Annotated in this window: 37 protein-coding genes, 1 tRNA gene and 1 pseudogene; 15 read left to right on the plus strand and 24 right to left on the minus strand. The window is 40.3% G+C overall.

Annotated features, from left to right (window positions below):
• The 8 genes and pseudogenes from ACJAT7_RS04485 to lgt form a co-directional block, all read right to left on the minus strand.
• Nucleotides 1-378: glucose PTS transporter subunit EIIB (locus tag ACJAT7_RS04485; protein ID WP_415225602.1), on the minus strand; the 378-nt coding region annotated here is incomplete at its 3' end.
• A 520-nt stretch (nucleotides 379-898) separates the two neighbouring features.
• Entirely contained in the window at nucleotides 899-2,212 is a 1,314-nt protein-coding gene (locus ACJAT7_RS04490) for an adenylosuccinate synthase (RefSeq protein WP_415225603.1), read from the minus strand.
• Between the two features lie 378 nt (nucleotides 2,213-2,590).
• Complete coding sequence (locus ACJAT7_RS04495) at nucleotides 2,591-3,427, minus strand: winged helix-turn-helix domain-containing protein (protein WP_415225604.1); 837 nt, start codon at nucleotides 3,425-3,427, stop codon at nucleotides 2,591-2,593.
• A 272-nt stretch (nucleotides 3,428-3,699) separates the two neighbouring features.
• Complete coding sequence (gene acnB / locus ACJAT7_RS04500) at nucleotides 3,700-6,297, minus strand: bifunctional aconitate hydratase 2/2-methylisocitrate dehydratase (protein WP_415225605.1); 2,598 nt, start codon at nucleotides 6,295-6,297, stop codon at nucleotides 3,700-3,702.
• Between the two features lie 382 nt (nucleotides 6,298-6,679).
• Nucleotides 6,680-7,294 (minus strand): PolC-type DNA polymerase III, encoded by a 615-nt coding sequence (locus ACJAT7_RS04505; RefSeq protein WP_415225606.1) that lies wholly within the window; start codon nucleotides 7,292-7,294, stop codon nucleotides 6,680-6,682.
• Nucleotides 7,295-7,377: 83 nt separating this feature from the next.
• Nucleotides 7,378-7,669: pseudogene (locus tag ACJAT7_RS04510) on the minus strand (IS1595 family transposase); the annotation flags it as partial.
• A 176-nt stretch (nucleotides 7,670-7,845) separates the two neighbouring features.
• Nucleotides 7,846-8,697: a thymidylate synthase gene (locus ACJAT7_RS04515; RefSeq protein ID WP_415225607.1), complete on the minus strand. Its 852-nt coding sequence runs from the start codon at nucleotides 8,695-8,697 to the stop codon at nucleotides 7,846-7,848.
• 24 nt (nucleotides 8,698-8,721) lie between these two features.
• Entirely contained in the window at nucleotides 8,722-9,534 is an 813-nt protein-coding gene (gene lgt / locus ACJAT7_RS04520; RefSeq protein ID WP_415225608.1) for a prolipoprotein diacylglyceryl transferase, read from the minus strand.
• Between the two features lie 342 nt (nucleotides 9,535-9,876).
• On the opposite strand from lgt, the gene sstT reads away from it, so the two are divergent.
• A complete protein-coding gene (gene sstT, locus ACJAT7_RS04525) occupies nucleotides 9,877-11,163 on the plus strand; it encodes a serine/threonine transporter SstT (RefSeq protein ID WP_415225609.1) in 1,287 nt (428 codons plus the stop codon).
• A 207-nt stretch (nucleotides 11,164-11,370) separates the two neighbouring features.
• Here sstT and ACJAT7_RS04530 read toward each other — a convergent pair whose 3' ends face one another.
• From ACJAT7_RS04530 to menA, 3 genes are all read right to left on the minus strand, one after another.
• Nucleotides 11,371-13,263, minus strand: coding sequence for a methyl-accepting chemotaxis protein (locus tag ACJAT7_RS04530; protein WP_415225610.1), 1,893 nt, complete (start codon nucleotides 13,261-13,263; stop codon nucleotides 11,371-11,373).
• A gap of 281 nt (nucleotides 13,264-13,544) precedes the next feature.
• Entirely contained in the window at nucleotides 13,545-15,641 is a 2,097-nt protein-coding gene (gene fusA, locus ACJAT7_RS04535) for an elongation factor G (RefSeq protein ID WP_415225611.1), read from the minus strand.
• Between the two features lie 208 nt (nucleotides 15,642-15,849).
• Nucleotides 15,850-16,773, minus strand: coding sequence for a 1,4-dihydroxy-2-naphthoate octaprenyltransferase (gene menA, locus ACJAT7_RS04540; RefSeq protein ID WP_415225612.1), 924 nt, complete (start codon nucleotides 16,771-16,773; stop codon nucleotides 15,850-15,852).
• Between the two features lie 133 nt (nucleotides 16,774-16,906).
• On the opposite strand from menA, the gene ACJAT7_RS04545 reads away from it, so the two are divergent.
• The 5 genes from ACJAT7_RS04545 to ACJAT7_RS04565 all read left to right on the plus strand — a co-directional run bounded on the left by ACJAT7_RS04545 (nucleotide 16,907) and on the right by ACJAT7_RS04565 (nucleotide 22,532).
• A complete protein-coding gene (locus ACJAT7_RS04545) occupies nucleotides 16,907-18,175 on the plus strand; it encodes an isochorismate synthase (RefSeq protein WP_415225613.1) in 1,269 nt (422 codons plus the stop codon).
• Nucleotides 18,176-18,192: 17 nt separating this feature from the next.
• On the plus strand, nucleotides 18,193-19,935 hold the full coding sequence (menD, locus tag ACJAT7_RS04550) for a 2-succinyl-5-enolpyruvyl-6-hydroxy-3-cyclohexene-1-carboxylic-acid synthase (RefSeq protein ID WP_415225614.1): 1,743 nt from the start codon (nucleotides 18,193-18,195) through the stop codon (nucleotides 19,933-19,935).
• Nucleotides 19,922-20,719 carry a 2-succinyl-6-hydroxy-2,4-cyclohexadiene-1-carboxylate synthase gene (gene menH, locus ACJAT7_RS04555; RefSeq protein WP_415225615.1) on the plus strand — a complete coding sequence of 266 codons (798 nt, stop codon included), beginning with the start codon at nucleotides 19,922-19,924 and terminating at the stop codon, nucleotides 20,717-20,719. The genes menD and menH overlap by 14 nt, the downstream gene beginning before the upstream one ends.
• Before the next feature lie 30 nt (nucleotides 20,720-20,749).
• Entirely contained in the window at nucleotides 20,750-21,592 is an 843-nt protein-coding gene (gene menB / locus ACJAT7_RS04560) for a 1,4-dihydroxy-2-naphthoyl-CoA synthase (protein WP_415225616.1), read from the plus strand.
• Between the two features lie 334 nt (nucleotides 21,593-21,926).
• Nucleotides 21,927-22,532 (plus strand): peroxiredoxin C, encoded by a 606-nt coding sequence (locus ACJAT7_RS04565; protein ID WP_415225637.1) that lies wholly within the window; start codon nucleotides 21,927-21,929, stop codon nucleotides 22,530-22,532.
• Nucleotides 22,533-22,654: 122 nt separating this feature from the next.
• Here the strand turns inward: ACJAT7_RS04565 and ACJAT7_RS04570 are convergent, their stop codons facing one another.
• Both ACJAT7_RS04570 and can read right to left on the minus strand, forming a co-directional pair.
• Nucleotides 22,655-22,960, minus strand: coding sequence for a c-type cytochrome (locus ACJAT7_RS04570; protein ID WP_415225617.1), 306 nt, complete (start codon nucleotides 22,958-22,960; stop codon nucleotides 22,655-22,657).
• 68 nt (nucleotides 22,961-23,028) lie between these two features.
• Nucleotides 23,029-23,658 (minus strand): carbonate dehydratase, encoded by a 630-nt coding sequence (gene can / locus ACJAT7_RS04575; protein ID WP_415225618.1) that lies wholly within the window; start codon nucleotides 23,656-23,658, stop codon nucleotides 23,029-23,031.
• Nucleotides 23,659-23,726: 68 nt separating this feature from the next.
• On the opposite strand from can, the gene ACJAT7_RS04580 reads away from it, so the two are divergent.
• From ACJAT7_RS04580 to ACJAT7_RS04590, 3 genes are all read left to right on the plus strand, one after another.
• Nucleotides 23,727-23,969 (plus strand): YheU family protein, encoded by a 243-nt coding sequence (locus tag ACJAT7_RS04580; protein WP_415225619.1) that lies wholly within the window; start codon nucleotides 23,727-23,729, stop codon nucleotides 23,967-23,969.
• A gap of 236 nt (nucleotides 23,970-24,205) precedes the next feature.
• Entirely contained in the window at nucleotides 24,206-24,844 is a 639-nt protein-coding gene (gene crp / locus ACJAT7_RS04585; RefSeq protein ID WP_415225620.1) for a cAMP-activated global transcriptional regulator CRP, read from the plus strand.
• 128 nt (nucleotides 24,845-24,972) lie between these two features.
• Nucleotides 24,973-25,803: an S-adenosylmethionine decarboxylase gene (locus ACJAT7_RS04590; RefSeq protein ID WP_415225621.1), complete on the plus strand. Its 831-nt coding sequence runs from the start codon at nucleotides 24,973-24,975 to the stop codon at nucleotides 25,801-25,803.
• Here the strand turns inward: ACJAT7_RS04590 and ACJAT7_RS04595 are convergent.
• From ACJAT7_RS04595 to ACJAT7_RS04610, 4 genes are all read right to left on the minus strand, one after another.
• Nucleotides 25,789-26,478 carry an SIMPL domain-containing protein gene (locus tag ACJAT7_RS04595; RefSeq protein WP_415225622.1) on the minus strand — a complete coding sequence of 230 codons (690 nt, stop codon included), beginning with the start codon at nucleotides 26,476-26,478 and terminating at the stop codon, nucleotides 25,789-25,791. The genes ACJAT7_RS04590 and ACJAT7_RS04595 overlap by 15 nt on opposite strands.
• 134 nt (nucleotides 26,479-26,612) lie before the next feature.
• Nucleotides 26,613-27,689 carry a class II fructose-bisphosphate aldolase gene (gene fbaA / locus ACJAT7_RS04600; RefSeq protein WP_415225623.1) on the minus strand — a complete coding sequence of 359 codons (1,077 nt, stop codon included), beginning with the start codon at nucleotides 27,687-27,689 and terminating at the stop codon, nucleotides 26,613-26,615.
• 130 nt (nucleotides 27,690-27,819) lie between these two features.
• Entirely contained in the window at nucleotides 27,820-28,992 is a 1,173-nt protein-coding gene (locus ACJAT7_RS04605; protein ID WP_415225624.1) for a phosphoglycerate kinase, read from the minus strand.
• 395 nt (nucleotides 28,993-29,387) lie between these two features.
• Nucleotides 29,388-30,293, minus strand: coding sequence for a LysR family transcriptional regulator (locus tag ACJAT7_RS04610; protein ID WP_415225625.1), 906 nt, complete (start codon nucleotides 30,291-30,293; stop codon nucleotides 29,388-29,390).
• A gap of 103 nt (nucleotides 30,294-30,396) precedes the next feature.
• Here ACJAT7_RS04610 and metE point away from each other — a divergent pair, with 103 nt between their 5' ends.
• Nucleotides 30,397-32,700 (plus strand): 5-methyltetrahydropteroyltriglutamate--homocysteine S-methyltransferase, encoded by a 2,304-nt coding sequence (metE, locus tag ACJAT7_RS04615; protein ID WP_415225626.1) that lies wholly within the window; start codon nucleotides 30,397-30,399, stop codon nucleotides 32,698-32,700.
• Nucleotides 32,701-32,770: 70 nt separating this feature from the next.
• Here metE and ACJAT7_RS04620 read toward each other — a convergent pair whose 3' ends face one another.
• Both ACJAT7_RS04620 and tsaD read right to left on the minus strand, forming a co-directional pair.
• A complete protein-coding gene (locus ACJAT7_RS04620; protein ID WP_415225627.1) occupies nucleotides 32,771-33,958 on the minus strand; it encodes a Wzz/FepE/Etk N-terminal domain-containing protein in 1,188 nt (395 codons plus the stop codon).
• Between the two features lie 86 nt (nucleotides 33,959-34,044).
• A complete protein-coding gene (gene tsaD, locus ACJAT7_RS04625) occupies nucleotides 34,045-35,070 on the minus strand; it encodes a tRNA (adenosine(37)-N6)-threonylcarbamoyltransferase complex transferase subunit TsaD (RefSeq protein ID WP_415225628.1) in 1,026 nt (341 codons plus the stop codon).
• A gap of 312 nt (nucleotides 35,071-35,382) precedes the next feature.
• Between tsaD and rpsU the strand changes: the two genes are divergently transcribed.
• The 5 genes from rpsU to ACJAT7_RS04650 all read left to right on the plus strand — a co-directional run bounded on the left by rpsU (nucleotide 35,383) and on the right by ACJAT7_RS04650 (nucleotide 40,269).
• Nucleotides 35,383-35,598 carry a 30S ribosomal protein S21 gene (rpsU, locus tag ACJAT7_RS04630; protein ID WP_015464331.1) on the plus strand — a complete coding sequence of 72 codons (216 nt, stop codon included), beginning with the start codon at nucleotides 35,383-35,385 and terminating at the stop codon, nucleotides 35,596-35,598.
• 21 nt (nucleotides 35,599-35,619) lie between these two features.
• On the plus strand, nucleotides 35,620-36,063 hold the full coding sequence (locus tag ACJAT7_RS04635) for a GatB/YqeY domain-containing protein (RefSeq protein WP_415225629.1): 444 nt from the start codon (nucleotides 35,620-35,622) through the stop codon (nucleotides 36,061-36,063).
• A gap of 118 nt (nucleotides 36,064-36,181) precedes the next feature.
• A complete protein-coding gene (gene dnaG, locus ACJAT7_RS04640; RefSeq protein ID WP_415225630.1) occupies nucleotides 36,182-37,933 on the plus strand; it encodes a DNA primase in 1,752 nt (583 codons plus the stop codon).
• A gap of 100 nt (nucleotides 37,934-38,033) precedes the next feature.
• The gene (gene rpoD / locus ACJAT7_RS04645) at nucleotides 38,034-39,875 is read left to right on the plus strand and encodes an RNA polymerase sigma factor RpoD (protein WP_415225631.1); all 1,842 of its coding nucleotides are present in this window, start codon (nucleotides 38,034-38,036) and stop codon (nucleotides 39,873-39,875) included.
• A 317-nt stretch (nucleotides 39,876-40,192) separates the two neighbouring features.
• Nucleotides 40,193-40,269: transfer RNA gene (locus ACJAT7_RS04650), tRNA-Ile, on the plus strand.
• 829 nt (nucleotides 40,270-41,098) lie between these two features.
• Here the strand turns inward: ACJAT7_RS04650 and ACJAT7_RS04655 are convergent.
• From ACJAT7_RS04655 to nirB, 5 genes are all read right to left on the minus strand, one after another.
• Nucleotides 41,099-43,924: an ATP-binding protein gene (locus tag ACJAT7_RS04655; protein ID WP_415225632.1), complete on the minus strand. Its 2,826-nt coding sequence runs from the start codon at nucleotides 43,922-43,924 to the stop codon at nucleotides 41,099-41,101.
• Between the two features lie 316 nt (nucleotides 43,925-44,240).
• Nucleotides 44,241-45,236 (minus strand): transposase, encoded by a 996-nt coding sequence (locus ACJAT7_RS04660; protein ID WP_415225633.1) that lies wholly within the window; start codon nucleotides 45,234-45,236, stop codon nucleotides 44,241-44,243.
• 382 nt (nucleotides 45,237-45,618) lie between these two features.
• On the minus strand, nucleotides 45,619-46,473 hold the full coding sequence (locus ACJAT7_RS04665; RefSeq protein WP_415225634.1) for a formate/nitrite transporter family protein: 855 nt from the start codon (nucleotides 46,471-46,473) through the stop codon (nucleotides 45,619-45,621).
• Nucleotides 46,474-46,632: 159 nt separating this feature from the next.
• Complete coding sequence (gene nirD, locus ACJAT7_RS04670; RefSeq protein ID WP_415225635.1) at nucleotides 46,633-46,959, minus strand: nitrite reductase small subunit NirD; 327 nt, start codon at nucleotides 46,957-46,959, stop codon at nucleotides 46,633-46,635.
• On the minus strand, nucleotides 46,959-49,505 hold the full coding sequence (nirB, locus tag ACJAT7_RS04675; RefSeq protein ID WP_415225636.1) for a nitrite reductase large subunit NirB: 2,547 nt from the start codon (nucleotides 49,503-49,505) through the stop codon (nucleotides 46,959-46,961). Before nirB ends, nirD begins: the two co-directional genes overlap by 1 nt.
• Between the last annotated feature and the right edge of the window lie 359 nt (nucleotides 49,506-49,864).

Raw genomic sequence — 49,864 nt, forward strand, 5'->3', positions numbered from 1 at the left:
AATCAAACCACCGGTAATAATAGCCGGGAGAAGCGGCACAAAAATTTCAGCCATATGTGAAATACCGCGCTCAAGCAGATTCATATTCTGCCGTGCCGCTGCTTTGGTCGCTTCTTTATCGTCCCCGCCACCGGTTATCTTGGTTAATATTTTATATACTTCATCAACTTCAGTGCCAATCACGATCTGAAACTGCCCTGCAGTGGTAAACGCCCCTTTTACCATTGTAATCTTTTCAATCTCTTTCACGTTGGCCAGTTCAGGATCACCTAAGGCAAAACGCAAACGTGTTAAACAATGGCTAACACTGGCTATATTGCCTTTTCCCCCGATAAGCTCGACTAAGCGTTCAACTTGTTTCTGATCAATTTTACTCATTTCATTATCCCTTTCGTTGTGAGAATTAACATAACATAATGGAACCGTTCCCATTGAGGGTTGAGCATAGCGCAAACTGCGCATTATAAAAATGGGAGTGCTCCCATTTTGAGGGTGGAATCACAAAATAAGAATGCCCGTATTACTAGGAAAGGATGGCGTCACAATATAGGTTCTGCATGGTAAGTTAGTAATATATTGATTTATATCTATTTTTTACGTGGCGCACGCCCAGTTTGCAGAGGCATTGCCTGCAGAGTAATAACTTGTTAATACTAAATGGATTAGAAAAAATAAACGCTAACAACTCCGTTGCGCCAACAACTGAAATCCGTAAGTTTATAGCCACTTTTATGATTGAGTTGCCTAGTTTTAAAATGGGCCGATATTTTCTGTTTTACAATAATCCAAAGTAAGCATAAAAGTGCATTAAGCCAGTCGTTTCAATCGTAGAGATCAAAAAAACCGTATCACTTTGCAGTGCTACGGTTTTTATTGGACGATGAAATTAAACTAAGGATCAGTTAAATGGATTCACCTGAATTATAGTTTCATTGCGATCCGGACCCGTTGAGATAATATCCATGGGTATACCCGTCACTTCTTCTAAGCGTCTAATATATGCCTTGGCATTTTCTGGTAGTGCGTCAAATGAGGTCACTCCAAATGAACTATCACTCCAGCCAGCCATGCTTTCATAAACAGGTGTCGCTTGCTCATAACCATCGGCTGACATTGGTGGAACATCGACTATTTTACCACCCGGCATTTTGTAAGCAGTACAAATTTTAATCTCTTCTAAACCATCTAAAACATCTAGTTTAGTTAAGCAAAAACCGGTAATACTATTTAACTGTACCGCACGTTTAATAGCGACGGCATCAAACCAACCGGTACGGCGTAAACGCCCCGTCGTTGCACCAAATTCGTGACCGACAGTACCAAGATGTTTACCCGCTGGATCTAATTTATCGATACCGTCGTATAATTCTGTTGGGAAAGGACCAGAGCCAACACGGGTAGTGTATGCTTTAACGATACCTAACACGTAATCAATATGTGCCGGACCAAAACCACTGCCTGTAGCTACGCCGCCTGCTGTTGTGTTTGAAGAGGTAACATAGGGATATGTACCGTGGTCAATATCAAGCAGTGTGCCTTGTGCACCTTCGAATAAAATGTTTTCACCACGTAAACGTGCTTTATCGAGTTCGTCAGTAACATCAATAACCATACCGATCAGCAGGTCTGCAACTTCTGTTACCTGTTTTAGCACTTCATCAAAGTTAACTGCTTCAACTTTATAGTAGTTAACTAGCTGGAAGTTATGGTATTCAATCACTTCTTTCAGTTTTGCAGCAAAGGTGTCCATATTGAATAGATCATCAACACGTAAACCACGACGAGCCACCTTGTCTTCATACGCAGGACCAATGCCACGACCTGTTGTACCGATTGCTTTATTGCCGCGTGCTTTTTCTCGCGCAAGATCAAGTGCAACATGGTAGGGAAGAATTAACGGACAGCCTTCACTGATAGAAAGACGCTCTCTGGCCGGTACGCCACGATCTTCAAGCATCTTAAGCTCTTCTAATAAAGCTTCTGGTGATAAAACCACTCCGTTTCCGATAACGCATTTTACGTTATCACGCAGAATGCCTGACGGAATAAGATGAAGAACTGTTTTCTCTCCATCAATTACAAGTGTGTGACCCGCATTGTGTCCACCTTGATAGCGAACAACCCACTGCGCCTTGTCTGTAAGTAGGTCTACAACCTTACCTTTGCCTTCGTCACCCCATTGAGTGCCAAGAATTACTACATTATTTCCCATCAGAATCACATGTCTCTAGCGAATTGAGAAAGGATTTTAGCAAACATTAATCGTCCATATCAATCTCTTTATTATTAAATCAGTGGTAAATGAATCTAAATCAATTAGTTGCATCATTAGTCAGCATGCCAGTTCCATTGTAAGCCTTTATTTTTTATAACTATTTTAATAATAATAAAAAATAATTAAGGGATAAGTCAGGTAGGTTATTTTCGAAATTTCAGGAAGATAAAGGTATAAGAAATTCAACGGATTTTAGTCTATTGAGCACCGGTTGAGTGGGAAATAGTTAATCAGATAGGTGAAAAAATAAATATGGAGGCAAAAAAAAAGCGCTAGCGTTTCCACTAGCACCTTTTTAATAAGATTAATTATCTCTTATTCGTTAATTGCTTTTGCTTGCTCTAATACATCCAGTACATCTGTTGGCACAAGCTCATATGCTGCTTGTGGTTTTAAAACTACATTTGATTTACTGGCAACCATTAACATCTGTTTCAAACGGCTTGTTTCAAATGGTTTTAATAATAGACCTTGAACATCTAATAAGCTGTTTAGACCTAACAGTTCACGTTGAACATCAAAGTGTGTGCTTAAAATAGCGATATCAGCTGCTGCTGAAGTTTGACCTGTACGGATACGTTTGATTAACTTAATTCCAGCGTCTTCTGCAATTAGAGAATCAACAATAACCAGATCAAAATCTTGCAGGGCAACAGAACGTTCAGCTTCAATGGTGGTTGATACGCCTTCAACATAAGCAACGTCTAGGCTTTCCAATTGCTCTATTAATTGAATGCGTTCAGCAGCCTGCACCTCAACAACTAATACTTTCATGTTATTGATTGCGTTAACTGCACTTTCACCTTGTGTAAAAGGAGACTGTTGATTTTCAGTTGAAATACCAACACCTTCCATACGCGCAATATAGCCGCGCTTAGGAATAGTAGAGATATTTAATCCGTGTAGACTCAAAGTACCGATGCTCTTACGAAGCTGGGAGATATGTTGATTGATAGTATGGTCTGTCACTAAGCGACCCCATACATGTTGTGCAAGATCATCACGCGTCACCACTGTATTTACATTTTTACATAAAAAATGCAGTAGTGATGTACGTAAAGGACCCAAGTAAACCTTACGGTTTCCGTGAATTAAACTATTTTGACTTGTGTCTATGTGGTATTCACCCACGACTAAACTTTTTTCTAACATAGTAGCACCCATTTATTTTATTGGATTTATAATAAATTAATAACATAGCTATTAATCATTTATCGGGCTGCTAAACAGCCTCTTTTTTTTATCATTTGTATGTACTTTATCAAATTTACGTGAAAAAACAAGTTAATTCCAACTCATTCATTTTTTTGTCACATATTTTCACTAAGGAACAGTAAAGATCAATAACTTACATAAAAAAACCCCATTCTCAAAGAAGAACGGGGTTTTTATAAAGACACAAAACTGATCTTTTTAGTGCTGTTTTACACCTCTTTAACAGAGATAACGGTATCGGCTTTATCCGTGTAATTTTTGATTTGATCAAAGTTCAGGTAACGGTATGTGTCTGCAGCAACTGCATCTAACGATTTAGCATATTCCATATATTGTGCAACAGTTGGTAATTTACCTTCAATCGCAGTAACGGCAGCCAACTCGGCAGAGCTTAAGTATACATTTGCACCATTACCTAAGCGGTTAGGGAAATTACGGGTTGAAGTGGAAACAACCGTTGTATTATCGCCAACACGAGCTTGATTGCCCATACATAATGAACAGCCCGGCATTTCTGTACGCGCCCCGACACGACCAAAAATACTGTAGTAACCCTCATCAGAAAGTTGAGCAGCATCCATTTTAGTCGGAGGTGAAATCCACAAACGGGTCGGTAGTTGACCTTTATAATTATTCAGCAGCTTACCCGCGGCGCGGAAGTGACCAATATTTGTCATACATGAGCCGATAAACACTTCATCAATTTTTGTTCCCGCAACATCTGATAACAGTTTGACATCATCAGGATCATTTGGACATGCGACGATCGGCTCTTTCACCTCATTTAAATCAATTTCAATAATAGCTGCATATTCGGCATCTTTATCTGCTTCCATTAACTCCGGATTCGCCAGCCAAGCTTCCATCTCTTCAATACGGCGGGTGATTGTACGTACATCCCCGTAACCTTCTGCAATCATCCACTTAAGCATCACAATATTAGAGTTTAAGTATTCAATGATAGGCTCTTTATCAAGCTTGATTGAACAACCTGCTGCACTGCGCTCTGCAGACGCATCTGACAACTCAAATGCCTGCTCAACTTTAAGTGTTGGAAGCCCTTCAATTTCAAGTACACGGCCAGAAAAAACATTTATCTTACCCGCTTTTTCAACCGTTAGATGACCATCTTTGATTGCTTGATGTGGAATAGCATTAACTAAATCACGCAGTGTAATACCCGCTTGCAACTCACCTTTAAAACGTACTAATACTGATTCAGGCATATCCAGTGGCATAACACCGGTCGCGGCTGCAAAGGCAACTAACCCCGATCCTGCAGGGAAAGAGATACCGATTGGAAAACGTGTATGAGAATCACCACCCGTGCCAACCGTGTCTGGTATTAACATACGATTTAACCAGGAGTGAATAATACCGTCACCAGGACGAAGTGAAACACCACCGCGATTCATTATAAAATCAGGTAATGTATGATGTGTTATTACATCTATTGGTTTTGGATATGCGCCAGTGTGGCAGAAAGACTGCATCACTAAATCAGCCGAAAAGCCCAAACATGCAAGATCTTTCAACTCATCACGTGTCATGGGCCCCGTTGTATCTTGAGAACCAACTGTGGTCATTTTAGGCTCACAGTATTGACCGGCACGAACGCCTTCAGTGCCACATGCTTTGCCAACCATTTTTTGCGCAAGCGTATAACCTTTAGTTGAGGCCTCTACTTCTACCGGCAATTGGAATACTGTTGAGGTTTCTAATCCTAACGATTTACGCGCACGCTCTGTTAACCCGCGACCTATAATAAGTGGAATACGGCCACCCGCGCGTACTTCATCGAGGAGAATATTTGTTTTTAATGTAAATTCAGAAATCAGTTCGCCTGTGGCATTGTTTTTTACAACACCTTGATACGGATAGATATCAATCACATCGCCCATATTTAATGCGCTGACATCCATTTCGATTGGCAATGCACCAGAATCTTCCATGGTATTAAAGAAAATTGGCGCTATTTTATTACCAATACAAACACCACCGGCGCGTTTATTGGGGACAAAGGGGATATCATCTCCCATAAACCAGAGCACAGAGTTAGTTGCCGATTTACGAGACGATCCCGTACCCACGACATCACCCACGTAAACTAACTGGTGGCCCTTTTCTTTTAGCGTCGCAATCTGTTTAATCGGACCAACAACCCCCTCCTCATCAGGATCAATACCTTCACGAGAAAGTTTAAACATAGCTAAAGCGTGTAGCGGGATATCAGGGCGAGACCAAGCATCCGGTGCAGGAGAGAGATCATCTGTATTTGTCTCACCCGTCACTTTAAATACTGTCATAGTGATTTTTTCAGCAACAACAGGTTTATCCAAGAACCATTGTGCCTGCGCCCATGACTGAATAACTTCTTGCGCAAAAGCATTACCCGCTTTCGCTTTGGCTTCAACATCATAAAATGCGTCAAACATTAATAACGTACGAGAAAGAGCCGTTACGGCTAATGGCGCAAGCGCAGCATTATCAAGTTGCTCGATTAAAGGATCAATATTATAACCGCCCTGCATAGAGCCTAATAACTTAACGGCACGCTCAGGTGCAACAATTGGAGAAGTTATCTCTCCCGTTGTAATTGCGGCTAAAAATCCCGCTTTAACATAAGCGGCTTCATCAACACCAGGGGGAATTCGGTTTTCTAAGAGATCGATAAGGAAGGCTTCTTCACCTTGTGGTGGATTTTTTAATAATTCAACTAATGCAGCAGTCTGCTCTGCATTTAATGGCTGTGGAACGATACCTTGCTGCGCACGTTCAGTGACATGTTTACGATAAGCTTCTAGCACAATAGTAACCCCTTGTTTCAGCGACAACTCGCTTGATTGAAATCGTTTTATTGAAATCTATAAATATTTGCGCAAAGTATATAGGATCATCAGCACAAAGAAAATAAAAGGGCCAATAGGTCCCTTGTTAAGTTATAAAAATGTTAATAACAACCTACCCCGCCATAAAAGGTACGTACACACTCTTTAAGCTTTTCGGTTAATGTTAGAATTACTTTTTAACGTTGCACTCTGTTCGGTGTTTTTTCCATGCTGGCGATCACTTCTTCGCGGAATGGATCTAATCATCTTATCAACTGGCGCTTTAAAGCGATGTACAGCCAAGTTCATAGGTGACACTTTGCCGTCGCATTGGGGAACACGAGTGTAATGAAGTGCTATATTAACTCCAACTAGAGAGTAATCGCTGAACGGATTTTGCGGGAGTCTTGGTTAACTTTTGAACAAGTTCAAAGGGGATTGTTTGTATATTGTGATTTTCTTGAATTTGCTCAAGCATTGCCAACCAGACTTTAGCAGTCATTTCTGAATCATATAAAGCACGATGAAAAACCCCATCAGTAGGTATGTTTACATACTCAACCAAGGTGCCCAACTTATGATTAGGTGCATGTTGAAAAATTCTTCGCGCCAAAAGCATTGAACATGCAAATTGACCCGCGTAGTTCCGCGATATTCGTTTTAATTCCGCATCCAGAAAGCGTTTATCAAAGGATGCATTATGCGCAACAAGGTTATAATCACCGATAAAGTGAGCAAATCGTTGCATCACCTCTGCACATGGCGGTGCATCTTTGAGCATTGCATTGCTAATGCCAGTAAAGTCCTCGATAAAACCACTAATACGTTGTCCTGGGTTCATAAGTTCTTGAAAACGATCTGTTACTTTTCCGTTTTCAATCAGTACCGCCCCGATTTCAATGGCGCGATCTCCCATATCAGGCGATAACCCTGTCGTTTCAAAATCTAAAATGACAAGGGTGTCGGCATTGGACATAGTAATATTTCCTTTTTGTAGCCAGTTTCTGTGAATGACATTGTGACTTAATTTAAATCGCCATGCTTTAAGTTTTTTTAGTCATATTTTATGGCGACACCATGAAATCGACTCATCCATTTCTTTAAACTGCTATCAAATGCATTAATATTTTGAATATGAAAAGCACCTCTTGCTCTAGCGCCTTTGCTATAAATAACGTTATGTTTAATCCCGCTTTTTTGCAAAATGAAAAATAGACAGCAGCAGCATCAGTACAAAGTATCGAATCGTTGTCTATCTATGGGGTTAAAAAAGCTTCAATGTATATGCATCTACCCGTTCTAAAATGAAAGTTGCAGTTGATTTATGCCGATCTCGTACTACTAAAAAAGGCTCTGATCCTTGAATGATTTACGTGGTAAAAGGAGAGCAGGTGACGAATTTCTTGGGCAAGCAACTCACACAGATTCTCTCTTCAGACAAAATTTCACATTAAAAGTAGCGATAAAATATCGCTACTTTTTCTCTTGTGTTTATTACGTTTCTGTTTTTAACAACTGAGCATTCTCTTAAACTGAAAACGGGTATTTGATGGGATCATGATGTTGGTAATCACTTACTTCAAAATCATCTATAGTTACCCAGGTTTCTAAATCTTCAAGCGACTGGATTTTCGGATTGATGATCAGTTGCGGAGAAGCAAAGGGTTTGCGCTTTAACTGCACATCTCGCATCAGATCAAACTGGTCTTCATAAATATGCGCGTTGACTATTTTATGGTACGCGGTGCCCGCTTTTTTACCGGTAATTTGCGCCATCAAGGCTAATAAAGTAAACACCTGCACCTGGTTGAAATTCAGCCCCAATGGGACATCACATGAACGCTGATAGCTGGTCAGGTGCAAAGTGTCACCGATTAATGAAAAAGTATGAGTGTGCATGCAGGGACGCAAACAGCCCATATGGAATTCACCGGGGTTATAAAAGGTGATGATTTCACCCCGATCATCAATGCCATCCTTTAGATCCTCAACTACTTTTTTCAGTTGATCAATAGAGCCGCCATCCGGTTTTGCCCAAGCGCGGGCTTGTACACCGTAAACACGCCCCATATCATCTTCACCTTTGCGATGGCTATTATTTAACCATGCGCCATTAAGATTGGAATTTGCATCCCATGTTTTTGTGCCCAACGCTCGAAAATCAGCAGCATTGTTATAACCGCGAATATAACCGAGCAACTCTGCAATCGCAGATTTCCAAAAGCTTTTACGGGTGGTGATCATCGGAAATTTGTTGTTTTTAACATCATATTCAAGATCGGCATTGATCACTGTTAAGCAGCGTTTTTGAGTGCGCTCATTTTCAATCCAAACGCCCTTTTCAATAATACGCTGGCATAAATCTAAATATTGTTTCATCTGTTTTCACCTAATAAATTTTGCTTAAGCCTTTTGCGCTTTTTGAGGCTGATTATAACAGTATGCAAAAGCGATTAAAGCCGCGCCCGCCAACACCATTGGTAATGATAATAGCTGTCCCATACTCAGCCCAAAGGAGAGTAAACCAAGGTGTGCATCTGGCTCACGGGCAAATTCAACAATAATCCGGAACAAGCCGTAACATAATAAAAACAGCCCGGCCACAGAACCACTAGGACGCGGTTTGCGAATAAACAACAGAAGAATAATAAACAGTAAGACACCTTCCAGCGCAAACTCATAAAGCTGCGAAGGATGACGCGGTAACGGTCCAGCATTGTGGAAGATAATGCCAAATGGCGAATCGGTTACACGTCCCCACAGCTCGGAGTTGATAAAGTTACCGATACGCCCTGCGCCGAGGCCAACAGGTAAAAGCGGCACAATAAAATCACCCACAGCTAAAATTGAACGTTGATTCTTTTTTGCATAAAAGATAATGGCGCAAAGTACACCCAGTACTCCGCCATGAAAGGACATACCACCTTCCCATATCCGAAACAGATAAAGCGGATTGTCTAAAAAAAGTGGCAACTGGTAAAAGAAAACGTAACCGGCACGTCCCCCTAAAATAACCCCCATAAAACCATAAAAAAGCAGATCGCTGGCTTGTTCACGAGTCCAAAGTCCATTGGAACTGTCACAGCGGCGATTTGCCATCCAAAAAGCAAAAGCAAAACCGACTAAATACATTAAACCGTACCAGCGGATAGCAAGCGGACCGATACTAATTGCAATCGGATCTATATAGGGTAAAACAAAATTTGCAGCTGACATGTATCGACTCTTTGGTTTACTAAATAAAAACATAATATAGCAAGCATCACCTTGCTTCAATATTTGGTCTCTTATGTCATGCACTTAGCTATTTTTAAATGTGATGGAGTTAACCCTAAAGAAAGTAATCCTCTTATAAGGCGCATCTCTGTTTTTATGATACAACTTGAAGTAAATTCTTCGAGGAAAAGTTACAATGCCCCCGCAATGCCAATGATGGTATAAAAAAACAGTATAACCAAACCACCTAAAAATGCATTTTTAGGTGGTTTGGTTATAACGCGTGCGGGATATTAACGGCGTTATCTTCTCGCAGCCCATAATATAAAACAGGTTTAATATATGAATCCCACCCCCACTCTTTTGCAACGGTTTTTAAACGGCAGCCTCGTTATGCAAATTGTTATCGGCATTATCGCCGGTATCGTAATTGCCACAATTTCACCAAGCAGCGCGATCTCACTCTCTTTTCTTGGTGATCTGTTCGTCGGCGCATTAAAAGCCGTGGCACCCATACTGGTTTTTGTTTTAGTCGCATCGTCGATTGCTAATCAGAAAAAAGGCACTCATACCAATCTAAAGCCAATTATTAATCTTTATTTGGTTGGCACGTTATTAGCAGCTTCTACCGCTGTTATTATCAGCTCTTTTTTCCCAACGACGCTGGTATTAGAGGCAACGGATATTCAGGCGACTCCACCGGAAGGCATTCTTGAAGTTTTGCATACCTTGTTATTTAAACTTATAGATAACCCTGTTAATGCACTGATTAAAGGTAACTTTATCGGCATTTTAGCCTGGGCTGTGGGTTTAGGTTTAGCATTACAGCATGCCAATCAAACAACAAAGAATGTAGTGCATGATCTCTCTAACGGCGTCACTAAAATAGTTCATTTAGTGATCCGTTTTGCACCTATCGGTATTTTCTCTCTGGTAGCAAACACCTTTGCAGAAACCGGCTTTTCCGCACTGCGCGGTTATTCTCATCTCTTAGCGGTATTACTGGGCTGCATGATTTTGATCGCCTTAGTCGTTAACCCTGTCATTGTTTATGTGAAAACCAAACGTAATCCATATCCATTAATATTCCAGTGTTTACGTGAATCGGGTGTAACTGCCTTCTTTACACGTAGCTCTGCCGCTAATATTCCCGTTAATATGGAATTGTGTGAAAAATTAGATCTTCACGAAGACACTTACTCGGTTTCAATTCCACTTGGCGCAACCATCAATATGGCGGGCGCTTCCATTACTATTACCGTACTGACACTGGCAGCGGTCCATACGCTGGGTATTGAGTTTGATATTGCCACGGCCATTTTATTAAGCGTTGTGGCTGCAGTCTCTGCTTGTGGTGCTTCTGGCGTTGCCGGCGGTTCATTGTTATTAATCCCACTGGCATGTAGTTTATTTGGTGTACCCAATGAAGTCGCAATGCAAGTTGTCGCTATTGGTTTCATTATAGGTGTCGTACAAGATTCAGCTGAAACCGCCTTAAACAGTTCTACGGATGTGATATTTACCGCTGCAGCTTGTTATGCCGCAGAAGCAAAAAACAGCTCCATAGAAACAGTTGGCGAAGCCAGCTATGCAGAAGAAGAGGCGCAACCAATAAAGATACAGGGGTAAATAGTCAAGCCTTTGATTATTATGGAGTAGGTGCTTAATCTATTAATTAGCTATACCTTGATAATAAAAAGCCGAGTTTTTACACTCGGCTTTTTATTATACCAATCCTATTCATCTCAACTCGGGATAATGAAAGCGTAATATCCTTTAATATTATATTGTTACACTTCCATATTATACAGCGCCGTTAGTTTTGCTTATCCCGAGTTACACCTGAAAGGTTGAAACCTTCGCATTTAATGCATTAGCTTGTAAATTCAACTCACTTGATTGTAATTTAGCTAATGCAGCATCTTCGGTTAATTTATCGGTTACATCTTTAATGGATGTGGTATTTCTGGTTATTTCAGATGTCACCTGATTTTGCTCTTCCGATGCGGTAGCAATTTGGGTCGCCATATCACTAATCCCTTGTACCGATTCTTTGATTTTCGCTAAGGATTGTGCCGCCTGTTGTGCATCATCCACGGTTCCTTGTGCCAATAAAGAACTGCTGTTCATTAATGCCACTGCATTATTGGTACTCGTTTGCAATATTGCTGTCATTGACTGAATCTCTTCCGTTGAGCTATGAGTACGCTTTGCCAACCCTCGTACCTCATCCGCCACAACGGCAAAACCACGCCCTTGATCACCCGCTCTAGCCGCTTCAATAGCCGCATTAAGCGCTAATAAATTAGTTTGATCAGCAATACCTTGAATAGTTGCTAAAATGCCATCTATATCTTGAGCGTGTTGATGTAATTCACTAATAACTTCGGTAGCCTGGCCTATTTCTTCAGCCAAATTAGTAATTGAATTTTGCGTTTTTTCAACTTCTGATTGTCCCTTTTCAGCATAATCAGCAGAAGAGTATGCAGCTTGTGCCGTTTGCTCTGCATTTTGGGCAATCTCCTGTGTTGCAGATGACATCTCTGTCACTGCGGTAGCAACCATAGAAACCTCTTGTTGCTGTAATTCTAACTCTTTAACCGATTCATTCGCGCGGCGTTCGCTCTCTTGAGCCTCATGTTTAAGTTGCTCAGCCTGAGCGAAAATATCGCGAATAAGCAATTGTAAACTTGCCATAAACTGATTGAAATGGGTAGCTAACGCCCCTACTTCATCGTTACTATCAATCTCAATACGCTGCGTTAAATCGCCCCCACCCTGTGCAATAATTTCCAGAGCTCGAGACACCTTTTTTAGTGGTTTAAACAGATAATTACAAAACAAATTAAAGAACAATAAACAAAGCGCAACAATAATCAGAGTGGCCAATAATTGCTCCCAAAGCGCGCTTATCAGCGGAGCAACAACAGACTCTTTATTAATGACCACAATTGTTTGTAAACGAGTTCCTTTAATTGGCGCGACATAGACATAACTTTCTTGATTCGCAACCGTCATGGTCTGCAATTTATAATCCACTGCGGATAGATTTGATCGTTCTCGACTCAAGGCAGGATCCAGCGAACTAAGCGGTTTATTTAATAATTCGGTATTAGCATGAGCGAAAATAGTGCCTTTAGCCGTTGCGATAAACATATAACTCGTTCCCGGCAATACGGCGCTTTGTAACTGCTCAATAATATCGCCAATCTGCACATCTGCGCCTACAATCGCAGTTTCGCCTAAAACTTGAACGGTTTTCCCGAGTGAAACTACGTACTCTCCCGTTGCTGCTGCAATCGTTGGATTGTCCATAAAGACCTCTTGTGGATTCGCCATGGCATTTTTATACCATCCCCATTTTCTAGGATCATCATTGCCGGGAGGTAAAATGACGCCATTTGCATTTTTTTGACTACCATCTTTAAAGGCCAAAAACACATTATCAAAACCGGCACCGATACGAAGCTGCTGTAGATGTTTTTCTAACTGATCGCGTTCTGCACTAGCAGGCAGTGATTTTAAACCGCTGCCCTTTGCAGAAAGCCAATCAGTTACATATCGATTATAGTAACTAGTACTACTTAAAAGTCGCTGATTTAATTCAATATCTAATCGTTTAAGGGAGCTTTGAAAAGAGATAGCCATCACTAATATGGCACCGATTAAAATGGCAAAACTAGCAGAAAAAGCCAACTTCTGCTTAAGAGTAATTTGCTTGAAAATCATAACGTAATAAACCTTATTATGGAGTGTCAATCATTTGCAATTAATATTATGATTTAAAAATGAGATTGAAAACATCTGAAAAAAACTAATAAATATAATCTACAAAGGGAGTACTGAAACACTTTACTGCTCGATTTATCCAGTGATAATCAAATTGTTGAATAAATAACAAAAGACCAGCTCTGGTTTAAAAAACAAAAAGTCCTGCAGGTAAAAATAAAAAATCCCCCGTAACTTACATTACGAGGGATACATTAAAATATTTTATTAATTAAAATAGATTATTTTTTAGCAGCGGCTTTATCTGCTTTAACTTTCTCAATAACAGCTTCAGCTACGTTGTTCGGACAAGGCATGTAGTGTTTGAACTCCATAGAGAACTGACCACGACCTGAAGTCATTGTACGTAAAGAACCAATGTAACCAAACATTTCTGAAAGTGGTACGTCAGCTTTAATACGAGCACCAGTAGATCCCGCTTCTTGACCAGCGATCATACCACGACGACGGTTAAGGTCACCGATAACATCACCAACGTGATCATCCGGTGTAAATACGTCTACAGACATGATCGGCTCAAGAAGTTGTGCACCCGCTTTAGGGATAGACTGACGGAATGCACCACGTGCTGCTAGTTCAAATGCTACAGCAGATGAATCCACCGCGTGGAAACCACCATCATAAAGTTCGATTTCAACATCAAGTACTGGGAAGCCGGCAAGTACACCAGTATCCATCATACCCTTGAAGCCTTTCTCAATCGCAGGGAAGAATTCTTTAGGTACGTTACCACCAACAACTTTAGAGGTAAATGCGAAACCAGTACCTGGTTCACCAGGCTTGATACGGTAATCAATTTTACCGAACTGACCAGAACCACCAGATTGTTTCTTATGCGTGTATGAATCTTCAATTTCTTTGGTGATTGTTTCACGGTAAGCAACTTGAGGTTCACCAACGACTAGATCAACGCCATAGGTACGCTTAAGGATATCTATTTTGATATCTAAGTGAAGCTCACCCATACCAGAGAGGATTGTTTCACCTGAATCGATATCAGTTTCAACTTTGAATGTTGGATCTTCTGCAACCATTTTACCGATAGCAATACCCATTTTCTCTGTTGAACCTTTATCTTTAGGTGTTACAGAGATAGAGATTACTGGATTAGGGAAGACCATTGCTTCTAAAACAATCGGATGTTTAGGATCACATAATGTGTGACCTGTTTGCACGTTGTTCTTCATACCAACGATAGCGATGATATCACCCGCTTGTGCTGATGTTAGCTCTTTACGCTCATCTGCCTGCAACTCAACCATACGGCCAACACGCTCAGTTTTACCTGTGAATGAGTTAAGGATTGTATCGCCTTTCTTCAACGTACCAGAGTAGATACGTACGAATGTAAGCGAACCAAAACGGTCATCCGTAATTTTGAATGCTAACGCTTTGAATGATTCCTCTGCCGAAACGATTGCGAATTCACCATTTGGCGTGCCTTCTTCATCTGTAAGCGGTTGTGGATCAACTTCAGCTGGAGCCGGTAGGTAATCAACAACAGCGTCAAGAATGTTTTGCACACCTTTGTTTTTGAATGCACTACCACAGTAAGTCGGGAAGAAATCCATGGTACGTGTACCTTTACGGATACAAAGTTTAATTTCTTCCAAAGAAGGCTCAATACCTTCTTCTAAATACGCTTCCATTAGATCATCGTCTTGCTCAACAGCAGTTTCGATCAGTTTTTCACGGTATTCTTCAGCCAAATCAACCATATCAGCAGGAATATCAGTGATTTCGTAGTTTTCTGGAAGACCCGTGTCATCCCAGATATATGCTTTACGTGTTAATAGATCAACAACACCACTGAACTCGTCTTCGATACCGATTGGCAGTACCATTATTAGTGGGTTAGCACCTAGTACAGTTTGAGTTTGCTTAACAACACGGTAAAAATCAGCACCCATACGGTCTAATTTGTTTACGAAGATAATACGTGCAACTCGTGAGTCATTCGCGTAACGCCAGTTAGTTTCTGATTGCGGCTCAACACCACCACTACCACAGAATACGCCGATGCCACCATCCAAAACTTTAAGTGAACGGTAAACTTCTACTGTAAAGTCAACGTGTCCAGGAGTATCGATAACGTTTAAACGGTGATCTTTCCAGAAACAAGTTACCGCTGCAGACTGGATAGTAATACCGCGCTCAGCTTCCTGGTCCATGAAGTCAGTTGTAGATTCTCCATCATGTACTTCACCCGTTTTATGGATTGTACCGGTAAGTTTTAGGATACGCTCTGTTGTTGTAGTTTTACCCGCATCAACATGGGCAAAAATACCAATATTTCTGTATTTACTTAAATCTTTCATTTTGTATACTCTTTAGTAAAAAATCGAATCAATATTCCGGCAGCATTATACAATCTTTGCAGTTAAACAGAACACGGAATTAAAAATAAATAGAAAATATGTTGCTTTTTTAGTCATTATTTAGCTTGATTTTAAAAAAGTAAGCCTAAATAACGGAAAAAGTACATTTTCAGTTTACTAAGCAATCAATTTTTGAAAAAAAAAGTCATTAATTGATTGGAATTAGTACCAAGGCAAACAGCACAGAAAAAATAAATGTACTTAAGGCAGTATTTTTTAATTCTCTATTAAACAGTTCACCATCACGAAGATCATCGAGGATAGCCCGATACAAAGAGCAGCAACTTTTGCTCAGCGGCAGCACAGAAAATAAAAAAATAAATTGCCAGATCTGTGTGTTTCCGCTATTGATTAAATACAAACAGGCTAATAAAGGCGCTGTAAAAACAAGCAGCAGATGATAGATAAAAGCAGATTTACGCCCCAATAAAACCACCAGCGTAGTTTTGTTTGCGGCTTTATCACTGTACATATCGCGCATATTATTAATATTTAAAACCGCGACGGATAACATGCCGATACTGCATGCCGGCAACAGCAACCAATAACTAAAGGTCAGCGCGTACAGGTAATAGCTTCCTGCGACACCTAATAAACCGAAGAAGATAAAGACAGCAAGGTCGCCCAAGGCATAATAACCATAAGCGAGTTTACCCATGGTATAGGAGATAGCCGCGCTGATCGCAAGCAGGCCAAATAACAGAAACAGTAACCAGCTCTGCAAATCACTGCCTAAAGCCACCACCAGTAAACTCACCCCGGATATAAAACAGAGCACAGTGGTTAGGATAATCGCCTTTTTCATACAGATCTGACTAATAAAGCCAGTTTGCATTGCACGCGGAGGTCCGACACGCGATTCATTATCAGCGCCTGAGATCGCATCACCATAATCATTAGCAAGATTAGATAAAATTTGTAATAACAAAGCGGTAACAAGCGCTAAGCTAAAAATAAGTGGATCAAATAGTTGCGCCTGCAGAGCAAGGCCAGCGGCCAAAATGATCGAGGATGCAGCAAGGGGTAATGTACGTAAACGTAAGGCGCTTATCCAAACAGAAACCTTATTCATCAAAATTTTCCTAAGTATGCTTCATTATCTGTTATTCCAACTAGGAATAAGGGGTTAATCGCGCTACATTAACAAACCTAATTTCAGAATACCAATATCCCCCGTTGGTCGCAGCGAGCGAAGCTTTAAATCCATGATTAATTATATCAACGATCAATTACAAAAATTTGCAAAAGAACAGGGTGATAAACCGGACTTTAATTTAGTTATTCCTGTTGCAACTGTTAATCTATTGGCTTTATTAAAAGGGCAATCTCTTGCCGATAATCCGATCTATCCTGCAATATATTGGCAAGATAAAGAGCAGAAACAGACCATTGCTTGCTTAGGGCAGATAGAAGAGAGTAATAATATTCCACTACCGCTCGATCAAGCCTGCTATTTTGGCGGGCTCGCTTTCCAGCAACAGGGGCCGCAATGGGAAGACTTTCCGGCGACGCGTTTTATTCGCCCGGCATTGGAATTTAAACAGTGCCAACAAAAGTTAACCCTAACCTGCCATTTTAACGGGTTGCACTCAATTCAAGAGACGATAGAACTGGTCAATCGATTGCAGAAAGCGCACCCGTTAACAGCGGTGAATAACACTATCATCTCGCGCAAAGATCGCCCCAATCAGAAACAGTGGGCGGATTTGGTGGATCTGGCTATCGAATATAAAGCATTATTACCAAAAGTTGTTTTATCACGTGAAACTGAGCTTCTCTGTAATAAAAGTGTCAACCATTTAGATCTGCTTGATCAATGGCAACAAGCGAACCCCAATAGTTTCCATTTCAGTTTCCAGTTTTCAAAAAAACATGCCTTTATTAGTTGCTCTCCAGAGCGTCTTTTTTGCCGGGAAAACCGCACACTCAAAACAGAAGCCTTAGCAGGCACCATTAACAGAGGCCGCAATGAACGGGAAGATGCTTTTTTATCACAAAGCCTGTTAACGGATAAAAAAATAGATCGTGAGAACTATCTGGTACAAGAGTTTATAATCTCTAATCTTAAGCAGTTAAAAGCACAGGTCTCATGCGAAAATGCACAGGTTATGCAGCTGCATAATGTGCAGCATTTATGCGTACCGATTAATGCCCTCTTAAATGCACACACTACAGATGCCAACCTTCTCCATAAACTTCACCCAACGCCTGCTGTCGGCGGCTGTCCGAAACTTCCGGCGGCGCAGTTTATCAATGATAATGAGCCTTACCGGCGAGGCTGGTATGCCGGTGCGGTGGGCTATTTAAACAAAGATAAAAGTGACTTTAGTGTCGCCATTCGCAGTGCCTTAATTACAGACAATAAAATCAAACTGTTTGCAGGTGCAGGTATCGTCACAGGCTCTATTGCAAGCCAAGAGTGGCAAGAACTAGACAATAAAATTCATACCATTTTAGCTATTTTATCGGCCTAAAAAGAGCGTAAATAAAGATGAGCGAAGGATCAGTAAACAGTGCAACATTTCCACAAACCTTTCCTAATATTAATTTGTTATGGGCGGCACTTTTTATCGAAGAGTTAGTACGCAATGATATCCATGATTTTTGTATCGCACCGGGCTCTCGGTCAACCCCTTTAACATTAGCCGCCGCCACACATAAACAGGTCAATACACATGTTCACTTTGACGAACGAGGACTGGGTTTCTTTGCACTCGGCCTTAGTTTATCAAGCCATAAACCAGTGGTTATTATCACCACATCCGGCACTGCGGTAGCAAACCTTTACCCAGCTGTTATTGAAGCTAAACACAGCGGTATCCCGCTGATTATATTGTCCGCCGACAGACCGCCTGAGTTAATTAACTGCGGTGCAAATCAAGCGATTGATCAACACGCTATTTTTACCCATTATCCGGTTTTTTTCAGGCAGATCCCAAGCCCGACACTAGAGATAAAACCCAATTATCTTTTAACCACTATTAATCAGGGACTGGTTAAGCAGAGAAACACGCCCGCACCTATCCATTTTAATCTCGCTTTTTCTGAGCCGTTCTACCCACAACATACTAGCGTTAACTACCGGAAATATTTATCACCCTTGAAAAAATGGTCAACTAGTAAGCAAGCTTTCACTTGCTATCTTCGGCCGCAAATGGCTGAGGCAGCAAGTTCTCATCTGCAGCTTTCGGGTAAAAAAGCACTGATCATTGTTGGTCGTCTGGAAGACAGCAATCAGGCCCAATTGATTGCTGAATTTGCGAAAAAGAATCACTATCCGCTGCTCGCAGATATTCAATCATCACTCACTGGCGTTGAAAACAATCTCTTTTATTATGACATTGCGCTGCTCAATAAGCGCTTTCAAGAACAGCTAGCTGACGCAGATATTATTATTCAGTTTGGCGATAAACTTATCTCTAAACGCTTAACCCTATTTATCAGGCAGTTTGATGGTGAATATTGGTTGGTACAAAAAGGGGATCAATGTATTGATCCTGACCATCAACTAACAAAACGTTTTGCCAATGACGCCAGTCAATGGATTGCAGCGCATTCAAAAACACTGCCAGTAACAGATGAGAACTGGCTAGTGATGCTTACTCAGCAGCATCAGCAAATTTCACAACAAATTATAAAGCCCTTTCTGGCAAATGAGATGCTTTGTGAAATCAATATCGTTGCCGCATTAGATAAATTACTGCCAGACAATAAACCGCTATTTATCGGTAACAGTATGCCGATTCGCATAGCAGATATGTTTATGAAAAAAAACCGGGGGCCTGTTTTTAGTAATCGGGGAGCGAGTGGCATTGACGGCTTACTCGCTACGGCCGTGGGAGTCGCCAAAAACGCACAGCAGGTTACCACCCTGTTAATAGGCGACACCTCTTTTCTTTATGATTTAAATTCTTTGACGCTATTAAAGCAGCTTAATCACCCTTTTATTATCATAGTTATTAATAATGATGGGGGGGCAATATTTAATTTACTCCCCGTACCCGCCCAACAAAAACAACAGTTTTACCAACTGCCGCATGGCTTGACCTTTGCGGATACCTGCAAACAATTTTCTATCAATTATTACCAGCCAAGCCGAGTTGATGAATTCAAAAGTAATTATCAAAAAGCGTTAAAAAACGAGATCTCTTTAATTGAAGTTTGCGTTAAAAACGACCAAACTAGTGAGCAACTTGAATATATTAAAGAGCAGATAAAAAATGCCACTTTTTAGTCAGACACAAGGTAAAGCCGAAAATCCCACGCTGGTTTTTTTACATGGTTTTTTAGGGAATTCTGATGAGTGGTCAGAAACAATTGACCATCTTAAAACCGACTACTATTGTGTCTGTTTAGATCTGCCTGGACATGGCCATTCAGTCACCAGCACCCCCCCGTTAGAAGAGGGATTTGCATACTGTCACCGTTTGATTAGACAAGCATTGGATGATTTGGAAGTTAAGCAATATAGCCTTATTGGTTACTCCCTTGGCGGACGCATTGCGCTTGATTATGCGCGAACCCAAAACGATCCTTATTTACAGCACCTGATTTTAGAGTCTTGCCATACCGGACTGACGACACAAGCAGATAAAGAGCAACGCTACAAACATGATCTTAATTGGGCAAAGCGCTTTGCTACAGAAAGTGTTATGCAAAGCGTATATGAATGGTATGAACAAGCTATTTTCAGTGATCTTTCTTGCCAGGAAAAAGATCTTTTCATTAAAAAACGAAGCCATAACTATGGTGTCTGCTTAGCCAATATGCTGCTGGCAACAAGCCTCTCGAAACAAACTGATATTTTACCCTATCTGCAAAACAACAGCTTAAAAGTAAAACCATTAACCATTGCTTACTGTTTTGGTGAAAGAGATCTGAAATTTAAAAAAATAGCGGATAAATTATCCCGTCAAACAGATGTTAAGGTGACTGAGTTTGATGCTGTAGGCCATAATATTCATCATCAATCTCCTCTAAAATATGCACAGTATATAATGCAGCAGATAACAATATGATTTTTCGCTAACAACAAATATGAGATAAAAATGCCGGAACAAAATTTCTATGCGCCCATAACTTGGGGAAAGAGTGAACTGGAGTTCACCGATATTATTTACAACAAAGCCGATGGCATTGCTAAAATCACCATTAACCGTCCGCAAGTGCGTAATGCCTTTCGCCCACATACAGTTAACGAGATGATGCAGGCACTAAATGATGCGCGTTACGATAATAAAATTGGCGTCATTATTTTAACAGGTCAAGGTGACCTAGCCTTTTGTTCAGGCGGTGATCAAAGCGTTCGCGGTGATTCTGGATATAAAGACGAAATGGGTGGCCATCACCTTAATGTATTAGATTTTCAACGACAAATCCGTACTTGCCCCAAACCCATTATTGCCATGGTTGCAGGTTATGCCGTTGGCGGCGGTCATGTTTTACATATGATGTGTGATTTAACCATCGCAGCAGACAACGCTCAATTTGGTCAAACCGGCCCCAAAGTGGGCTCCTTTGATGGCGGCTGGGGAGCGAGCTATATGGCACGTATCGTTGGCCAGAAAAAAGCGCGCGAAATATGGTTCTTATGTCGCATGTATGATGCGCATGAAGCTGTTGATATGGGATTGGTGAATACTGTTGTACCTTTAGCGGACTTAGAAAAAGAGACCGTTAAATGGTGCCGCGAGATACTGCAAAACAGCCCCATGGCATTGCGTTGTTTAAAGGCTGCGCTTAATGCCGATTGCGATGGCCAAGCCGGTTTACAAGAATTAGCAGGCAATGCCACTATGCTATTTTACATGAGTGAAGAGGGCCAGGAAGGTCGCAACGCATTTAATGAAAAGCGTAAACCCGACTTTTCTAAATATGGTCGTAACCCTTAAGTTAAAATTATATCCAAGCTACTTCAAAATGCAGATTCAGAGCTTCGCTCGGATGCTAGAACAAGGCGATAACCTCCATTATTGCCTTTTAGCTCCCTGCATTCCTAGGCAGAGAATACTTAATTTAAATAATAGCCAAAAAACAACTATACCAAAATCGCATGAAGACACAGCTTTAGAGTGTTTTAGGTATACCCCATCACAAATTAATTTTTAATAGTAAAAAACTATTGATCTAATTGGTATAAACAATTCGATTCTGCCTATACTTTCGCGCATGCTAGAGCAATAAACAGCAAGTAAAATATGACTTATTATTCACTAAGAGGAAAGTATTATGGTATTAGTAGGCAAGCAAGCACCTGATTTTACAGCAGCAGCTGTACTGGGCAATGGCGAAATTGTAGATAGCTTTAACCTTAAAGAGGCTACTGCCGGTAAAGAAGTCGTTATCTTTTTCTACCCTCTTGATTTCACTTTTGTATGTCCTTCTGAGTTAATTGCATTCGATAAACGTTTTGGTGAATTCCAGGCGCGTGGTGTTGAAGTAATTGGTATTTCAATTGATTCTCAATTCACGCATAACGCATGGCGCAATACAGACATCAATAATGGTGGCATCGGCGCAGTTCAATACCCATTGGTTGCAGATGTTAAACATGAAATTTGTAAAGCCTATGATGTTGAGCTAGAAGAAGCTGGCGTTGCACTGCGCGGTTCATTCTTAATCGATAAAAATGGTGTGGTACGTCATCAAGTCGTTAACGATCTTCCTCTCGGCCGCAATATCGATGAAATGCTGCGAATGGTTGATGCACTTCAATTCCACGAAGAGCACGGTGAAGTATGTCCTGCACAATGGGCGAAAGATAAAGCAGGTATGGTAGAGTCGACAGAAGGTGTTGCTAAATACTTAGCTGAGCACAGTGACGATCTGTAATAACAGCAGAGAAGCAATATAACTAGAAACGGCCTCTTAATCGAGGCCGTTTTTTTATCTGAAACTGACTAAAGCAGCAGAGAAAAAGTGAGATCTGCAATCATCATTTCTGATCAGTATCATTATTTTAATGATGCGTAATATGCAGCTAAGTTTGCCATATCTGCATCAGATAAAAGATCCGCTTGCGGTTTCATAATTGCAGACATTCCTCCTTGGCGTTGTCCCGACTTATAAGCTTTTAATGACCCATATAAATACGCCTCTTTCTGCCCTTTTAAGTTTGGGTAAATAGGTATGGCTGAGACGCCGTCCGCGCCATGACAGACGGAACAAACCGCTGATTTAGCTTTACCTGCATTTATATCTGCGGCAGATACTGTGCTAGCTAATGTTAAACTGCATAAAACAAATAATAGTTTTTTCATTAAAAAATCGTCCTTAATTTTGTTTAAATCATTCTTTGTTGTGAATCTTTCTTTTTAACCATCATAACTTATCTAATATGGTACAGATCATTGATCTTATCCAAATTATCAAAATTCATATTAAGATCTTTTAAACGCCCGTCTTTCACTGAATAAATAAACCCATGCACAGTTAATTCCTGTCCCCTTGACCAAGCCTCCTGAACACATGTGGTATGGCAAACATTTTTTGCCTGCTCAATAACATTAAGCTCGGTTAAATGATTCATGCGCTGATCTTCCGTCATCTCATCACTAAAGCTGTCGCTGTATTTTACATAGGTATCTTTAATGTTACGCAGCCATCCATCAATCAAATCAAACGACTGCTTTTGCATCGCCGCCTTAATACCGCCACAATCATAATGCCCGGTTACGATAATATGTTTCACTTGCAATATATCCACTGCATATTGAATAACAGACATACAACTTAAATCTGTGTGCACAACTAAATTGGCAATATTACGATGGACAAAGATATCACCCGGCATCATCCCTAACAGTTGAATTGCAGGGACACGGCTATCTGAACAACCAATCCATAAGTAATCAGGTGACTGTTGTTCCGCTAGTTGTGAAAAAAAAGTAGGATCTTCTTTATTTATTTTTGCAGCCCACTGCTCATTACTCTTTAATAAATCGTCTAATACGCTCATACTTCACCATATGCCCAAATATAAGAATCTACTTTAACATTAATTAGCACTCACGTTGTAGGAGAGACATGCTTATACCCTATCAGGATCTAGATTTAGATACGTTAAATAACTTGATCGAATATTTTATATTACGAGAGGGAACGGACTACGGAGAACAGGAAGTTTCTTTGCCCGAAAAAAGAGAAAAGGTACTACAACAATTAAAAAAAGGAAGCGTTGTTATCTTATATTCAGAGCTTTCTGAAAGTGTCACGCTCATTCATCAAAATCAACTTAATCAACAAATGCAATTAATGGATGGACAATAATCGACCATTACATTTAATCAACTGCATCAACATAGACTAAAACAATCATTTTATTTATAAAATGTTTTTGTTTTCTGACAAAGATCTAATTTATTGAAGAACATAAAAGGATAAATGTTATCGACGACACGTAAAAAGAGATACAATTAGGCTTATAACTATTATTAAACTCTTGCTATACAAAAGAATAACAAGAGATAGCAAATTAGCTATTCAATACCGATTAAGGGAACTTTATGATCATCACCAAACCTCAAGCCGATCCTACGTTAGAGTGGTTTCTATCACACTGCCATACACATAAATACCCGGCTAAAAGCATGCTTATCCACGCAGGTGAGAAAGCCGATACGCTTTACTTTATCGTCAAAGGATCTGTTGCTGTTTTGATCAAAGATGAAGATGGTAAAGAGATGATCTTATCCTACTTAAACCAAGGTGACTTTCTGGGGGAATTGGGGTTATTTGATAAAGAAGAAAATCCAATTCGCAGTGCTTCTGTAAAAGCAAAATCTTCTTGTGAAGTTGCTGAAATTTCTTATAAGAAGTTTACTCAACTTATCACAGTTAACCCTGAAATTTTAATGCGCTTATCACGCCAAATGGCTAACCGTTTACAAATTACTAGCCAAAAAGTAGGTAACTTAGCATTCTTAGATGTTACAGGCCGTATCGCAAATACACTGCTTGATCTTGCAAAACAACCTGATGCGATGACGCACCCAGATGGAATGCAAATCAAAATCACTCGTCAAGAGATCGGCCAAATTGTTGGCTGCTCACGCGAAACTGTTGGACGAATCCTGAAAATGCTTGAGGAGCAAGGTTTAATCTCTGCTCACGGCAAAACCATCGTTGTATTTGGTACGCGCTAAACCAAACTACTTATTATCTAAAAAGCCGCTTCATTGCGGTTTTTTTATATCTGCAATTCTTTTATGCATTGCGCTAAACTACCGCTATTAAATTTTGAAATGACATAAAAAAGCAGGTATTAAATTAAATGTTTTATGAAGGCACTGAAAAACGTTTAGAGATCACTCTCAAACAAAATGAGATGTTGCAATTTCCTGAGCAGTTTTGGAAAACAATGGTTGAACAAGCAGGCGCTTTTATCCTATCTAAAATAGAAAATGAACATATCCGTGCTTATCTGTTATCAGAATCAAGTTTATTTATTTGGAAGAATAAACTGCTGCTGCTCACCTGTGGAAATACCCACCTTGTTAATGCCGCGCATTTTTTTCAAAAAAATATTGCCAAAGAAAAAATTCAATCCCTGTTATTTCATCGTCACCAGCCAGCTCAACCCGAATTGCAAAAAAGTAACTTTGCACAAGACAGCGTGCTTTTAAATTCACATTTACAGGGGATTACGCAGCACTGGCAAGGGAAATATCAGGGGGATCTGTTTTTCTTCGGGGAGAGCGCAGCAGCAGATCTGCACAGCAAACATATTTTGATGTTGCATGGTTTGTCGGGCCTTTTTGCAAAAATTCTGCAAACCGGTGAGGCTTCAACTGAGCAGATAGAAGTGACACTTGCTGTCGCTGAATTTTTTCCTAAGCTACTGATAGACCAATTTACCTTCCATCCCAAAGGTTACTCATTAAATGCCATTGATGGGCATAATTACTTAACCATTCATATCACCCCTGAAAGGTTAAGTACCTATTTGAGTTTAGAAAGCAGCTTTGACAGGCAAATAATGCAACCTTTTATAAACCACCTTCTCACCCTATTTCAGCCACTACAAAGTAACTTAATGTTTTTTAATAAAGAGGCTAAAGGCGATTTACAGATAAGCCTCTCCGATCCCCTAAGGTTTCAATAAAAAAACAGCCTGTACACGGTCGCTTAACTTGATTTTTTTTATCTGGTAAGTTGTGGCCGCCATTTCACTTTGCATTGTCCTCATCATTACAGGACGAGAATAAGAATCTTGGTAATTCACAGAATATATTTTCCCTAACTCAGACTTGTAAGCCTGTGCCAAAACAGATCCCTTTTCCATTGAATCGTCCACTGCCATCAGACGAACTTTAAGCTGCCATGCATCTGGCGATTGCAGTCCATATTGCAACGGCTCAATCGAATCAATATTCGCACTTAATAGCGCATCTAAGAAATGACTGACTTTATTAATATCGGTTAATAGATAAGTTAAATCACGTGTTGCACGGATCCCTAGCAGTGTGCGTTTATCTTTTTGGTAATCATATTCTGCTCGAATATAAAGATCTGCACTTTCTAGTTTTTCACTGTTAAATCCGGCTTTTTTTAGGTTTGCCAATAATGTGGATACCTGCTGATCAACCCTGCTTTTAGCAAGTGTGCCACTGGGCTCTATCGCTGATGCATGAAATTTGATAATAACCTGATCGGGTGTCACCTCAAGTTCAGCGCTTCCGGTTACCGAAATAGAGGGAGCATCCGGTATTGAATCCGCTAAACTGGAAGTGCAAAAAACAGAAATAACTGTAATCAATAAATATTGCCAATAACGCATAACAGTTCCTCTCAATAGAATGGGTTAACCTATGACGTAGTTTAGTTAATTAGTTTTCTTTGGGCAAAAAAAAACCGGCTATTAAGCCGGCTCTCTGAATTTAAAGTCCCCTGCAGGTATGCAGGGCAATTAAATTATAATACGTCGATTGCGTTAAGATCTGAGAATGCTTTCTCAAGACGTGCAACCATAGACTCTTGACCAGCACGTAACCATGCACGTGGATCGTAGTATTTCTTGTTAGGCGCATCTGCACCCGTTGGGTTACCGATTTGGCCTTGTAAGAAATCATGGTTTTTAGCATCATAACCACGAACACCATCCCAACATGCCCACTGCGTATCTGTATCGATGTTCATTTTGATAACACCGTAACCGATAGACTCTTGAATTTCAGCTTCAGATGAACCAGAACCACCGTGGAATACGAAGTTTAAGCTGTTAACTGGAAGAGCGTGCTTCTCAGAAACAAATGCTTGTGAATCACGTAAAATAGTTGGCGTTAGTTTAACGTTACCTGGTTTGTAAACACCGTGTACGTTACCAAAAGAAGCCGCGATAGTGAAACGTGGGCTAATTTTAGAAAGTTCAGTGTATGCGTAATCAACTTCAGATGGTTGAGTATAAAGTAATGAATCATCCATATCAGAGTTATCAACACCGTCTTCTTCACCACCAGTACAACCTAGTTCAATCTCAAGCGTCATACCCATTTTAGCCATACGCTCTAGGTATTTAGCACAAGTTGCGATATTTTCTTCTAGAGGCTCTTCAGAAAGATCAAGCATGTGTGAAGAGAAAAGAGGTTTACCAGTTTCTGCAAAGTGAGCTTCACTTGCAGTTAGTAGTCCGTCGATCCAAGGAAGCAATTTTTTAGCTGCGTGGTCAGTATGAAGAATAACTGGAACACCGTAAGCTGCTGCCATTGCGTGAACGTGTTTAGCACCAGAAACCGCGCCAAGAACAGCTGCTTCTTGACCTTCAAGTTTAAGACCTTTACCTGCGTTAAATACTGCGCCGCCGTTAGAGAACTGAATAACAACTGGAGCTTTAACTTTAGCTGCTGCTTCAAGTACTGCATTGATTGAATCGCTGCCAATAACGTTTACCGCAGGAAGTGCAAATTTGTTTTCTTTTGCAACTGCAAATACTTTTTGTAAGTCATCACCAGTGATAACACCAGGTTTTACAACGTCTAAAATCTTAGTCATGAGGATAATCCTATTTAGTTAAATTAAATACTGCTAAATTTCGGGCATAATATACCACAATAAGGTGATAAAAAACACACGAATAAAAGTCCCAAGTAAAGCGAGAGTTTATCTCGCTTTATTTGCTTTCTTAGTTGCTTGCACGTGACTCTAACATCGCCACAGCCGGTAATACTTTACCTTCAACGAACTCAAGGAACGCGCCACCACCAGTAGAGATGTAAGAAACATCTGCTGCGATACCGAATTTATCGATAGCAGCCAATGTATCACCACCGCCTGCAACAGAGAAACCTGCTGATTCAGCAATCGCTTTAGAGATACCGGCAGTACCCGCTTCAAAGTTTTTGAATTCAAATACGCCAACAGGGCCATTCCAAAGAATTGTTTTGGCACCCTTAATTATATCAGCAAGCACTTTAGTTGAATCTGGGCCTAAATCGAAGATCATGTCATCATCTTGTACATCTGCAACATTTTTGATTACTGCTTCTGCATTTTCATCAAATGCTTTTGCACATGCAACATCTGTTGCAACTGGAATTGCACACTCAACCATTAATCTTTTAGCTGTTTCAACCAGATCTGCTTCATACAATGATTTACCAACATTATGGCCTTGTGCCGCAATAAAGGTATTAGCAATACCACCACCAACAACCAGTTGGTCAGCAATTTTAGATAAAGACTCAAGTACTGTCAGTTTAGTCGATACTTTAGAGCCACCCACGATTGCCACTAATGGACGAGCGGGGTTATCCATCGCTTTACCTAGCGCTTCAAGTTCAGCTGCAAGTAATGGACCTGCACAAGCAACGTCAGCAAACTTAGCGATACCGTGAGTAGATGCCTGTGCACGGTGAGCCGTACCGAATGCATCCATAACATAAACGTCACAAAGCGCCGCAAGCTGTTTGCTTAAGACTTCTTCATCTTTTTTCTCGCCTTTGTTAAAACGCACGTTTTCAAGCACTACTACTTCGCCTTCATTAAGATCCAGGCCATTTAAGTAATCAGTTGCTAAACGAACAGGTACATCTAATGCTTCGTTTAAGTAATCCACAACAGGTTGTAATGTAAATGCTGCATTTTCTTCTGCAGTGCCACCTTCAACTGGACGACCCAGGTGAGAGGTAATCATCACTTTAGCGCCTTTTTCTAACGCCAATTTAATTGTTGGGATAGAAGCACGGATACGTGCATCAGATGTTACTTTTCCATCTTTAATTGGAACATTAAGATCTTGACGGATAAATACACGTTTGCCGGCTAGATCTAAATCAACCATTTTTTTTACTGACATGATATGCCCTCTCATTTGATTTTAAAATTACAGAATTCTGAATCCACTGCCTGAACATTCATTCAAGCGAAGCTACCACACTATCTCTTAGTTAAGCATTTCCCGCTCAACTGCTATTTAAGAGAGCATTATAGACGAAAGTTTTTGTTACATCGATCACAATTGGGGATAATCTACCTTTTTCCAATGGCCGGGGGGGTGATTTGCATCATTTTCTGTCACTTTTTTTAGAAATGAGTAAAAAAACAAGATAAATTATTTATTATGCAAGCGATGCCTGAATTTATTAAAACAAAAATTTTCTTGTTAATTTATCTGCTTTTCTGTAGCAATATCTCTATTTACAAACCGTTATCGCTTAAATATCTTGCTGTTTTTCTAAAGAGAATAAGGCACTACTCAGTGAATCGCGGAGCTAACGCATTTTTTTTACCGAACTCAATAAAATTATTGATATACGTTATGCTCTGATCCTGCTTTTTAATCATTGCATATAATGTTTTATGGATGCCTTTGTTACCTAAACGTAATTTTTTTACACCGTACTGTTCACTGGAACTGTCTGCCAGCCACTCCGGCAGTACACAAACACCTCGCTGATATTCAACCATCTGTAACATAATCGCTAATGACTCTATCTGTTTGTGCCCTTTGGGCTGCACCTTTGCAGGCCATAAAAATTGCTGATAAATATCCAAACGTTGCTTTTCAATGGGAAAAGTAAAGAGCACCTCACTTTGTAATTGTTCGGCTGAAACATCTCTTTGTTTGGCCAATGGATGCTTATCTGAAACAAGCAAAACCTGCTCATAATCAAATAGTGGGTAGTGCTGCAATAACTTATGGTCGATCTTATCGGGTGTTATCAGTAAATCCACATGATGGTTAAGCAGCCCTTCAATACCGGAAAAATGAAATTGTCTGATGATATCAATGTCGACATTCGGCTGCCGCTGCAGAGAGTGCGCGACCACTTGTGTCAGCCACTCATTGCATGGGAAGCACTCGACACCTATCCGCAGCAGCCCCTCTACTCCGTCTCCCATTGCTTTTAAAGCCTGTTCGGTTTGCAATAAAGTAGGCAGCACTTTTTTTGCTGTTTGCAGTAACAGCTCCCCCGCGGCGGTTAAACGCAATCGGCGGCCATAGCGTTGCCATAACTTCACATTCAATTTTTTCTCTAAATAGCGGATTTGGTGAGACAGCGCAGATTGCGTTAAACAAAGTGCATCAGCGGCCTGAGTTAATGTCCCCTTTTCATGCAGGGCAAGCATGATTTTAAGATGTGACGGCTCGATCATTATGAATAAACCTCATCGATTGCAGATAAAACATCATTATTTTTCATGATTGATAGTACCCATAATCACTTTCTACTTCAACCATAACGATAAGAGATAAAAAATGGCACAACTGCATCACTTAGGATTTCCACGTATCGGCAATAAGCGCCAACTGAAATTTGCTCAAGAAAAATTTTGGTCAGGTGAAATCACAGAAGCGCAACTCTACGCAACCGCTGCCGAGCTGCGCCAAAACAACTGGCTTGAACAGCAGGAATTATCCCTGGATCTGCATACTGTAGGTGATTTTTCACTCTACGATCAAGTACTCGACAGCAGCTTTTTAGTGGGCAATATTCCAGCGAGGGCCAAACAAAGTGAAGATGATAATTCCTTGGATAACTACTTCCGCGTGGCACGCGGACGATCGCAGAGCAAAAGCTGCTGCTCGGCAATTGATAGCAATGAGGGTGAAACACAGGCGGGGGAGATGACCAAATGGTTTAATACAAATTACCATTACATAGTGCCTGAATTTGATGCGCAAACGACCTTTACCTTAAATGCGGATAATTTACTTGGCCAGATTGCAGAGCTACAGCTGCTAAATAAAAATGTAAAACCCGTTATTATCGGCCCCGTTACTTATTTGTGGTTGGGTAAAGAAAAAGACCAGAGCAATAAATTAGATCTGCTTCCCGCTTTACTAGAAATTTACGCACAGCTTTTCATTTTACTCGAAGAGAAAGGGATTGAATGGCTACAAATTGATGAGCCCATATTAGTAATGGAAATAGATAAAAAGTGGCAGAGTGCGCTGCAGCATGCATATCAAAAGTTAGCACAATCAAAGCTTAAACTATTATTAACCACTTATTTTGGTGAGCTTAAAGACAATCTAAAACTGGCCTGTGAACTGCCTGTTGCCGGATTGCATCTTGACGCTGTGAACGCGCGCCATGAAGTTAAACCCGCCATTAGCTATCTGGGCAAAGATAAAGTGTTATCACTGGGCATCATCAACGGCTGCAATATCTGGAAAACCGATCTTAATACCACCCTAGCCTGGCTAACACCTATCCATAACCAATTAAAAGAGCGTTTATGGATTGCACCCAGCTCATCGTTATTGCATGTGCCGGTAGATCTTAATAGCGAGCAGAAGTTCGACAGTGAAATTAAATCATGGTTAGCCTTTGCCACTCAGAAACTTCAGGAATTAAAGGTCTTAGGCTGCGCTTTAAACCAAGGAGCTGACTCTGTTAGCAGTGCTCTTGAGGAAAACAGGTTAGCACTGCAAAAGCGCAGTAACAGCACGCGCGTTAATAAGCCAAAAGTGCAATTACGAGTAGCGGGTATCAGCAGCACGCTGGGTGAACGTAATAACGATTTTACGCAGCGCGCCGCTATTCAGCACTCTTATTTAAATTTGCCAAACTACCCGACCACGACCATCGGCTCATTCCCGCAAACCAATGATATTCGCGCAACGCGCAAAGCCAAACGTTTGGGTGAAATCAGCGCCGCTCAATACAAAAACAGCATGCAACAATCGATTGAACTTTGTATTAACGAGCAACATGCTATTGGGCTTGATGTGTTAGTCCATGGCGAAGCCGAGCGCAATGACATGGTGGAATACTTCGGTGAGCTACTTGATGGTTTTGCTTTTACGCAGTTCGGCTGGGTACAGTCCTACGGCTCCCGTTGCGTTAAACCCCCTATCTTGTTTGGCGATGTTTCACGCCCACAAGCGATGACTGTCGAATGGGCAGAATACGCGCAATCATTGACAAAAAAACAGGTAAAAGGGATGTTAACCGGCCCTGTGACTATTCTAAACTGGTCATTTGTACGTGATGATCAAGCGCTGCAGATAACCTGCAATCAAATTGCACTGGCAATTCGAGATGAAGTATTAGATCTGGAAAAAGCGGGCATTAATATTATTCAAATTGATGAGGCTGCTCTGCGTGAAAAGTTACCTCTGCATCGTTCTAAATGGTCTGAATACCTCGCTTGGGCAATCCAAGCATTTCGTATCACGGCCAACGGCGTTGAAGATAAAACCCAGATCCACACGCATATGTGCTATTCCGAATTTAACGATATTATTGCTGCAATAGCAGAGATGGATGCGGATGTGTTAACCATTGAAACATCCCGATCTGATATGGAATTACTGGATATATTTGAAGAGTTTAACTATCCCAATGCAATTGGGCCCGGTGTTTATGATATCCATTCTCCTAACACACCAACTATCGAGCAGATGGTGCAGTTAATGAAAAAAGCAGCGCTGCGCATTCCAGCAGAGCAGTTATGGGTCAATCCGGATTGCGGTCTAAAAACCAGACAGTGGCATGAAGTAAAACCGGCACTAAAAAACATGGTAGAGGCAGCTAAATTGCTGCGTGCTGGCTAAGCTAACGCGACAGGAATAGTAAGTAAAAAGGCGCAATTTAATTGCGCCTTTTTAAATGAAAAGCGAACGATTAATTTTCCTGTTTTTTAGTCATAAAGTAGTGCACTAAGGCAATAAAGATAGACAGCATACCTGCCAGCAGTGTCGCTAAAATAACAATTAACGCACGTTTAGGTGCCGCGCGGTTTAAGGGCTCTTCAACAACCTCTAAATACCGATAAGGAATAAAAGAGCGATCATCGGCAAACTCTAATTTATTTAATGCATCAAGTGTGATTGCCATAGTTGCCAGAGAGGGCGCTAAAACGCTTAAATCCTGAATCGATTTTAAAACATTAATTTTAGCTTTTAAGGCCTTTTCACCGAGATTAATTTGAAATAATTCATCCTCTTTATTGAGGTTGGTTTTGTATTCAACTAAACCTGAATGGGAAGCAATCTGATAAGCATATTCGGTTTTTTGTAATAAAATAGCTAACTCTCGCGCGGCTCTTTGCTCGGTCATCGACAATGAAACTTGCAACTCATTTTTTGCTGAATCAACAAATAATAAAAACTTTTCAACTTGATTTTGTTTGACATTTTCGCCAATAAAAAGAATATATTCATTTAATAATTCAGCAGAAGATGCTTTCGTTGCACTGCGAAAAGATAACGCCACTTCAGATGTTTTACTGTCAAATGTAGCATTTATCTCTTTCATCCAATGATTTAATACCATCAAATAATTCTGACGACTTTCTTGGTCCGATGCTCGTCTTTCCTTGCTTGGAACTGATATCTGCTGCGCCTGTAAGTAGGCTAAAAAAGCACTGTTTTTTTCTAAAAAGTTCTTTTTATTGATTGATGAATTAAATGCATTAATAAAATTTTTAAATAATGTCTCCGGCTCAAAAAGCTCAACCAGTTCTTTAGATACTTGTTTCGTATTATTATTATTATCATTATCATTATTAAATAAATCATTGGCATTCAATATCGCACTTACTTTGTTACTTTGAGCGTAAAGTGCAGCCACATCATTTACCTGAGGCGCAATCACCTTGCCTTTAGCGACCCACCACTCTTGCGCATTTAACGCATAAAAAACAGATCCGATAATGGCCAAAGTGCAAAGTGCAACCGTTAGCCATTTGTAATCCCAGATAACCTTGATAAGTTCACGCAAATCGATCTCATCATCTTGGTAGTCAGCTTGATAAATAGGTTTATTCACATCTTGCTGGTTTAAATTGTTTTTTGTGTCTCTCTGGGTCATCTTATAAATTCTTATATAAATAAAAAGTAAAGGTCAAATATGGGTGTGATTATACTGAAACAAGGGCAATTTACATCACTAAAATATTAAAGAGACGATTTTACACTAGCCAATTGTTCCAAGGGCCAGCGCGGTTTTGCTTGAATCGCTAACGCTTCAAAGTGCCCCGCTTTTAAACGCTGCATTCCGGCATATGCTATCATTGCACCATTATCCGTACAAAATTCATTGCGCGGATAAAATACCTGACCGCCTAAAGAGCGCATTAAGATCGCCAGCTGTTCACGGAGCGACTGATTCGCACTCACTCCCCCTGCGACCACTAAACGCTTTAATCCGGTTTCTTTTAGCGCACGTTTACATTTAATGGCAAGGGTATCGATAACCGCATCTTGAAACGCCAAGGCGATATCAGCTTGTGTTTGCGGATCATTTCCCTGTGCATGAATCGTATTCGCAGCAAAGGTTTTCAATCCGCTAAAGCTAAAATTCAAGCCGGGTTTATTGGTCATTGGCCTTGGAAAAACAAACCGTCCCGCAACCCCCTTTTCAGCAAGCTTGGCTAAACGAGGACCACCGGGATAATCAAGGCCAAGTAATTTGGCGGTTTTATCAAACGCCTCACCAGCCGCATCATCAATACTTTCACCTAATAGCTGATATTCACCAATATCATCTACCCGCACCATCAAGGTATGACCACCAGAAACTAATAAAGCCAAAAATGGAAATTCAGGCCGTTTTTCCTCCAGCATAGGCGCGAGTAAATGCCCTTCCATATGGTGAACTGCGATGGCAGGTTTATTCCATGCAAATGCTAAACTGCGACCAATACACGCGCCGACTAATAGCGCTCCCACTAAACCAGGCCCGGCGGTAAAAGCAATACCATCGATATCATCTTTAGTGCAGTTTGCTGCAGCAAGCGCTTCTTTAATTAACGGGATGGTTTTACGTACATGATCTCGCGATGCAAGCTCAGGCACTACGCCGCCATAATCCGCATGCAATGCCACTTGGCTATACAACTGATGTGACAAAAGACCTAATTGATCATCATAAATCGCAATCCCTGTTTCATCACATGAGGTCTCGATACCTAAAATACGCATATGACAAATGCTCCTTTACGAAAATAATAAATGCCCGTTTGCAAAAAACTAAAACGGATGAGAAGATAATTGTATTGAAAATAACGCGCTAGTTTAACGTAAATAGATTATTAACAGTGTTTTTTTTCATCAGCTTATTGTCAATAGACGCAACGCGGCTTATATAAAAATAAGATCTTACAGATCTTTCCTCTTTTTTAACTATATTTAACACACTAATCCTTTACTTTCAGCCCCAAATAGGATTAAAATCTCGCACCATTTTAAATGAACTGGTCAGTATACGACCGTAACCATAAAGGTAATAGGCACATGCCAGTAATTAAACTTCGTGAAAACGAACCATTTGACGTAGCACTACGTCGTTTTAAACGCTCTTGCGAAAAAGCAGGTATCTTAGCTGAAACACGTAAACGTGAATACTTTGAGAAACCTACTACAGTACGTAAACGCGCTAAAGCAGCTGCAGTTAAACGTCACTTGAAAAAACTTTCTCGTGAAAACGCACGTCGCGTTCGCCTTTACTAATTATTAGATAAGGGTTTTTCTATGTTATTAAAAGCAAGATTAAAAGAAGAGCAAATAATTGCAATGAGAGCAAAGGATAAGGTCCGCTTGGGCACTATCCGTATGTTGCTTGCTGCTGTTAAACAAATTGAGATTGACGATAGAGTTGAACTAAATGATGATGACGTTATGGCTGTTATTATTAAATCAGTCAAACAGCGTAAAGATTCAATTACTCAATTTGAAAAAGCGAATCGAATTGATCTTGCTGATATAGAAAAGATAGAGCTTGCTATATTGCAGGAGTTTCTTCCACAACCACTGACCTCTGATGAAGTGAAAACTTTAATCGAGCAGGCTGTTGCATCTTCAGGTGCAAAGGGTATGCAAGATATGGGGAAAGTGATGGGATTACTCACAAAAGATATTCAAGGACGAGCGGATATGGGTGAAGTCAGCAAGCTTGTAAAAGCTGCTTTGGCTTAAACCAATCGCTCGTTAAATAAAAAAGCCCCAAGCTTCATTGTAAGCTTGGGGCTTTTTTGTTTGCTTATCGACAATTACACAATCCGATTAATAACGAATTTAATAAATGGTTTAATACATGGCTGGACGCATTCCACGAAATTTTATTGACGATCTTATCGCGCGCACCGATATTGTCGATTTTATTGATAGCCGTGTAAAATTAAAAAAGAAAGGCAAAGATTATCGCGCTTGCTGCCCTTTCCATAACGGTAATAATAATTCCTCCTTTTCAGTGAGTAGTGACAAACAGTTTTATCATTGCTTCAACTGCGGCGCGAGTGGCAATGTACTCACATTTATTATGGAATATGATGGAGTTGAATTCGTCGACGCCATTGAAACACTTGCCGAGCAATTATCCATAGAAGTGCCACGCGAAGAAACTGCTACAGGGAGTTCGACGCAAAGCACTTACATTGACCGAAAAGATCTTTATCAGTTGATGACTGAGATCACCATTTTCTATCAGCAGCAATTACGTCAGCATAAAAACAGTCCGCAAGTGATCAATTATCTTAAAGGCCGCGGTTTATCCGGAGAGACGGTTAAACAGTTTAAGATAGGTTACGCGCCTGATGGCTGGGACGAACTGCGCAAACGCTTTGCCATTTCTACTGAATTAGAAAAGCAGCTAATCGAAGCGGGCATGCTAATCGCCAAAGAAAAAAGTGGTAGCTACGATCGCTTCCGCAATCGCATTATGTTTCCCATTCACGATCGCCGCGGACGGGTAATAGGTTTTGGAGGCAGAGTACTAAGCAATGAAGAGCCCAAATACTTAAATTCGCCTGAAACCCCCCTTTTTCATAAAGGCAAAGAGCTTTACGGCTTATATCAAGTCAAACAAGCCTACAAAGAAATTCAACGTATCTTAGTAGTTGAAGGCTATATGGATGTGGTTGCACTTGCGCAATTCGGTATAAATTATGCTGTTGCATCACTTGGCACCAGTACTACCGCCGATCATATCCACATTCTTTTCCGTCATAGCAGTGAAGTGGTTTGCTGTTTTGATGGTGACAAAGCAGGCAGAGATGCGGCTTGGCGAGCATTAGAAAATGCCCTTCCCTATATACAAGACGGCCGTACATTACGCTTTATGTTTCTTGCTGATGGCGAAGATCCAGACAGCTTAGTACAGAAAGAAGGCAAACAAGCCTTTGAATTATTAATAGAACAAGCACTGCCGTTATCTGATTTTCTTTTCCAACACCTGATAGCACAGGTGGATATGGGAAACCGCGACAGTAAAACAAAACTGGCACAACTGGCAATCCCGTTAATTAGCAAATTACCAGAAAGCGTCTTTAGACAGATGATGAAAGAACGCTTAGTTGTTTTATTAGGAGTGGATGAAGATGGCCTAAAAAAACTACTACCTGACGCACAAAAAACAGAAAATAAAAATAAAAAACAGAAAGTAACCCCAATGCGCTTGGCTATTTCACTTTTACTACAGCATCCGAGTATGGCCTATGGATTGCCTGAGTTCCCTGAGTTTAAAGAGCTCAATTTGCCGGGTATCACTTTATTAAACTCATTACTTGAAATATGTCGCTTAACACCCCATATAACTACAGGGCAGTTACTTGAACATTGGCGAGACAAGCCCGAATATAAGCAACTAAATAAATTAGCTGTATGGGAAAATGACATCAAAAAAGAAAAGTATGAAGACTTTTTTTTAGATACATTGGAAAACTTCCTCAATCTATATATCAACAATAAAGTTGAATTTTTAAAACAAAAAGAACGAGCAGGAACGATTTTAAGCAGTGAAGAGATGCATCAACTTTTTTCACTTCTGCGAGAACAAAAACAACATTAATGAAACTGGAAAAAGTTACAAAATAAGCGTACAATCTATCGCTTGTATTTTTTCAATGAAATCCACATCCCTAATTCGCAATTTATTTTGGACGGTATCTATGGCTCAAACACCTCAGTCACAGCTCAAAGAGCTTATTATCAAAGGTAAAGAAAAAGGTTTTTTAACCTACGCAGAGGTTAATGACCATCTGCCACAAGATATTGTTGAGTCTGAACAAATTGAAGAAATTGTTCAAATGATTAATGACATGGGTATTCGAGTCGTAGAAAGTGCACCTGATGATGACGACATGATGCTCGGTGCAGAGGACAGCGATTCGCCCGATGAAGATGCTGTCGAAGCTGCCGCTCAAGTATTAGCAACAGTTGAATCTGAGATTGGTCGAACAACTGATCCTGTGCGTATGTATATGCGTGAGATGGGAACAGTTGAGCTGCTAACACGTGAAGGTGAGATTGTTATCGCCAAACGTATCGAAGAAGGGATCAACGAAGTACAAAATGCAGTTTCTGAATACCCTGGGACAATTACAGGTTTGCTTGACAAATGGGACTGCTATGAAGCAGAAGAGATTAAATTAACTGATTTAATCAGCGGTTTTGTCGATCCAAATGATGAAATAACACAAGCGGTCAGCGCAACACATATTGGCTCAGAATTAACAGATAAACAGTTAAAAGATGCAGACAAAACTGACGATACTGAGGAAGAAGAAGAAGGTCCTAAAGGCCCTTGTCCTGAAGAAGCGGCTGAAAAATTCACCGAACTTCGCCGACTCAATAAAATTGTTGAAGATTCAATTGCCGCGAATGGCAGAGCGCATGCAGAGACCCGTACAGCAATTGCTGAACAGGCTGAATTTTTTAAACAATTTAAACTAATCCCGAAACTCTTTGATCGCCTTGTCAAAGCAATCCGCGCCTCAATGAACGCGGTTCGTGTGCAAGAAAGATTAGTATTAAAAATTTGTGTAGAACAAAATAAAATGCCTAAAAAAGAGTTTATTGCTCTTTTCAAAGGCAATGAAACAAATAGAACATGGTTAGACGCAATTCTTACAAATGGCACTGATTACGCCAAACGCATTAGTGAGTTTGAAGAAGATTTAACACGCTGCATCAGAAAAATGGTTGCAGCTGAAGAACAAAGCGCACTAACCATCAGCAATTTAAAAGAGATTGCACGTAATATGAGCATAGGCGAAGCAAAAGCTCGCCGTGCCAAAAAAGAGATGGTAGAAGCCAACCTACGTCTGGTTATCTCGATTGCTAAAAAATACACAAACCGTGGTTTACAGTTCTTAGATTTAATCCAAGAAGGTAATATCGGCCTAATGAAAGCGGTTGATAAATTTGAATACCGCCGTGGTTACAAATTTTCAACTTATGCAACTTGGTGGATTCGTCAGGCGATCACTCGCTCAATTGCGGATCAGGCGCGAACAATCCGTATTCCTGTACATATGATTGAAACGATTAATAAACTTAACCGTATCTCACGTCAGATGTTACAAGAGATGGGTCGTGAGCCTCAGCCTGAAGAACTCGCTGAACGCATGATGATGCCGGAAGATAAAATCCGCAAAGTGCTTAAAATTGCAAAAGAGCCAATTTCAATGGAAACACCCATTGGTGATGATGAAGACTCGCATCTAGGTGATTTTATTGAAGATACAACAATTGCACTTCCCGTTGATTGCGCGACAAGTGAAAGCCTTAAAAATGCAACTAATGAAGTATTAGAAGGTTTAACTGCTCGTGAAGCGAAAGTATTGCGCATGCGTTTCGGTATTGATATGAATACCGATCATACACTCGAAGAAGTCGGCAAACAGTTTGATGTGACACGTGAGCGTATCCGTCAAATTGAAGCTAAAGCATTACGTAAACTTCGTCATCCAAGTCGTAGTGAACAGTTACGCAGCTTTCTCGACGAATAAGTTGTTTTAATTGACTAAAAAAAATCCTGCAAGCGCAGGATTTTTTTTAGAATAGTGATAAATAACCAATATAATCAATTGAATCACTAAACAATGTATAATTAACAAGCAAACGCACAGCATATACTAGACAGGAAAAAGCGAAGCTTATATAATCGCAGCTCAAATTTGCCACTTAGCTTCACTAGGCATTTATATATTTGGCCCCTTAGCTTTAGCCTGAATAGCTGGTTAGAGCAAGCTCGGCGGATACACAAAATTGGGTTCCTTAGCCTTGGCTTGGAATAGCGGAGCACAAGCTCTGCATATAAAAATTTGGCCCCTTAGCTCAGTTGGTTAGAGCATACGACTCATAATCGTCAGGTCCCCTGTTCAAGTCAGGGAGGGGCCACCACCTACTAGAAGCCGTAATAGATTAATTTCTGTTACGGCTTTTTTTATGCCTGTCCATATCCGGTAGTTACTCCCCCTACTTTTCCATTTATTCACTAAGAAAAAATTACCCTGCTATTATTTTTCAATCCTAATCATCAGCATTAAATCCAAGCAAGATCCCACCGAGCACATTTTCCACCTACAATTACATATCGTTAATCATCACTAATACGTATCTATACATGCTCAATTCAGCACCACTCTAGCGATATATAAATTTCCCTCGGTAATTACATTCCCAACTCAAACTCAGCTGTTACAGAATCCCTCAGCAAGCAGTTACATACTCTCAGCAAATAAAATGAATTGAATTAGTACAGCCATATTTAAATCAACTCACACTGTCAGATTCAGCCTCTAAATCACGGACTGATATTCATACTCATATCATAAACTCTACCGTTAGGGGGGGTAGAGGGGCAGCCTGATAGTGATTAGGTAATGAAGTCGAGTGAATGGAATCCGCATCAATACCACCTCAGAAAATAAAAAGAGGACAGCATTCCTTAATAAAAAATACTATTAGGGTCTTTGGCCAGTTCCATATTTTTAAATTTAAATAATCTACCGTCGACGTCGTCGGGAAATTGGGTGGAAATTGCTAAAAATCAGCTTAAATTCGCAGTGTAAGACCGGCGGAGGACAGGCGCGGCGACACCGTCAAGGAAATCAGTTGAATGTTAAATCTGAGAAGTTAGGCGTGGTAGTAACTGATGGGAATTTGCTAGGTCAATGTGGTGCTATCGACCCAGCGATCTAGGATTTGTGGCTTAGGAGATGAGGTGGCGTTAATTGGTTATTAAATATGGTGATTTATTGATATCCATCCATGACTTGTAAAAAATAGAAGGGTCCGCTGTGGAGTTGGCTTCTTTCCAATCTAAATAATGCAGGATAAATCCCAATGAGTTTGAGTCCGTTAGCTCATTAGCTATTTTATCCATATTAGCATCTAGCTTCTTAACTTGACCGTAAGATAACAACTTCCATTTTTCATTTGACCACACTTCGGATAGTTCTTTATGAAAAAATCTAGGTACGTATCCAGTGGAGAAAATATCAGCCATGTCAGATTTTCTAATAAGAAGTAAGCTACCAATAATCGGCAAATCACTTAGTAAGCTGCGATATTCATCAGGTTCCATATAATCTCTAATCCAATCGGATTTGCTTCTCTTAGAGCTGGTTATATTCCTAATTCCTAAGTAATTTGTACATATTCGTTTAAACTCTTCAGAAGTCCAAGAGCCTTGATTCTGTCCTAAGTTCTGCGCATCGACATATAAAGTGTTAATGCCAGTTTCTTTAATAAGGTCGAAATCCATTGGTATAAATTTACCTTCAGAAATGAGTAATTTACTACAATTTTTTACAGCATAGTAATACCTGCGACTCGATACGCTTTTAACCTGTTTCAAGTGCACTGCTTGTACTGATTCTTTTGATAGCCCCTCTTTTATCGGCTTCATGTTTTTTAGAATCTCGTTTACTAGATGATTTGACAAATCGATTGAAAGTTCTTTTGTAAATGGAAGCGAAGACGTTACCAGCTCAGTTCTTTCCAAATTAATTGGAAGTTTTCCATCTTGATCGTAAATAGCCAGGGTTGGAAGTCTCACATCAATGACTCCCATAACGGGTGATATATCAAATGAGTCTGTACTTAACGAATCCGTTACTATAATTCCATTGCAAATCAATTTGGGATCTTTTTGTAAATATTGATCACGAGACTCAATCGACTCATAGGTCCAATATACGTCGTCAAATTCAGGGGACTTAGTTTTATACCATCCTGTTAGGTGCTTGTTATTAGCGCATGGAACTGTTCGAGACTGTTGAATGTTCGTTGTTTCCCCCTCACAAATTATCTCCCGAACAACTTTAGGCTCAGCTAAAGAAAACCAATCCCATAGTTTTCTTTTTTTAGATAGTTTCCTTGTCACGTCCTCAGTTAGCTGTATTGTTATAGTGGTTCCAATATGCATTTCTACATTTTCAACAACTATTTCACGACTTCCTTTTTTACATGAAAATGAAAGCCCCAATGCTTTTTCTTGTGTAACATGCCTCGTTTTTATATGTATCTCATTTCCTAATAAATAAGCAGCAAGTAAGCCTATTCCAAAACGTCCTGTCCTATATACGTCGGAGTGCCCCCCTGTCTCATGAGCTTTTTTCCAGACATCACTATTTCTAAATGAAGCTCCAATATTTAAAAAATAGTTTTCAATGATATCTAGTGTCATACCAATACCATGATCTTCAATTACTAATTCGCCACCTTTATCTTTATAATCGGTCAGAGTGATACGAACACCTTCATTTATATCATGAGCAGAATATACCAACTCTTTATTTACTAGGTCTTTTAGCTCAAGACAAGCATCTACTGAATTTTGCATTAATTCTCTTATGCCTATCTCTGGGTTATCACCGTATAAAGGCGCAATAAGAAGTTCCATCATCTCACTATCTGACATTTTAAATTTAAGTACTTTCGGTATATAAGAGGGGCTCTTCTCATTAATGTAGCTTTGTATATCATCTAACGATGTTCTTATGCGGCGAACCGTTATACCTAAATTGTAGAGATTCTTTGATAAACCATATACCTCACCAAGAACAGCCCAAGATTTGTCTAATTCATTTTGAATATCAATAAACAAGCTAGATAATGCTTCAAAAATTAAAGCATTAGTTGGCTCTGCATCTATATATAACGCTTCTGGATCTGAATCATCGGGGATTATCTCTACAATGGAGTGATGTTTAGCCCACTCTCTCTTTGATATAGGGCTACTCAAATCATTCACACTCAGAAGTTGCTTGGGGGCTCTGTTCGCTTCAATTTGAATATAATCAGCAATGCGAAGTAAAACCATTATATAGGGAACATGAGTGTGAAAGTGTTTCTGTTTCTTTTTAGGTTCTAATTTATCAACAGCATCCCTTAGGTTCATATTATGGCTTCTTGCGATAAAGCCACATAAATCTCGAAATCCATTGATCGGTTCACTACCTAACTCTAATTTTTTGCCCCCTGAACCACCAGGAACACCATTTATGGCAATTTCATGAGCTAGTCTTGCATGATGCCGTCTTAAAAACTCACCTATCAGGAAATTATCCCTGCCAGTTAAGCTATCTTTCTCTATTGAAATTTGTGTTACTGGCTTTTCATTTCCGAAAATTTCCTGTAATTTTTTAGCATCAAACCTTTTAGCTTCAGAGATAAAGTCATTCCATAAAATATCCCAAGTTGGCTCTTCTTTTATATATTTCGATTCTATAGGTGGGTAATCACCGTTAATTAATGTTAGAAACCCATCTTCAGTTAGATGCATTGCACTGTCATGTAATACGACTGAAATTACCAAGACAGATAAATCATAAGATGAAAGTAATTCTTTACTTTTTTCAGTAATTAAGTGTTCAGAAGATTTTAAAACATCGTTTATGTGGGAAAAGCCGTGTTCGCTATATTCTTTGAAAAACTGGGTATTATTCTTCTCGATCCATGCTCGCAGATTGTTAATGCTGGAAGTTACAAAAGCATTACACTCAATATTTTCTTCAATTTTATCTTGTATGAACCGGGGAATAATTAACAAACTAAAAACCTTAACGATAAGAACAATTAACCTATTCTATCAATAAATAGAGTGTATTTTATTGACGTTTATATGTTTTTTTAGAAAATATGGCGACTAAGATATACCTACCGAGTAAGACAGGACAGCCAAATCTTTGCAAGGTTAATACAAGGCTCAAGTAACCAGCAAAAATCATCCGATATTTGTGTCGCAAAGTTATAAAAAGTGAATTTGTTGTGATCGAGTTTAATAATGGGCGTTTTACAAAAATTAAAACATCAGCATCCCTTAGCTGAGTGCTAATTTGATAAGTAGATTGTTAATATCGAGGCTTTTAATGCAACATTCGCTGTAATTTGCTTTGGCCAGATATCCAGCGTTTGCCGGTATGTTCAGCAAATAATGCAAGCTCATCAAGTGAGCCGACAGCACCGTGGTAATCTTTACCAAAATGACAAGCCAATTCCAACCATGTATCGCTATCTAAACCGAGTGTACTCAACAACCTAGGTATCTTATTTGAAATCACACCGCGCTTATCTGAACGAATAGCACGACCAGTCCAATCAACTAACTCTAAATAGTCGATTAAAGCGTAAGGGATCCCTTGAGGTTGTGCGTTACAGGCGCCTGCGACAAAGCCAAACAGTGGTTTACAGTTGATATGATCATGACTGCGCTCATCATCACAACACTTGCCATGAAGACGTTCAAAAATAGAAGTAAATTCTGATTTTTCAACACGTTCGGCCATTTCTGCTCTAACTGGGTTTAAATCAACATAAGCCATACAGGTTAGCAGCGCCTGATCGTCGAGCAAGGCCTGTGATTTAAACCGCCCTTCCCAGAATCTTCCTTTACAATTATCTTCTTTATTGGCTTTGCGGGCGATAAATTCATTTAATGAACGCATAAACCAAGAAATATCCACTAAACGATGTCGCCATCTAGCAATCACCTCCAGTGCCATAGTAATCTCAGCATCGCTGGTTAACTCCCCCTTTAGCCAACACGATACAATCGGTGATCCCGAATAAAGTTGATACCAGCGCTTACAAATCTCTTCATCTGAACAACCTTCTATTTCGACTTCATTGGCATGTAAAACAAGATGATAGTGGTTGGACATAATCGAATAAGCACAAATGTTAATCGCAAAAATATCACTGAGTTGACGGATGCGCTCAACCATCCATTGACGACGATGAGCAAAATTTTTCCCGCTATATTGATCTTCACCGCACAGGAAGGCCCTGCGAACACAACGAGAAATACAGTGATAATAGGGAGTATCTACAAGGGAAATTAACGAAGAGCGTGATTGCGTCATACTTACCTCCAAGCATGTAAATAAAAACACTGGTTATATAGTAGGTATAAAATTTAAATCCGTCAAAAAGGTCTGGCTGTCCTCGCTTTCCACTTTCCATATCGCTTTCTCGCATTAGCCTCTTACCTCGCTTACATGGGCTGGATATTTATTGATATGAGTGGAGCAGCTCTTTAGTACAAAAAAGACTATCAATATCTGACCATTAACTCACGGCCTGCATTTTTCTCTGTAGGCCTGAAGCCTCTCCCCAAATACTCAATTTAGATCCCCTAATAAGATAGATATCATGCTGGCTATAAAGAGGAAGATTTTTTGCAGGATAAAGCCCCTAAACATAAGCAAGGGGCTTCGAAAGTTTTACTTAAAACAGAAAAACAGATTATATTCTACTAAGTGCTGGTTCAGCGTTTACTTTCTCAGCTTGCTCTGAGTTAAGTGCCGGCGCTGTCTTAGCGTGAGTCAAATAAAGTGGGAGACAAGTTAAGACAAGCCCTCCCACAATGTTACCTAAGATAGTTGGGATAAGGTTGAAGTTCAACCAAGTCGCAATACCAAAATCGGCACCTAACATCATACCCAATGGGAACAAGAACATGTTAACCACTGTATGTTCAAAGACAAGCGCGAAGAAGATAAAGATTGGTAACCACATTGCCGCTATTTTTCCCGCAACACTGCGTGCTGTCATGGCGCCGACAATGCCTAAACAGACCATGAGGTTACAGAAGATAGCGCGTACAAAACAGGTAATCCAACCATCGAAGCCTAGATTTTCAAAACCAGCCGAACGAGCCGTCGATGCTGCGATAAATTTTTGCGCCACAGCATTTGGATCAATACTAAAGTTTTTGGTCAAAGAAATTGCGATCAAGAAAGCAACAATCAACGAACCAATCAGGTTACCCAGACCAACAAGACCCCAACAACGTAGGACGCGACTCCAAGTAATACCTGGACGCTTAGCAAATAGAGCAAGAGGTGCAAGGCCGAATACACCCGTCACCAAGTCGTAGCCCATTAATATCAATAGACAAAAACCAACGGGGAAGACCAAAGCCCCGACCACACCGACACCGGTTTGAACGATCGCGGTGATCGCGACGACCACCGCCAACGAAAGAATGATCCCCGCCATCGTGCTGCGAAGTAATAAATCACGCGTGCTGGTTTTCACTTTAGCTTCGCCCACATCGATCATGGTTTGTACGAATTCCGCTGGTTTTACATATGACATCTATCTATCCTTAAAGTTAAAATTAAATAGAGAAAGGCTCCCTGCTGATCTTTTATCCCAGTAGTAAAAAAGATCAGCAAAAAACTTTTTAGCTATTAAATCTCGACCGCTTAATTTTTGCGTTATTAAAATAAAGGAAAAATTGCAGACAAAACCTTGCTACAGCTGTACTTCTACAAAGCCTTTAGTAACACGGGCTTTATAAGCTTCAACGCTGACTTCATCGTTGTCTAAGCAGGAGCCATCAAGTAAATTAAAACGTTGTTTTTTGAGCGGGGATGCAACCCAAAACTGTTCCTGATGCTGGCCAATCAAACCGCGCGATAAAACGTTAGAGCGCGCAAAGGGGTCCATATTATTAATAGCGAAGACTTGTTCCTCTTCACTGGGACGAAAAACAGCCACTTGCTTGCCGGCGACTAATGCACAGACACCCGTTGCCGGATAAATATTTTTTAATGCGCATACTTTAATCCATTTGCTCATTACACTTCCTCCAAATTAATTGCATATACAGGGGCTTTTTCGTCATTAAATGCAGGTCGTTTCTGGCCGCGTTCAGGGGTAAATATGACATTTTCGTCGAGCGCATCACTGTTAATAAAATGCGCAAAACGCTGTAACTGCTGTTGATCGGAAAGCGTTTCTGCCCACTCACACTTGTAACTTTCAATGGCCGTAGCCATCTCTGTTTCAAGCTGTTCGTTGATGCCTAACTTGTTATTAATAATAACGTCCTGCAGGTACTCAATCCCGCCCGCTAAACTTTGCAGCCAAACAGACGTTCTGGTTAATTTATCTGCAGTGCGTATATAGAACATCATAAAACGATCTACGTATTTGATTAAGGTTTGTTTATCTAAATCACTGGCAAGCAGCTCAGCGTGTTGTGGTTTCATGCCGCCATTACCGCAAACATAAAGATTCCAACCTGCATCGGTGGCAATGATACCGACGTCTTTACCCTGAGCTTCAGCACATTCACGGGTACAGCCGGAAACACCAAATTTAATTTTATGCGGAGTACGCAAACCTTTGTAACGATTTTCCAGGTCAACCGCGAAAGCGGTACTGTCCTGCACACCAAAACGGCACCAGATACTGCCGACACAGGTTTTTACCATACGCAATGATTTGGCATAAGCGTGTCCGGTCTCAAAACCCGCATCAATCAGTTGTTTCCAGATATCCGGTAAATCCGCTTTATGCGCGCCAAATAACCCGATACGCTGCGCGCCGGTAATTTTGGTATATAAAGTATATTGCTGAGCAACGCTAGCAACCACGGCCAATCCCTGCGGTGTAACTTCACCACCGGCCATACGCGGAATAACCGAGTAGGTACCATCTTTCTGCATATTACCAAGAAAGATATCGTTGGTATCCTGCAGGCCGTTATTGTCTTTTGATAAAATGTAATCTGCCCAGCAGGAAGCCAGAATTGAACCTACGGTTGGTTTACACACTTCACAGCCGTAACCTTTACCGTATTTGCTTAATAATGCTTTAAAGCTTCTGATACCTTCAACGCGGATCAGGTGGAACAGCTCTTGACGGGAATATTCAAAATGCTCACAGAGATGGTTTTTAACTTCCATGCCCTGTTTTTTCATTTCCGCATTTAAAACTTGAGTTACTAAGGGGACACAACCGCCACAACCGGTACCGGCTCCGGTTTCTTTTTTGATCGCACTGATGGTGGTATGACCGGCCGCAACGGCATCGGCAATATCGCTTTTCTTAACATCAAAACAGGAACAGATCTGCGCCGTTTCGGGCAGTGCATCGACGCCTAAACCAGTTGATTTAGCGCCGGCATGTGCAGGAAGAATTAACGAATCGGGGTGTTTTGGTAACTCAATTGCATTTAATGAATACTGCAGCAGGTCACTGTAGCTTTCAGTGTCGCCCACTAAAACAGCACCTAATAATTTTTTCCCATCTTTAGAGACAATAATACGTTTATAGACAGACTCTTTTTCATCAACATAAACATAACTTTGACTGTCCGGTGTACGGCCATTAGCATCACCGATACTACCAACCTCAACACCTAACAATTTTAATTTGGCGCTCATATCAGCACCGCTAAATGCATTTTCGCGGCCTAATAGGGTATCAACGGCTATTTTAGCCATATTGTAACCGGGTGCGACCAGACCAAAGAATTTATCATTCCAGGAAGCACATTCACCAATTGCGAAAATATCAGGATCAGAAGTAATACATTGATCATTAATAGTGATACCACCACGACGGGCCGTTGCCAAACCACATTGTTTAGCTAATTTATCCTGTGGACGAACACCCGTTGAGAAAACAATAAAATCAGCTTCCAATTCACTGCCGTCGGCAAATACCATGGTATTACGCGCGGTTTTACCCGATGGAATGATCTCCTTGGTATTTTTGCCCGTATGTACCTTTACGCCAATGCTTTCGATTTTACGACGCAGCATTAGCCCGCCCTGCTGATCAAGTTGCTCTGCCATTAATACCGGCGCAAACTCCAGAACATGAGTCTCTACACCCAGCGCTTTAAGTGCACCGGCAGCCTCCAAACCCAATAAACCGCCCCCCACAACCACACCATTTTTACTGTGTCGTGCAGTGGCTTCGATGGCATTTAGATCTTCAATGGTCCGATAAACAAAACAATCTTTGCTTTGATTACCTTTGATCGTAGGCACCCAGGGATATGACCCCGTTGCCATCACTAATTTATCGTAATAAATAACACGTCCGGTTTGTGAATGTATTACTTTTTCATTACGATTAACCGTTAGTGCGCGTTCACCAATGAGTATTTGAATATTATGTTTTTCGTAGAAGCCTTCTTTTACTAAAGAAAGTTCATCGGCCGTATGATGGGAAAAATATGAAGATAAATGAACACGATCATAAGCAACCCGGGGCTCTTCACAGAAGACGGTTATTTCAAATTTTTCAAGATCTGCTTTTTCTACAAAATCTTCAATAAAACGATGCCCGACCATGCCGTTACCAATTATGACTAGTTTTTGTTTACTCATTTTTTCCCTCAATCATGTGGTGAATTTTAATGACATGAAGATTAAAGGAGTACTTCAAAACCAACCTGATCTAAATCAAACAAATAGTAGGGATTATCATCTGGCGCAGTGAAATCCTCAAAAAAGAAAGGTTTTGCTTATAAAACAAGCACATAACCACAAATAATAAAGGGTTATTAGCAATAACCTGATTTAAATCATGGTTATTGCTTTAAGCTTGATATATAGAATGACTTGGATTCAAATAATAAGTGCATAACTTGAATAGGTAGAAAAAGCGGTCAGCTGAATATATGCTAATCGCTTTTTCTCCGGCAAGAGATGCAACAATGAAAACATATAAACAACTGACCTATGAG

The sequence above is a fragment of the Psychromonas sp. genome, from assembly GCF_047632995.1.
In the GTDB taxonomy this organism is placed as follows: Bacteria; Pseudomonadota; Gammaproteobacteria; order Enterobacterales; family Psychromonadaceae; genus Psychromonas.

Excerpts from the sequence above, each read along its gene's own strand:
- metE (WP_415225626.1), top strand. The coding sequence starts at position 30,397 with ATGGCACAACTGCATCACTTAGGATTTCCACGTATCGGCAATAAGCGC.
- crp (WP_415225620.1), top strand. The coding sequence starts at position 24,206 with ATGATCATCACCAAACCTCAAGCCGATCCTACGTTAGAGTGGTTTCTA.
- sstT (WP_415225609.1), top strand. The coding sequence starts at position 9,877 with ATGAATCCCACCCCCACTCTTTTGCAACGGTTTTTAAACGGCAGCCTC.
- dnaG (WP_415225630.1), top strand. The coding sequence starts at position 36,182 with ATGGCTGGACGCATTCCACGAAATTTTATTGACGATCTTATCGCGCGC.
- lgt (WP_415225608.1), bottom strand. The coding sequence starts at position 9,534 with ATGTCAGCTGCAAATTTTGTTTTACCCTATATAGATCCGATTGCAATT.
- menA (WP_415225612.1), bottom strand. The coding sequence starts at position 16,773 with ATGAATAAGGTTTCTGTTTGGATAAGCGCCTTACGTTTACGTACATTA.
- ACJAT7_RS04495 (WP_415225604.1), bottom strand. The coding sequence starts at position 3,427 with ATGTTAGAAAAAAGTTTAGTCGTGGGTGAATACCACATAGACACAAGT.
- ACJAT7_RS04620 (WP_415225627.1), bottom strand. The coding sequence starts at position 33,958 with ATGACCCAGAGAGACACAAAAAACAATTTAAACCAGCAAGATGTGAAT.
- menB (WP_415225616.1), top strand. The coding sequence starts at position 20,750 with ATGCCGGAACAAAATTTCTATGCGCCCATAACTTGGGGAAAGAGTGAA.
- ACJAT7_RS04530 (WP_415225610.1), bottom strand. The coding sequence starts at position 13,263 with ATGATTTTCAAGCAAATTACTCTTAAGCAGAAGTTGGCTTTTTCTGCT.
- ACJAT7_RS04595 (WP_415225622.1), bottom strand. The coding sequence starts at position 26,478 with ATGCGTTATTGGCAATATTTATTGATTACAGTTATTTCTGTTTTTTGC.
- fbaA (WP_415225623.1), bottom strand. The coding sequence starts at position 27,689 with ATGACTAAGATTTTAGACGTTGTAAAACCTGGTGTTATCACTGGTGAT.
- rpoD (WP_415225631.1), top strand. The coding sequence starts at position 38,034 with ATGGCTCAAACACCTCAGTCACAGCTCAAAGAGCTTATTATCAAAGGT.
- ACJAT7_RS04570 (WP_415225617.1), bottom strand. The coding sequence starts at position 22,960 with ATGAAAAAACTATTATTTGTTTTATGCAGTTTAACATTAGCTAGCACA.
- fusA (WP_415225611.1), bottom strand. The coding sequence starts at position 15,641 with ATGAAAGATTTAAGTAAATACAGAAATATTGGTATTTTTGCCCATGTT.
- tsaD (WP_415225628.1), bottom strand. The coding sequence starts at position 35,070 with ATGCGTATTTTAGGTATCGAGACCTCATGTGATGAAACAGGGATTGCG.
- menD (WP_415225614.1), top strand. The coding sequence starts at position 18,193 with ATGAGCGAAGGATCAGTAAACAGTGCAACATTTCCACAAACCTTTCCT.
- menH (WP_415225615.1), top strand. The coding sequence starts at position 19,922 with ATGCCACTTTTTAGTCAGACACAAGGTAAAGCCGAAAATCCCACGCTG.
- ACJAT7_RS04590 (WP_415225621.1), top strand. The coding sequence starts at position 24,973 with ATGTTTTATGAAGGCACTGAAAAACGTTTAGAGATCACTCTCAAACAA.
- ACJAT7_RS04635 (WP_415225629.1), top strand. The coding sequence starts at position 35,620 with ATGTTATTAAAAGCAAGATTAAAAGAAGAGCAAATAATTGCAATGAGA.
- ACJAT7_RS04490 (WP_415225603.1), bottom strand. The coding sequence starts at position 2,212 with ATGGGAAATAATGTAGTAATTCTTGGCACTCAATGGGGTGACGAAGGC.
- ACJAT7_RS04545 (WP_415225613.1), top strand. The coding sequence starts at position 16,907 with ATGATTAATTATATCAACGATCAATTACAAAAATTTGCAAAAGAACAG.
- rpsU (WP_015464331.1), top strand. The coding sequence starts at position 35,383 with ATGCCAGTAATTAAACTTCGTGAAAACGAACCATTTGACGTAGCACTA.
- ACJAT7_RS04505 (WP_415225606.1), bottom strand. The coding sequence starts at position 7,294 with ATGTCCAATGCCGACACCCTTGTCATTTTAGATTTTGAAACGACAGGG.
- ACJAT7_RS04660 (WP_415225633.1), bottom strand. The coding sequence starts at position 45,236 with ATGACGCAATCACGCTCTTCGTTAATTTCCCTTGTAGATACTCCCTAT.
- ACJAT7_RS04580 (WP_415225619.1), top strand. The coding sequence starts at position 23,727 with ATGCTTATACCCTATCAGGATCTAGATTTAGATACGTTAAATAACTTG.
- ACJAT7_RS04610 (WP_415225625.1), bottom strand. The coding sequence starts at position 30,293 with ATGATCGAGCCGTCACATCTTAAAATCATGCTTGCCCTGCATGAAAAG.
- ACJAT7_RS04665 (WP_415225634.1), bottom strand. The coding sequence starts at position 46,473 with ATGTCATATGTAAAACCAGCGGAATTCGTACAAACCATGATCGATGTG.
- ACJAT7_RS04515 (WP_415225607.1), bottom strand. The coding sequence starts at position 8,697 with ATGAAACAATATTTAGATTTATGCCAGCGTATTATTGAAAAGGGCGTT.
- can (WP_415225618.1), bottom strand. The coding sequence starts at position 23,658 with ATGAGCGTATTAGACGATTTATTAAAGAGTAATGAGCAGTGGGCTGCA.
- nirD (WP_415225635.1), bottom strand. The coding sequence starts at position 46,959 with ATGAGCAAATGGATTAAAGTATGCGCATTAAAAAATATTTATCCGGCA.
- nirB (WP_415225636.1), bottom strand. The coding sequence starts at position 49,505 with ATGAGTAAACAAAAACTAGTCATAATTGGTAACGGCATGGTCGGGCAT.
- ACJAT7_RS04605 (WP_415225624.1), bottom strand. The coding sequence starts at position 28,992 with ATGTCAGTAAAAAAAATGGTTGATTTAGATCTAGCCGGCAAACGTGTA.